The sequence below is a fragment of the Rosistilla carotiformis genome (assembly GCF_007753095.1).
Classification (GTDB): Bacteria; Planctomycetota; Planctomycetia; order Pirellulales; family Pirellulaceae; genus Rosistilla; species Rosistilla carotiformis.
This window is the reverse complement of sequence record NZ_CP036348.1, coordinates 3,690,977-3,748,647: the sequence shown is the minus strand read 5'-3', so window position 1 is coordinate 3,748,647 and position 57,671 is coordinate 3,690,977. Positions and strand designations below refer to the sequence as shown.

Annotated in this window: 39 protein-coding genes (2 of these 39 running past the window's edge); 18 read left to right on the top strand and 21 right to left on the bottom strand. The window is 56.1% G+C overall.

Features of this window, described 5'->3' with window-relative positions; translation table 11 throughout:
* The 5 genes from Poly24_RS13580 to Poly24_RS13560 all read right to left on the bottom strand — a co-directional run.
* Nucleotides 1-810, bottom strand: the 5' portion of a protein-coding gene (locus Poly24_RS13580) for a M15 family metallopeptidase (protein ID WP_197451884.1). The gene continues 45 nt to the left of window position 1, outside the view; 810 of the gene's 855 nt are visible here — the first part of the coding sequence; its start codon is at nt 808-810; its stop codon lies off the left edge, out of view.
* A gap of 73 nt (nt 811-883) precedes the next feature.
* Nucleotides 884-2,551, bottom strand: a complete 1,668-nt coding sequence (locus Poly24_RS13575) for a LamG domain-containing protein (RefSeq protein WP_145096057.1) — start codon at nt 2,549-2,551, stop codon at nt 884-886.
* Between the two features lie 331 nt (nt 2,552-2,882).
* Nucleotides 2,883-3,167, bottom strand: a complete 285-nt coding sequence (locus tag Poly24_RS13570) for a hypothetical protein (RefSeq protein WP_231753644.1) — start codon at nt 3,165-3,167, stop codon at nt 2,883-2,885.
* A 944-nt stretch (nt 3,168-4,111) separates the two neighbouring features.
* A complete protein-coding gene (locus tag Poly24_RS13565) occupies nt 4,112-6,355 on the bottom strand; it encodes a GH92 family glycosyl hydrolase (protein ID WP_145096051.1) in 2,244 nt (747 codons plus the stop codon).
* Nucleotides 6,356-6,412: 57 nt separating this feature from the next.
* On the bottom strand, nt 6,413-7,705 hold the full coding sequence (locus Poly24_RS13560; protein WP_145096048.1) for a glycosyltransferase family 4 protein: 1,293 nt from the start codon (nt 7,703-7,705) through the stop codon (nt 6,413-6,415).
* A 716-nt stretch (nt 7,706-8,421) separates the two neighbouring features.
* On the opposite strand from Poly24_RS13560, the gene pnuC reads away from it, so the two are divergent.
* The 6 genes from pnuC to Poly24_RS13525 all read left to right on the top strand — a co-directional run bounded on the left by pnuC (nt 8,422) and on the right by Poly24_RS13525 (nt 13,316).
* On the top strand, nt 8,422-9,003 hold the full coding sequence (gene pnuC, locus Poly24_RS13555; protein ID WP_145096045.1) for a nicotinamide riboside transporter PnuC: 582 nt from the start codon (nt 8,422-8,424) through the stop codon (nt 9,001-9,003).
* A complete protein-coding gene (locus Poly24_RS13550) occupies nt 9,000-9,980 on the top strand; it encodes an AAA family ATPase (protein ID WP_145096042.1) in 981 nt (326 codons plus the stop codon). Before pnuC ends, Poly24_RS13550 begins: the two co-directional genes overlap by 4 nt.
* An 8-nt stretch (nt 9,981-9,988) precedes the next feature.
* A complete protein-coding gene (locus Poly24_RS13545; protein WP_197452588.1) occupies nt 9,989-11,071 on the top strand; it encodes an ADP-ribosylglycohydrolase family protein in 1,083 nt (360 codons plus the stop codon).
* Between the two features lie 668 nt (nt 11,072-11,739).
* On the top strand, nt 11,740-12,612 hold the full coding sequence (locus Poly24_RS13530) for a TIGR02452 family protein (protein ID WP_145096036.1): 873 nt from the start codon (nt 11,740-11,742) through the stop codon (nt 12,610-12,612).
* 51 nt (nt 12,613-12,663) lie between these two features.
* Nucleotides 12,664-12,828, top strand: coding sequence for a hypothetical protein (locus Poly24_RS27065; RefSeq protein WP_197452621.1), 165 nt, complete (start codon nt 12,664-12,666; stop codon nt 12,826-12,828).
* 77 nt (nt 12,829-12,905) lie between these two features.
* Nucleotides 12,906-13,316, top strand: coding sequence for a rhodanese-like domain-containing protein (locus Poly24_RS13525; protein ID WP_197451882.1), 411 nt, complete (start codon nt 12,906-12,908; stop codon nt 13,314-13,316).
* 337 nt (nt 13,317-13,653) lie between these two features.
* Here Poly24_RS13525 and Poly24_RS13520 read toward each other — a convergent pair whose 3' ends face one another.
* The 3 genes from Poly24_RS13520 to Poly24_RS13510 form a co-directional block, all read right to left on the bottom strand.
* A complete protein-coding gene (locus Poly24_RS13520) occupies nt 13,654-14,115 on the bottom strand; it encodes an Ig-like domain-containing protein (protein ID WP_145096030.1) in 462 nt (153 codons plus the stop codon).
* Between the two features lie 57 nt (nt 14,116-14,172).
* A complete protein-coding gene (locus Poly24_RS13515) occupies nt 14,173-15,186 on the bottom strand; it encodes a DUF1559 domain-containing protein (RefSeq protein WP_145096027.1) in 1,014 nt (337 codons plus the stop codon).
* A gap of 701 nt (nt 15,187-15,887) precedes the next feature.
* The gene (locus Poly24_RS13510; RefSeq protein ID WP_145096024.1) at nt 15,888-17,684 is read right to left on the bottom strand and encodes an exo-alpha-sialidase; all 1,797 of its coding nucleotides are present in this window, start codon (nt 17,682-17,684) and stop codon (nt 15,888-15,890) included.
* Nucleotides 17,685-18,232: 548 nt separating this feature from the next.
* On the opposite strand from Poly24_RS13510, the gene thiD reads away from it, so the two are divergent.
* Nucleotides 18,233-18,997, top strand: coding sequence for a bifunctional hydroxymethylpyrimidine kinase/phosphomethylpyrimidine kinase (gene thiD / locus Poly24_RS13505; RefSeq protein ID WP_145096021.1), 765 nt, complete (start codon nt 18,233-18,235; stop codon nt 18,995-18,997).
* A gap of 359 nt (nt 18,998-19,356) precedes the next feature.
* Nucleotides 19,357-20,820, top strand: a complete 1,464-nt coding sequence (locus Poly24_RS13500) for a sulfatase family protein (RefSeq protein WP_145096018.1) — start codon at nt 19,357-19,359, stop codon at nt 20,818-20,820.
* Nucleotides 20,821-20,852: 32 nt separating this feature from the next.
* Here Poly24_RS13500 and Poly24_RS13495 read toward each other — a convergent pair whose 3' ends face one another.
* Entirely contained in the window at nt 20,853-21,728 is an 876-nt protein-coding gene (locus Poly24_RS13495; protein ID WP_261343119.1) for a fructosamine kinase family protein, read from the bottom strand.
* Between the two features lie 703 nt (nt 21,729-22,431).
* On the opposite strand from Poly24_RS13495, the gene Poly24_RS13490 reads away from it, so the two are divergent.
* Nucleotides 22,432-23,232: an endonuclease/exonuclease/phosphatase family protein gene (locus Poly24_RS13490; RefSeq protein ID WP_145096012.1), complete on the top strand. Its 801-nt coding sequence runs from the start codon at nt 22,432-22,434 to the stop codon at nt 23,230-23,232.
* 10 nt (nt 23,233-23,242) lie between these two features.
* Nucleotides 23,243-23,452, top strand: coding sequence for a hypothetical protein (locus Poly24_RS13485; protein WP_145096009.1), 210 nt, complete (start codon nt 23,243-23,245; stop codon nt 23,450-23,452).
* Nucleotides 23,453-23,561: 109 nt separating this feature from the next.
* Here the strand turns inward: Poly24_RS13485 and Poly24_RS27425 are convergent, their stop codons facing one another.
* Nucleotides 23,562-23,873, bottom strand: a complete 312-nt coding sequence (locus Poly24_RS27425) for a hypothetical protein (RefSeq protein ID WP_231753124.1) — start codon at nt 23,871-23,873, stop codon at nt 23,562-23,564.
* 467 nt (nt 23,874-24,340) lie between these two features.
* A complete protein-coding gene (locus tag Poly24_RS13475) occupies nt 24,341-25,441 on the bottom strand; it encodes a DUF1559 domain-containing protein (protein ID WP_145096003.1) in 1,101 nt (366 codons plus the stop codon).
* Between the two features lie 465 nt (nt 25,442-25,906).
* Between Poly24_RS13475 and Poly24_RS13470 the strand changes: the two genes are divergently transcribed.
* From Poly24_RS13470 to Poly24_RS13460, 3 genes are all read left to right on the top strand, one after another.
* Complete coding sequence (locus Poly24_RS13470; RefSeq protein WP_145096000.1) at nt 25,907-26,707, top strand: 3-keto-disaccharide hydrolase; 801 nt, start codon at nt 25,907-25,909, stop codon at nt 26,705-26,707.
* 284 nt (nt 26,708-26,991) lie between these two features.
* Nucleotides 26,992-27,471, top strand: coding sequence for a MauE/DoxX family redox-associated membrane protein (locus Poly24_RS13465; protein WP_197451881.1), 480 nt, complete (start codon nt 26,992-26,994; stop codon nt 27,469-27,471).
* Nucleotides 27,461-28,198 (top strand): SDR family oxidoreductase, encoded by a 738-nt coding sequence (locus Poly24_RS13460; RefSeq protein WP_145095997.1) that lies wholly within the window; start codon nt 27,461-27,463, stop codon nt 28,196-28,198. Before Poly24_RS13465 ends, Poly24_RS13460 begins: the two co-directional genes overlap by 11 nt.
* 1,109 nt (nt 28,199-29,307) lie before the next feature.
* Here the strand turns inward: Poly24_RS13460 and Poly24_RS13455 are convergent.
* Together Poly24_RS13455 and Poly24_RS13450 are read right to left on the bottom strand one after the other, a co-directional pair.
* Entirely contained in the window at nt 29,308-30,519 is a 1,212-nt protein-coding gene (locus Poly24_RS13455; RefSeq protein WP_391556918.1) for a hypothetical protein, read from the bottom strand.
* A gap of 268 nt (nt 30,520-30,787) precedes the next feature.
* Nucleotides 30,788-34,132 carry a PVC-type heme-binding CxxCH protein gene (locus tag Poly24_RS13450; protein WP_197452552.1) on the bottom strand — a complete coding sequence of 1,115 codons (3,345 nt, stop codon included), beginning with the start codon at nt 34,130-34,132 and terminating at the stop codon, nt 30,788-30,790.
* Between the two features lie 364 nt (nt 34,133-34,496).
* Here Poly24_RS13450 and Poly24_RS13445 point away from each other — a divergent pair, with 364 nt between their 5' ends.
* Entirely contained in the window at nt 34,497-34,955 is a 459-nt protein-coding gene (locus Poly24_RS13445) for a hypothetical protein (RefSeq protein WP_145095989.1), read from the top strand.
* Between the two features lie 99 nt (nt 34,956-35,054).
* Here Poly24_RS13445 and Poly24_RS13440 read toward each other — a convergent pair whose 3' ends face one another.
* Nucleotides 35,055-35,360 (bottom strand): VF530 family protein, encoded by a 306-nt coding sequence (locus Poly24_RS13440; RefSeq protein WP_145095986.1) that lies wholly within the window; start codon nt 35,358-35,360, stop codon nt 35,055-35,057.
* A 525-nt stretch (nt 35,361-35,885) separates the two neighbouring features.
* Between Poly24_RS13440 and Poly24_RS13435 the strand changes: the two genes are divergently transcribed.
* The gene (locus Poly24_RS13435) at nt 35,886-36,713 is read left to right on the top strand and encodes a CvfB family protein (protein ID WP_145095984.1); all 828 of its coding nucleotides are present in this window, start codon (nt 35,886-35,888) and stop codon (nt 36,711-36,713) included.
* Nucleotides 36,714-37,785: 1,072 nt separating this feature from the next.
* Here the strand turns inward: Poly24_RS13435 and Poly24_RS13430 are convergent.
* The 3 genes from Poly24_RS13430 to Poly24_RS13420 form a co-directional block, all read right to left on the bottom strand.
* A complete protein-coding gene (locus tag Poly24_RS13430; RefSeq protein ID WP_197452551.1) occupies nt 37,786-38,895 on the bottom strand; it encodes a sialidase family protein in 1,110 nt (369 codons plus the stop codon).
* A 103-nt stretch (nt 38,896-38,998) separates the two neighbouring features.
* On the bottom strand, nt 38,999-39,811 hold the full coding sequence (locus Poly24_RS13425; RefSeq protein WP_145095978.1) for a hypothetical protein: 813 nt from the start codon (nt 39,809-39,811) through the stop codon (nt 38,999-39,001).
* Between the two features lie 111 nt (nt 39,812-39,922).
* Complete coding sequence (locus Poly24_RS13420) at nt 39,923-40,585, bottom strand: hypothetical protein (RefSeq protein WP_197452550.1); 663 nt, start codon at nt 40,583-40,585, stop codon at nt 39,923-39,925.
* Nucleotides 40,586-41,303: 718 nt separating this feature from the next.
* On the opposite strand from Poly24_RS13420, the gene Poly24_RS13415 reads away from it, so the two are divergent.
* Entirely contained in the window at nt 41,304-42,596 is a 1,293-nt protein-coding gene (locus tag Poly24_RS13415) for an IS4 family transposase (protein ID WP_145095975.1), read from the top strand.
* 382 nt (nt 42,597-42,978) lie between these two features.
* Here Poly24_RS13415 and Poly24_RS13410 read toward each other — a convergent pair whose 3' ends face one another.
* The 3 genes from Poly24_RS13410 to Poly24_RS13400 all read right to left on the bottom strand — a co-directional run bounded on the left by Poly24_RS13410 (nt 42,979) and on the right by Poly24_RS13400 (nt 55,025).
* A complete protein-coding gene (locus Poly24_RS13410; protein WP_145095972.1) occupies nt 42,979-43,905 on the bottom strand; it encodes a DUF1559 domain-containing protein in 927 nt (308 codons plus the stop codon).
* Nucleotides 43,906-44,048: 143 nt separating this feature from the next.
* Entirely contained in the window at nt 44,049-44,471 is a 423-nt protein-coding gene (locus tag Poly24_RS13405) for a carboxypeptidase-like regulatory domain-containing protein (protein ID WP_197452549.1), read from the bottom strand.
* 777 nt (nt 44,472-45,248) lie between these two features.
* On the bottom strand, nt 45,249-55,025 hold the full coding sequence (locus Poly24_RS13400; RefSeq protein ID WP_145095966.1) for a dockerin type I domain-containing protein: 9,777 nt from the start codon (nt 55,023-55,025) through the stop codon (nt 45,249-45,251).
* Here Poly24_RS13400 and Poly24_RS27415 point away from each other — a divergent pair.
* Complete coding sequence (locus tag Poly24_RS27415; RefSeq protein WP_231753174.1) at nt 55,024-55,305, top strand: transposase; 282 nt, start codon at nt 55,024-55,026, stop codon at nt 55,303-55,305. The genes Poly24_RS13400 and Poly24_RS27415 overlap by 2 nt on opposite strands.
* Nucleotides 55,306-55,358: 53 nt before the next feature.
* A complete protein-coding gene (locus tag Poly24_RS13395) occupies nt 55,359-56,195 on the top strand; it encodes an IS3 family transposase (protein ID WP_231753175.1) in 837 nt (278 codons plus the stop codon).
* On the opposite strand, the gene Poly24_RS13390 is transcribed toward Poly24_RS13395, so the two are convergent.
* Nucleotides 56,192-57,671 carry the 3' portion of a calcium-binding protein gene (locus Poly24_RS13390; RefSeq protein WP_231753610.1) on the bottom strand. The gene runs 3,116 nt beyond the window's last position, so 1,480 of the gene's 4,596 nt are visible here — the last part of the coding sequence; its start codon lies beyond the right edge, outside the window — the gene reads right to left on this strand; the stop codon is at nt 56,192-56,194. The genes Poly24_RS13395 and Poly24_RS13390 overlap by 4 nt on opposite strands.

Here is a 57,671-nt window from a genome sequence, read left to right as displayed (position 1 = left end):
CTCGATCGCGTCGAGAGGATTCAGGGGACGGAGTGGTTCGTCGTACGGAGTGACTCGATTGGTTTGCGGATCCCAGTGAACTGGTCCGTAGCGGGCGGGAGCGGGGTGACCGCTGAGAATGTTTCCCATCGCATCGCCTTGGTTGTAATGCCAGAACTCGAACGGGAAGTGCATGAAGCCATGAGCTTCCATGATTGCGGTGATCTCCAATCGGTTCTGCAGATCATCGGCCTCGATAAACGGCGACCGCATCGGCGTTCGCTCGCTCATCTCCAGGTAAGGATTGCCACGCCAGACCTCGCTGCCGTCGTCGCGGCGGAAGACTGAGATATCGACAGCCGATCCCGACATGTGCGTCCCGATTTTCGGAATGTTGGCGATCAATACCGTCGCCCGACGAAAGACAAGTTCCGTCGGGGGAAGCTGGCCGCCGTTTTCCCAGATGCACTTCTTCAGGATCGCATCAAACAACTCCGGCTTGCGGACCAACTGACTCTGCATGTCCTGGGATCGATAGCCGTCTTCGATCTTCAAAATCCAGCCGCGATCGTTCATCGCACGACCGATGTCCATCAGTTTGTTGACCAAGCCTTCGCGGATGAAAAAGACTCGCTCGAGTTCGCCAGCGATCTTCGATTCAGAGAACTGCATCTCGATACCAGCTCGTTCTGCCGCATCGGGCAGCGACGCGAAGCCCTCGCCACATTCGTGAACCTCGAAGGGGATGACCTGTTGGATCAGGTCGTAGCCCAGCTGCATTTGCTGAGCCCAATAGTCACGTCGCGAAGGGACGGCCGAAGTTGTCTTCAATGGATCCATCCGTGATGTCGATTGGAGTTGTGGTGTCGTCGAATGTTGATTGTTGAACGGCCAAACGATGGTGCTATGGCGATTCAGTGTTAGCAAGCTGCTCGATTTCATCATTTGTCAACGCACGATTGTAGACTCGTAGATCGCTCATCTTGCCGTTGAAGTAATCGTGCGCACCGAAGCCGATCTGAAGCGGGCGGTCGTTGGAAATGTTGAAGTCGTCCTCATTATAGACAGCCGACGTTGCAACTTGCTTGCCGTTGACATGCAGCCGTAATTGCTTCCCGTCGCGTACCGCGGTCAAATGCACCCAACCGCTTGGCAAGGCATGATCGCAGCTGACGTTGCGGCCGATCTCGATCGAATGGACACGCCCCGAAGGCAACGTCCCGGCGAACAACCGCCCCTGGAATACGGCCATCGTCCACGTGCGGCGGTAGCGGACATCCGGTGTGTGATCCAGGCGTCCGACTTGCGTCCAATTTGGATCGTCGAAGCGATAGACTTCGGCAAGCGGCAAGGTGCCGCCATACATCTTGCCGTTGTAGACCATCAACGGCATCGTCTCCAACTCTTCGCCCAACTGCCCCGCGGCAAACCAGTTCTTGCCGCCGCCCCAACGGAACACTTTCGCGTTGGGCCACTCGCTGACATACAAATCGCCACGGTGCGTTGCGAAGCCATACGTTTGATTGGCACCTTCTAAGATGCCCAGGTGTTCCCACCGCTCGCCATCGTAACGATAGACGGCTCCTTCGTCGTATCCGCTGGCGAAGATCGCACCGTTGTAGACCTTCAGCGATTCGACCCGCTTACCGTCGGGCGTGCCGCACGACGTCCACTCGGTTCCACCTTCGTAGCGAAAGAAGCCAGCGGGAGCGTACAGCGAACCGGCGTACAGCTGTCCGCGATAGACCACCAAGCCGTTGATCGCTTCGGTCTCCGGCAACGTGCCGCAATAGGTCCAACGGTCATCGCCATCGTAGCGATAAACTTTACCGCCGAGATTGGGGTTCTCCGATTCTTCCAACGACGATCCGCCCAAGCGATACTTGCTGACACCGGCGTACAGCTTGCCGTCATAGACAGCGAACGCCGAGACCGCGTTGCATTTGTCGGGACTTCCGCAATCGGTCCACGTTTTCCCGTCGTAGCGAAAGACGCGTCCCGATTGCGCCGGGCCAGCTTCGCATGTTCCCGCAAACAACTGTCCCTGGTAGACCGCCATTCCAAAGATCATCACCGCGTTGCCGAGCTGCCCATGATCGGTCCACTGGCCAACTGGTGATCCGTTGTCGATGCCGAAGTGCAGATGGCGATCGTTTGCTTGCGATGAAGTGACGCCCGAGTAGTTCTGGATGCTGAAGTTGAACCCACGTCGGCTGACCGGATCATATTTACTGACAAGATCGCCCAGCACGTCATCCAATTCCGCGGCGGTATTCACCCACATGCCGATCGAAAAGTCGTTCCCTGCGAAATCGAGCGACGGGCTGTCAGCGACTTCGACAAAACTCTTGCGGCCATCAAAACCGCCCGCCGTCTCCGCTTTGCCATCGCGTCCGGAGGCCTTGAGATCGACGCCACGATTTGTTCCGTGGTTCTCATGCTCGGAGTGGTCAGCAACATCGCCCGACAGTTTCCAGTGTCCGACAGGTCCCGGCGGATCAGCCAACGCAGAGGCTGTACAAAAGCTGCTCACGCAGAGGATCGCCGGAAACAGTTTCTGTCGCACAGTCATCGCAAGATGCTCCTTCAAGGGTAAGTCTCGTTGTCGTCTGGGCACCGACTATAACCGCTTCGCAAGACCGATGCGATCAACATGCGTTGTGCGCTCTGGACAAATTCGCGTTTCGATTTGCCGTATCCACAGGCACGCACAAACCGTTCGAAGCAGCGCGGATATCACCGCATAACGACAATGCCGCGTTGCTCCCCCGTGACACCCGCGCAAGGATGCACCGCGCGCAGCTCACCGTCTCCTGAGTTCGAATTGGCGTTTCGGAAGCGTTGACCAGCACAGACGGTGCGAGGGGCAATTCGAGAGCCGCAGCAACGGCAGGTGCGGAAACTCACGTCGGTTCGGCGAGCACCTTTCCGGTTCGGGCGTCCACGCGGTGCAGTCGACTCACATCTCCCAATGCCCCATCGACGTATTTTAAAGAGACCAACCAATACGGATTGTCGGGCACATTCGTCGCCACCATCTCGCGAAGGATTTCAGGATCATGGACACCGTTTTCGCTGTACAGTTTCGCGTAGAACTCCTGCTCACGACGAAGCTTCGGCGTATCGATGAAGACAGCCGAGCACTTGGTGCCCGGCGGAACGTTGCCGAAGTGATCGATCACAATCATGATCGCGGCTTTTTGATCGATTTCTCTGCTCGTCAACTCTTGCTCCTGACGCTCGACAACTGCGCAACTGAAAACCACAGCCCGCTCCGCAAGCCGTGCTGGTTTTACAGCAGTCTACCACAAACCGTATGCAAGCCAGAGTGAGGCTTCGCGGCCTTGGGCAAGCCGCCTTCGGAAGAGACCTCTCGTGCTGGGGAAAAGACGGCTCTCACGGAGGCACTAAGGCACGGAGTTTTGGCGAACTGCAGACAGACAAATTCGCTTGCCTCTGAGCCTTCGTGCCTTTGTGCCTTTGTGAGAGACATCTCCATGCTGGCGAACAGACGTTTCTCACTGAGGCACTGAGGCACGGAGTTTTAGCAAGTTCATTTAGACAAACTCCCTTTCCTCTGTGCCTTCGTGCCTTTGTGAGAGAAATCATCATGCTGGGGACAAAACGTTTCTCACGGAGGCACCAAGGCACGGAGTTTTGGCGAGTTGCAGACAGATAAATTCGCTTTCCTCTGTGCCTTCGTGCCCTTTGTGAGAGAAATCATCATGCCGGGGAACAAACGTTTCTCACGGAGGCACCAAGGCACGGAGTTTTGGCGAGTTGCAGACAGATAAATTCGCTTTCCTCTGTGCCTTCGTGCCCTTTGTGAGAGAAATCATCATACAGGGAAAAGACGTATCTCACGGAGACACTGAGGCACGAAGTTTTGGCAAGTTCATTTAGACAAACTCCCTTTCCTCTGTGCCTTCGTGCCTTTGTGAGAGTCATCTCCATGCTGGCGAACAAACGTTTCTCACGGAGGCGCTAAGGCACGGAGTTTTGGCCGAGTTACAGAATGATAAATTCGCATCCCTCTGTGACTTCGTGCCTTTGTGAGAGACATCATCATGCAGACGTACAGACTGCTATTACGGAGGCACTGAGTTTTCGTGACGTGGTATTGAGCTATGGATCAACATTCGCTGACGCTTACCGACGGCGGGCGTTTGGTGGTCCAGGCGGTCCGTTTGGCGGTCATTTCCAGGTGCAGGGTCGCGCCGGCGGCGATGTCCTGCCAGCGAAGGTAGGGACGCTGTAGCGGTTTGCCGTTGAGTGTGGCGGAGGCGACGTATTTACGCTCCGCCGACGTTTCAGATGCTTCGATCGTGAAGATGCTGCCGTTCCCTAACCGCAATTGGCTGCGTCGGAAGATTGGCGACCCGATCAGGTAGACGTTCTGGCCGGCGACGGGAAACAGGCCAATCGCGTTCCAGACATACCAAGAACTCATCGCTCCCGAATCGTCATTCCCGACCATCCCACCGGGACTGTCACCGTACATTTGAGCCATCCCCGCACGAACGATCTCGCAGGTCCGATCGTGCCGACCGGCATAGACGTAGGCGTACGGAACTTCCATATCCGGTTCGTTATTCAAACCTTCAAATCGCCCCAACGCGTAACCTTCGGCCATCTCTTCGGCCGACGGTTGGCGACCGGGGATCGAAACGTCGGGAGCCCCGAATCCGAAGAACCGATCGAGATCGGCGACGAATTTTTCGTCCCCACCATGCAACGCGATCCGCCCCGCCATGTCGTGCAACAAACGGAAACTGTAGTTCCAGAGCGTCCCCTCGTAATAGGTCGATTCACGCAGCAGCCCATTGTCGTCATAAGCGTTGGACCATCGGCCCGCCAGCCGCATCATCTTCGTCGCTGTCGCGTCGTCGCCAATGCTTTGAGCAACTTGCGCGGTGCAGTAACAACCGTAAGCCAGGTCGAGCGTATGCGTGATCGGATGGACGACGCCGTCTTGCAAAAAGGCTTCGCCATACGCGCGGCCAGCATCTTTCCACATCATCGTCACGGCACGGTCCCAGTCGATTCCCTCCAAGCCGCGGTTGAAGGCATCGGCGATCACGACGTGCGCCAGCGCACTGGCCTGATGCGCGAATCGGTCGTACCCGCGTGCTAGCCGATAACCGATTGGAAAATTGCCTTCCATTTCGACGACAGTCAGCATTGAGTTAATCAAGTCGGCGCCGTGCTGCGGGAAGAGCGACAGGACCAGCGGCAGCTGTGTCTTGTACATGTCCCACATCGTGCTGAAGTCGAAATAGAAGGGACCGTCCCAGGGCCAAAACGGCGATTCGTCGTTCGCTTCGCACGGCTTGATCAAGCTGTGATAAAGAGCCGAATAGAAGACGCGGCGTTCGGTTTCCGTGCCGCCGCTGACGTCGATTCGCCCGAGCTTTTCGTCCCAACACGACTCCGTCACGGTCCGAGCGGAGTCGAAATCGCGTGCTCCACCGGACAGACTTCGCCACGCTTGTTGTCGACTGCGGAAGGAGAAGGCGACGTGAACTTCGACAACTTGTCCTTCTTCGGTTGGGCCGCTGAAAACGACTCCAAAGGGTTGATAGTTCGATTCGCGGATGTAGTCGTACGACTTTTCACGCTCGCCGGTCAACGGTTCTCCCGCCACCCAAAGGCTCGACTCAAAATCGGCGGGACCAAAGCCATGCACCTCCACAGCGGCCCGAATCGGCAGCCCTTCCATCGTCACGCAAGCTTCAGCGGTCCGCGTGCCGAGTAAACGAAATTCGGCGCGCAGAGGAATCGTCCGGCCATCTTCGATATGAATGCCGCCGTGCGAAAAATCGACCGCCAAAGACGCACGTTCCGACTTGGGAAAGGTATAGCGATGCACGGCGCCACGCGGCGTTACAGTGATCTCAGCCCGGATCCCTGACTTGTCCAAGCGGCATGCGTAGTAACCGGGCGATGCCTGTTCATCCAACACCTCCCATGCCGTTCCCAACGCACCCAGACCACCGATTTCCGCCGTCAGCGGCGTGACGCGACAGTAGTTGTAGTACTTGCGAATCGCGCCGACACCGGAGGGCTGGAAATGGGTGAAGCCGGAGACCAGCATCCGATCGATAAACGGCACCGGCTTGCCTTCGAGCGATTTCCCATAGCGGCCATACCCGGTCGGATAACCGCCGGTGTAGGCCGTCGCACTGACGGTCCCCATTGGCCGACAAGCCCCCGGATGCGTATTGCCAACTTGTGGTTTGGGCCACCACCATTTCGCCGCCAAACCTGTCGGCGGCGGAAGATCCACCGGCTCGGTACCGATGAAGGGATTCACGCAATCGCGTGGCCGCGCGGGCTCATACGTCGATCGCTCCGCCTCGCGATTCTCTTCAAGCATCAGTCTTCGTCGTTCTCAAAAAAGGGGGGCCGGTAGGGAAACATCGGGCGGGGCGGATTACGCAACCGCGCGAATCGCCGGTGCGGAAAGCAAGCGATCGAGGATCACGGCGCGGTCGAAACGCCGAGCGTATTGCTGCGCCGCTCGCGACAAACCGCCTCGATCCCAGTCGGACATCGACGCCACCAAGTTCAACTTGGACGTCAGATCGGCAACGTCGCCGGCAGCATGATACAGGCAATGGTCCCCGGTCGCTTCGGGAATCCCGCCGGTTCGCGTTGTAATCACCGGTCCCAGTCCTCCCGAGAGCATCGCTTCGGCAATTGCGATCCCAAACGTTTCGGTGAATTCGGGACGTGGTTTACTCGGCAGACAATAAGCATAACAGCTGTGCATCAGCGCCAACTTTTCTTCGTCTCCAACGTCATCGAAGAAACGAATGTTGGGATCGCCAGCGGCGAGTTCAATCAAACGGTCGGCATCGGGCCCGGTGCCACAGATCGCTAACACCTTCTTGCCATAAAGTTGACTGGCCCGGTAGGCGCGAATCAGATCGTCCACCCCCTTTGCTTTGCTCAGGCGACTGAGGAACAGTAGGAATCCATCGGGCGAGAGCCCGCGACCTGCGAGCACGCTGGCGTTTTGTTCCGCTTGCTCAGCGACATTCAAGTAGACGCTGGTATCGATCGCGGGATAGCTGATCCGGACCCGCGATTCCAGTTGGTAGGCGAACGTTGTCTTCAGTCGCTCGTCGACCTGTTGGCCCGCTTCGATGATCAACTTCCGCGTGTATTCGCTGACGGCAACCGGCAGATCGTGGGCGAGGTAGTTTTGTAGGACGATCGCGGCGGCTCCAAGCTGTCCAGTGGAGAGAGCGTTTGCGACAACGTTTGTTACATCCGAACCGACAGCTTCGGCGATCGTCGCGGGAGCTTCTCGCGTTCCCATGCCGCGAAGCGTTTCCACACTTTGCATCACCATCTGGCCATGCGGCACGAGGTACAAATTCATGATCGCGGTGCGTCCAGGCAATCGATTCACAAGATCGATCAAGTGACCTGCGATCGCATAGCCGAGTCGACCGTCGAGAACTTTGTAGTCTCCCACCGGTTCGGGACGATCGACGAAGATCCCCGGCGAATAGGGAGCGACTGAATCCAGGGGCTTCAGCGGCAGTCCCGATTCGGCCAAGACATCCAACGGGTAGCTGACGATATGGACGTTTTCGATCCCCGCCGCGCGAGCGGCTTCGGCAAGATTGCGAGCTTCGGTTGAGTGTCCGCAGATAATCGGATCGGCGCGAACAACGAGGATCAGATTCCGATATGGAATACCGCTAGTTTTCGACATCGTATTCCAGTTTGCGTAAGGCATGCGTACAACTCCCGTTAGCAAAGACAGGAACGAATCGAATGAGCACCCCGTGCACCCATTGGCCAGCAAATCCGCCCGTGGTCGATATCAGGCAAAAGGCAACTTCCGCGCCAGTCGTCATTGAATCGCCGTCATTGCGTCGGCAAGATTCGTTCCAAACCCATGTGTGAACGCCACTTACAGCCGCAGATCAAAATGCAGCCGACCTAACGCAGTTCGTCAAATTCACGGCTCGTGCCTAACAAGTAGGCACCCGCTGCGTTATCCGAGTTCCATTAACGACCTGCGATGCCCCGTAGTGGACGAGGTAACGAGTCCCAACTCAACCGGCGTTGCCGTCGCGTTTACAAGGGGACTCGTGACCTCGTCCACTACGGCCGCCTTCGTTCCAATGGCGATACTTTCGTACTGTGCGCTGCAGCGTTCCTAGAAAACGACGCAGCCCGCTTCGTCTGAGAAGTCGAATCCGTCGAACTGCGGCGTTGGGGAAGGGAGCGTAGCTGCGATCCGTAGCGAGGTGGTTCGCATAAGCCACGATCAAACGCCTGCGAAGACGCAATCCCCGCAGGCGTCATTTTCGTTTAGAATTTTCGACGGCGTCCAAATGAAGCGATCGCAATCGAGGGCCAACTGTCGCTACCCTTTGCTTGAGACGCTTTTCCAGAAGTCTGAGGACGGCAAAAACAGCTGTGATGAACTTGATCGAACTTACCGCGACCGGATTCGGTTTCCTGTGCGTCCTGCTAACGATTCGTCGCAGCGTTTGGTGTTGGCCGACCGGCTTGATTCAGGTCCTGCTGTTCATCATCATTTTTTACGATGCGAAACTCTATTCGGATTTGGTGCTGCATGTGATTTACGTCGGACTGCAGTTTTATGGTTGGTACTGCTGGACTCGTGATGATGCGGGGGATGAGAACCTGATCGTAAAGTCGCTTCCGATGTCGTGGCTTGTGGGTTGGATCGCCGTCACGGTTATTGGAACCGTTTCCCTTGGCTGGGCAATGGCGCGATGGACAGATGCCTCGCTCCCCTATCCCGACGCATTTACAACGGTGGCCAGTCTTGTCGCTCAGCTATTGCTGGCTCGACGGTATTTTCAAAATTGGGGATTCTGGATCTGCGTCGACTGCGTTGCTATCTGGGTCTACTATACGAAAGACCTCCACGCGACCGCAGTGCTCTACACTGCGTTTCTGATTCTCGCCACCATCGGCTTCCTGGCTTGGAACAAGCAGCGACGGAAACAGGAAATCGAGGCGATCGCAGCATGACATTGGGCTTAACGTTAGGTAAATATGCACCGTTGCATCGGGGGCACCAAATGGTCATCGAGCGAGCGATTGCCGAGAACGATCACGTGATCGTGGTGATCTACGACGCTCCGGAAGTCACGTCGGTCCCCTTAAGAACGCGAGCCGCTTGGATTAAGACGTTGTACCCGAGCGTCGAGGTCGTGCTGGCCACCGATGGCCCGACCATTGTTGGGGCTGCTCCCGAAATCACCGCCCTTCACGACGCCTACTTGTGCCGGTTGCTCACCGGACGGGACGTTACGCGTTTCTACAGTAGCGAATTTTATGGCAGGCATGTGAGTCAGGCGTTGGGAGCGATCGACTGTCGCGTGGATGAAGCTCGAACACGGATCCCGATTTCGGGGACCGCGATTCGCGAAGCCCCCTATCGGTACCGCAGTTTCCTGGCTCCGATCGTTTATCGCGACCTGATTAAGAAGGTTGTCTTTCTCGGTGCCCCTTCGACGGGCAAGACAACAATCGCTCGCGAACTGGCCGAGCGTTTGAAAACGAAGTGGGTGCCGGAATTTGGTCGCGAGTACTGGGAAACACATCAAATCGACCGGTGCTTAACACTAGGGCAATTGGCTGAAATCGCAGTCGGGCATCGTCAACGCGAAGACGATGTGATCTTGGATGCCGACCGCTATCTGTTTGTCGATACCGACGCAACGACCACGTATCAATTCTCTCTTGATTACCACGGCACAGCAGATCCGACGGTTGAACAGTTGGCTGACGAATGTTCCCGTCGATACCAACTCTGCTTTCTTTGCGACACCGACATCCCCTACGATGACACTTGGGATCGAAGCGGTGAGATGCACCGCAACGATTTTCAAGCGAAGATGGAAGCGGATCTGATTCGCCGCAACATCCGTTTCGTTAAACTTTCGGGTTCGCTACCGCGGCGTGTCAGCCAAGTCATTGAGCATCTACGGGCATTGGATTCATGAGCGTAGTTTTGCAACGCGAAGCCATCGTCGGGTGCATCTTGGGAACCGCCGTCGGCGATGCGATGGGCTTACCCTACGAAGGCATCGCTCCCGATAGAGCTTCCCGCTTACTCGGTCCGCCAGACCGATATCGGTTCTTTTTTGGACGCGGGATGGTTTCCGACGATACCGAACACACCTGCATGGTCGCCCAATCATTGATTGAAGCGGGTGGCGATGTTGATCTCTTCGTCGAGCGATTCGCAACGCGGTTGAAGTGGTGGATCTTGGCGTTGCCCGCGGGAGTCGGAATGGCGACCGCACGTTCGGCGATCAAGTTATGGTTGGGGATGAAGCCAACTTCCGCCGGTGTCTTTTCCGCCGGGAACGGTCCGGCGATGCGGGCAGCGATCTTTGGCGTGGCGATCCCAGACGTTTCCCAAATGCTCGAGATGATCCGAGCCTCGACTCGAATGACGCACACCGATCCCAAAGCAGAATTTGGTGCAATCGCGGTGGCGCTCGCTGCCCGACACTCAGGAGCACATGTCGCCATCGATTCCAACCGTTGGTTCGAACAAGTTCGCGATACACTTGGTAACGAGGCAACGGAGTTGATCGCTCTACTTCGCCGAGCCATCGAAAGCGTGAAGGCTGGTGAGTCGACGCGGCGTTTTGCAGACTCTCTCGGACTCACTCGCGGCGTCACCGGCTACATCGACCACACGGTTCCGGTGGCGATTCATGCCTGGTTGTCGCATCCGAATGACTTTCGCGGCGCAGTTACGAGCATCATCGGTTGTGGGGGAGAAGCAGACACGACAGCCGCGATCGTCGGTGGAATTGTAGGTTCGGGAGTCCGTCGCGACGGCATTCCGAATGCGTGGATCGAGGGAATTGCAGAGTATCCGCGGAGTATCGCATGGATGCAGAAGGTGGCCGAGACGCTCGCCACTGTCGATTTTGCTAAAGCCCCTCAGCAGTGCGGAGCGGTGTCACGCTTCACGACCAAGGCTCCGACAGTTAACCCTATCGCGGTTCTGCTCCGTAATCTGCTGTTCCTGCAAATCGTTCTCTACCACGGCTTCCGCCGCCTCGCCCCGCCCTATTAAACAGTGCTGGGAATCCCGAAGCTCGCCTGCGTGGCTCCCGCTTGCCGAGCACGAGCGATTCGGAACGGGCATGTTTTTGGGGGAGCCAAGAGCAACTGCGAAAGAGATCGACGGCGATTCGTGGTGCTCAAAGGATCGACAGCAACGCTGGGCCCCGCGACAGTTGGACGAGCTACCGAGCACTGCGACAGCACCCCGTCGACGAAAAGAAGCTGGTCGGGCTGTCGGATCAAGTTCTAATCCAGTTCGCCGAAGACGTGTACTTCAATAGTCCCAGTGCCGGTGCGGCGATCGTTGCCGAAGGGAACACCAACGGACGTGTCGCTTGGAAAATTGTCGGCACCAGGTACAACTCCCAAGTGTTGATGACGAATGAAGGGCTGTCTCGACGACGAACGTGCCACTCACGAGGACGGCGACGAGTTCAATGGCCAATTAAGGCGATCGATCTCTCGAAAGCTGGGAGAGTCGAGGAGAGCAGCTTGGATCACGACCAAGCTGATGCTGAACGGGGAACAGGCTGCGATGAGGTACTCGCGAGCGATTCAGGCCGCGCAGGCACCAAAAGCGTGGGGCGTTGCCCACGCGGTTAAACTAAAAGACTCCTTGTTGGCTGCGTAGGATGGTAAACGGTATCCGAGCGATTGATACGATGGTGAGATAACGCGATGAGTAAGCTGCATTTCCTGCCGGTTGTCGATTCCGACGAACTGGCTCGCATGAACCAGAGTGTTCTGGAGATTCGTCAGGAAATTGCGGAGTCGCTCGGGCGGTCGGCTCTGGACGCAATCGACCGTGGTGAATACCTCACCGACACGGGGACCGTTGATTGGGCTGCGTCGATCCAAAAGGCAAAAGCGTCGAAGGTTTCCATTTCGCCATACGCTTTGCTGCCTCCGGTTGAGAGCAACAGGTATTCGGAGACGCATGTCACCGTTGCCAATCAAACGACGTTCGCTGCCGCTCGCGATCTGTTGGAACAAGGGTATCGGCCGTTGGCGTTGAACTTTGCAAACGGGGTCGAGACAGGAGGCGGATTCTTGCGTGGCGCGACGGCTCAGGAGGAAGCGCTCTGCCGCTGCAGTGCGTTGTACGCGACTCTAATCGGCGATCCGATGTATGATTTTCACCGCGAGACCGATCCGGCGGCATCGAGTGCGTGGGCGATCCTGTCGCCCGACGTGCCTGTCTTTCGCGACGACGCGGGGATGGAGTACGATCAACCTTGGTTGCTCAGCTTCCTCACGTGCGCGGCACCGTACGCTCCTGCGATTGGGCGAACGCGGTCGGCAAAAATGCTTCGGCAACGAATCGACCGCGTTCTTGCGATTGCTCATGCCTATCGATACAACTCACTTGTCTTGGGAGCATGGGGATGTGGTGCGTTTGGCAACAATCCGCTGCAAACGGCGAAGGATTTCCGAGACGCGTTAGAAGGTGACTTTGCAGGCGTCTTTTCAAGCGTGATCTTTGCCATCGCCGATTGGTCGCAGCAGCGACGGTACTTGCGTCCCTTTAGCGACATCTTTTCGGAAGCGTGACGCTGTGAGACGATACGATCGACTACTGAACCGCAAGGAGAAGACAAAACGATGCAGAACGATTCCGACGAACGGCCGCAAAAGCAAGATCCAGTAAAAGCTTCGGTTCCCGCATGTCCGGTCTGTGGTGGTCGATTGATCGACATCCGAGGCAAGTTGCAATGCACGGTGTGCCATCGAATCTGCGAGACCTGTTGCGAAGGTGGTCGCTGTTAGCGACGCGGTGAATTTTCATGGCAGCTGGCGATATCGTCCTTCGACTCTGTAACGCTTCATTCGGGGCGATCGAGGCGGTGCGTCGATCGCTTGGTCGGCCGGCGGTTGAGACAATCTCGACAGCAGCGCTCCGCGACGCACTCAATTCAAGCCAAACACCGCCGGTGTTGATCGATGTCCGAAGCGATGCGGAACGAGCCGTCTCTCGGATTCCCGGTGCGATCACACAACAGGAATTTGAAGCCAGCTCGGATGAAAAATTCGCCGGCCGACGCGTGGTGACCTACTGCACCGTGGGCGGACGCAGCTATTTATACGCATGCAAACTGGCTGCCCGCGGCATCGAAGCGACGAACTATCGCGACAGCATCCTCGGATGGTGCCGCGCAGGCCTTCCGCTCGAATCGCCAGACGGCGAAGCTACCGACGCCGTGCATCCGTATTGGCGGATCTTTCACGTGCCGGATCGATACAACGTGAAGACGTGACGATCGTGGGAAAAGTACACTGCGTCGACGGCTGGATCTGAACTCGATCGAAACAGTGGAGTCACAAACGCCCGCCCCATATCGATGAACGATAAAAGTTTTGATTCAGGTCCCGCGTTCGCCGTCAAACAAAAGACAACCAACCTAGGACGGGTTTCGCCACTCAATCCGACCGCGACGAATTCGTCACGGTAAAAAAGCTGGTGTCGGGAGACACGTTCTAAACAAAAAAAGCCGCGCGGTACGAATACCGGCGGCTTGTTCTTCCAGCGAAGTTGTGAGCATGGTGTCAGTTGCGAGTGTTGGTGGACACCGTGCGGCAATGCCCACCACTTCGCTACTTACTCTCTAAGTTGAAGTCGAGCGAGTTACTTCCCGATTCCACCTGAGCAACCAGTTCCGACTTGGCGTGACATGTATCAGGCAAAAGTTCCTTGCGTGCCTCCACCAAAGCCTCCGCACCTTCACCGCCACTGCCAGCTCGAACGGTTGTAATCCGGACAACGTGTTCGCCCAGAAGCGCTCCCTCTCGGGTCGCGGTAAACTCCAGAACATAGTGACCGTTGGCATCGGTGATTCCGAACGAAGGCCTACCACCGGCAGGTTCAAACGTTACCGACGCTCCGTCGATCGGTTTGCCATCGACGGTTACGGTGCCTTCGACATGTGCAAGCTCAGGCCCACCAGGCCCACCACACCCTACAGCCAAACAACAAATCAAACTGACGGCCAATGTGAGGCCGCTGAGATTGCGAAAGGGAGCGACGATGTGGCGCAAAGAAAACAGACGAGTATCCAAACTTAAAACTCCAAATTAGTAAAATTCATGCATTCCAGATTGCTTCGATCAAATTGATTAGTACTCGCCAATCACTTCACCATCGCCCATATTCCCCAAGTACTCCATGATCGTGTCGGTCGCTCCACTGGTGTTGCTATGGATCGTCTCGGCAAGAAAACGCACCGAACCATCCGCGAAGCAGACCTGGGCGCCGCCCGGATGCAAGCTGCTCATTCCCATCGCATTGTGGTTAATTGTGGCCGCCGATCCCGTTGGATTATTGGGCGAAAAAATCGTCGTCAACAAGATGCGGGGGACCCCCTGAGCAGCATCGCTACCGTGTTGCCAATTCGACGGCCCACCGCCGTTGTAATCTCGCGCCGCAAATAACTCACCCGCAAGATAGGCACTCTTTCCGACGCGATATGCACGTTCGGCAACCATAAGCGTATTCGAGGTCCCATCGACAATGTCTCGAAATCGCGTGTCGCTATCTCGGAAGAAAATCCCAGTTGCACCGGAGGTGCCATCACCGAAATTTGTCGCCTTAAGTGCACGGGGATAGGCAGAGTTGTTGACTCCCAAGTAGTTCGTTAACGACAAACCGAGGTTGTCACCCGTCGAGTTCTCAATGCAGCATCCAGCGCATTGGGAGGTGCTGCTGTGGTCCGGACCGGTATCCGATGGGCAGCGAAACGCTGGGTACAACGACTGCATCACGTCCTGATGAACGGACAGCGCTTCGGATGGCGTCGTTCGCCCGACATCCAAAATGTCTTGGACATTACCTAACTCGACAAACGGAAGGATAAAAGCGGACCAAGACCAGTGCCCCTTGTTGTCCACCACGGAGTTGAGGTTACGAATATCGATGTAACCCGATGGCATGGCTTGAAACGTGTCATGATAATTGTGCAACGCAATGCCCAACTGCTTTAGGTTGTTTGAACACTGCATGCGACGCGCTGCTTCCCGCGCTTGTTGCACGGCAGGTAACAGCAATCCAACTAGAATGCCAATAATGGCGATCACTACCAGCAGTTCCACCAACGTGAAGCCTGCATTTTGTCTGTTCTTTCGATAGTACATACTTCAACCGAGCCCAAAAAATCAGGGATAAAATTGCCATTCCGCGCTGATTGCGCGAGAAGGCCGGAATCGTCAAAGGAGTCGATCGGTACACCATGTCCCCATAGCGACGCGAGCCGATCCCTAAGGGAATCTTAGTCGCCACCCCAAACGGAACTCAATGCCTTCCCACTGGGACAGTACAAAAAAGGCTCTAAATTTCTATACATACACGTTCTCTGCAGCCTCGCCGTGGCGAATTTAAGTGGTATGACTGTGGTAGAACCGTGCGGTGGTCGCTGGCCAGCGGACTAAGAGCCACTTGGTCGCGGACTCCTGTACTCCATGACGAGATTACATTTGCCGAGCCCGTCGAGGTAAGCATTCCACACGACCATCGTCTGTTGGATTCGCTTTCAATCCCTACTGGGCAAATGTTCAGAAATTGCACCCTGGGAAGTGAAAACGCGGGAGCAGATTTGCAAGGTGTTGGCACACCGGCAAATCGCATCGACAACTGAGGCAATCGATGCAGGCTAGATGTTTTGTCGTCCCGATATCCGCAAGCTGTGCCATCCATCAAATCGTTGTCTTCGTCGATGGAACCGCACGATGCGGGGAAACGCATCTGCGGAGGTGCCTGCACTCACCAGGCGAACGCCAGGATAAGATGGGATAGGAAAGCCCGTGCTCTCGTTGGCCTGGAAACCATCACATCCGTTTTATTGAAGGGATGCGATTGGGATGATCGCCAGTTCGGCGCTGTTGAGGTTGCCGCGTCGGCCGCCGTTGTTGGAGTAGCCGACGTAGAGCTGTCCGTCGTGTTCGATCGCGCATGGATAGGAAAGACTCAGGCTGTCCGCTGATTCGCCCGGTTCAACAGGGTGCTGGGAACGACGAATCACAAGCACCTTTTGAAAGACGTTTTCGCCGGGAGCGGTCACGGCGATCGTAAGTGGAGTGCGCTTGCCGCCATTGTTTCGGGCGGTGGTGCAGATCAGGTATCGCTGCCCCGTACTGAGTGTTCCCGCGACGGGATTGGATGTGGCCATTGGCAAGTTGCTGATTCGCGACGGTGTCCAGGTGCGTCCATAGTCCTCACTGACAGCGACCAGAGCCGAAGCTCCGCCGCCGTAGCGGGCGATGTTGAATACTCGCTTTCCATCGACAAAATTCGCGGATTCACCCCACATCCGATCGATCCCTTCGCCGGTTGGGATCTCCACATAGTCCCACTTGGTGAAATCATCGCCGCGACTGATCGCAACCGCCGCCGGAAATATCTTGTTGTTGGAATAAGGGCCTGCGGAGATTCCTGGCATGATCCAGTTGCCATCGTCCATCTTCTCAGGCTGGTTCATCGGCCAGAAGCCGTCTCGGATCACGATGCCATGCGGATCCCATTTCCCCGTGGCTTCGTCGAGCGAATAAGCACGCGTGTGGATCTTCTGCATCTTGCCGTAATAGGCTCCGTGGAAGGCCCACAGTTTGCCAGCGTGCGAGAGAAAGACGCCATGGCTGACCGCCAGATCGGGTTCTTCCCCCGCATCGATCACTCGCAGTTCGCTCCAGGTTTGCCCCTGGTCCTCGCTGACGCGGTATTGAGCTTCCTCGCTGACGGTATTCTCCGCTCCCTTGTTGTGCCCGATCGAGGCGTAGAGTTTGTTCTTGTGCCAGCCGAGTCCCACGCCGTGTAGGAAGGTGTACCCGTCCGCTTCCCGATCCCACTTCTTGATCACATGAAACTTGACGCCTTTGAGTGTGGGGATTTCGGCAGCAACGGGCAGAGGCGAAGCCGCGTTCCAGATTGGAAACGGTTCGGCAAAGTCGGGGATCGGGTGAGTCGCCGTGACCGGTTTGTAGAGCGATTCCATTTCGCTTGGCTTGAGCGAGCGATTGAAGAGCATCGCTTCGTCCAACGCTCCCATCATGGTTTGCCTGATTCGGCCGTCATCATCGACGCCGCCGAAGGTTAGCGGAGCGTTTGTCTGCGGGATCGGTTGCGTCAGTTCGACAGCGCCGGCCAGTTCGCCATCCAACCACAATTCCGATTTGTCATCCGTAAAGACCAGCCCTACCTGATGCCATGTCCCAGGCTTGAATGTCGCGTCGGAGTGGGCCGTCTTCCAACCACCTTGTTGAACGTACAGTCGCAGCTTCTGGTCGCTGTCGATCATGATCCCCCACTCGCGTTGGTTCAAAGCGTAGCGATTCTTCGCCACGATCATCTGTTGGCCGCGATCGAGATTGTAGGGATTGAACCAGACGACCAAGCTGAACGGCTTCCGGCTGTTGGGGACCGTGGCAGAGTCGTTGACTTCAAGCAGCGACTTGCCTTTCAGAACAAGCGATTGGTCGTCAACTCCAGCCACATCCGCGGGGGAACTCCCTTTGTACCGAATTTGCTTGGAGGAGACGGAGTCCAATGGCCAGACCCGATCGGGCTTCGGTTCGGACGCCACCGCTACGGCCGCTGTGAACAAGGCCAACCCCAGTAGGTACACAATACGATCGCTCATCCAATTCCTCTCTATCCTGTCTGTTCAACTACCAAGATCGCCAACATTGGGTTGACGACTTTGGGAAGCGACAGCCACCCTGAATCGTCGCGGCAACGACGTCATACTCGCCACGATCGTGGCGTATAGCGTAATCGAAAATCACGTTCCGGAGGTGCAACGCTGCGCGGCACCCTCCGGCTTTTCGTCTTGGATCCATTCGGGATGTCGCCCGCAGGAAAAGCTCGCCGTTGAATGCGACGCAAAGGGGACATGCAGCAACGCAAAATGAGTCCGTCTCGAAACATTGCTGCTGACTGGGGTTCTCGGTCATTCGTTCTCTCCTGGAAGGATTCTGAATAATCCCCGGCTTGTCCCCGCCAGTCGTGGTCTATCCCAGTCTTCAAGGAATCGAACAGAGGTGATCATCACGCCCTCCTGTTCTCGACTCTTCCAGCGCTGCATCACGTCGCTTCAGAAAACAGAACGCGATAAACTAATCGCGATCGGGGCATGTTCGCATTGCTCCCCAACGCGATTCATCCTCTGTTGCTCTTGGAACCCTTACATTGCATGTTGCTTTAACTATCGCTGGCTCGGACCCCTCCGGTGGTGCGGGGTTGCAAGCGGATCTGAAGACATTTCACGCCCATCGGGTCTACGGCACCAGTGTCGTTACCTTGTTGACGGTGCAAAACACACAAACCGTCGACGCCATCGAACAAATGAATCCCGAGTTTGTTCTGGCACAATTGGATGCTGTACTCGACGATATTCCGCCGACGGCAGCCAAGACGGGGGCACTCGGTAGCGCCGCGATGATCCATGCGGTCGCCGAGCGTGCTTCCTCATTCCACTTTCCCTTGGTGGTCGATCCGGTCATGATCAGCAAGCATCGCGTGCCGCTACTGGACGATGCTTCGATCGATGTGCTCCGTCGCGAATTGCTGCCGCATGCGTTCTTGGTCACCCCCAATCGGATGGAAGCCGCCCGTTTAGCAAACATCGAGGTGGATGATTTGGAGTCGATGCAAATGGCTGCACAGATGATTCATCAATTGGGAGCGAAAAATGTGCTCGTCAAAGGAGGTCAAGTCGGTTCGGAGTCGGTCGATTGGTTGTTCACCGAAAATGAGTTTCATCGCATCGGCGGAGAGCGAATCGATACACGTAGTACTCACGGCACCGGATGCGTTCTTTCCGCAGCGATCACCGCAAGCCTTTCACAGAATATGCCGCTGGTTGAAGCTGTTGAGCAAGCGAAGCTGTATGTTGTCAATGCGATTCGCACGGCCCCCAATCTAGGCAAAGGCTATGGTCCGGTGAATCTATGAAATCGAATCGCCTTCGACCGACGCCTTGCTTGCGATTCCATGGCCGCCGCTCATGAATCGACCGACGTTCTACAGTAACCTGTCCCTCACGGTCCATGCGGCGGTTACGATATCTGTGCCGATCTCCTCGCTGAAATGGACAGCGAATGGATTGTCAAACTTTGACTTCAGGACTGATGGTAGTGGACGAGGTCACGAGTCCCCATAATCTCTATCGCGAAAGGACTCGTGACCTCCTCCACTACCCCCCAAATTTTAGTTTTGACGCTGCACTAGCCATCAACCGCTTCAGCGCCGCGTTGCGTCGCTGGAGCCTTCACCTTCTATTTCAAAATGTTTTGTTCGAAGTGAAACCAGCCATGATCTTTCCAAAGCACCGCCTGCTTGTCTTGCCGTTTCTGTTGTTCCCGATTCCAGAGCTGCGGGCCAATGAAACCAGGGCTGACAGCACCAGCGAATCGCAGCCGAACATCATTCTTGTCATGGCCGATGACCAGGGATGGGGAGACGTCGGCTACAACGGACATCCGTTTGTGCAGACCCCGGAACTGGACGCGATGGCGGCGGCGGGGTTCGTGTTCGATCGCTTCTACTCCGCTGCACCTGTCTGTTCGCCGACGCGTGCCAGCGTGATGACCGGACGTTCGCCGATTCGCACCAAGGTCACCAACCACGGCCGCTACATGCGTCCTCACGAACAAACGATCGCCGAATCACTGAAGGATGCAGGCTACGTCACGGGAATTTTTGGCAAAGTTCATCTGGGCTCCGGGCAACCCGATTCGCCGTGCAACCCCAGCGGGATGGGATTCGATGAATGGGTCATCGGGCTCAACTACTTCGACAACGATCCGTATCTAAGTCGCAATGGCAAGATCGAACATCGGCAGGGGAAGGGATCGGTACTCGCGATGGACGATGCCCTCGAATTCCTGCAGCAACATCAACAGGGCGAGCAGCCGATGTTTGCCGTCGTTTGGTTCCCCTCACCCCACGATCCGCATCAGGAAGTCCCCGAAGGTCCTTCGCTTTATGACGGCGAAAAACAGGCCGGCTATTATCGCGAAATCACCCTGCTGGATCAGCAGCTGGGAAGATTGCGTCGGGAGCTGAAACGCATGGAGATCGCCGACGACACCATCCTCTGGTATTGCAGTGACAACGGCGGCCTCAACGCAGCGACGTCGGGTGGTCGTCAGCGAAAGGGGAGCATCTACGAAGGGGGCCTACGAATTCCGTCGATCATCGAATGGCCCGCTCGCAAAATCAGCGGACGAACCGCGGTGCCAGCCTGGACCTGCGACATCTATCCAACCCTGCTAGCGATGGCTGGGATTCAGTCGACGCCTCCACAACCACTCGATGGCATCGACATCCGCGACATTATCGCGGGGCAGACGGCCAAACGGAGCAAGCCGCTGGGGTTCTGGCACAAGTTCCAGCAAGGGCAGTCCACCTATAGCGACCGGATCCAGAAAGCGATCATGGAAAAGCAGCAAGCCGGAGCTCCCCTGCCGCACGACGAACCGCGGATCCGAAAAGACGTCGACGAATTTCCGCAGTTCTCCGAAGACGTCGCCACGGGACATGCGGCCTGGACCAACTGGCAATGGAAACTCCATCGCATCAACGGCAAAACCTACGAGCTCTACAATTTGGCGGATGATCCGATGGAAGCAACCGATCTTTCCGGTGCACCCGAGCAACAAGCTCGATTGAAGCGGATGCAGAAGGAACTGAACTCCTGGATGCGTTCGGTGGTCCGAAGTCTCAATGGAGACGATTACACCGGCTTGCACGCAACGGAGAAGACCAAGCGGTGAACCCCATCGGGTGATGGTCGATCCCAAGCTTTCTAGCGAAGCAATCGACGAGCCGTTGCCACACAACAGGACAAATAGCCGGCACCAAACAGATTCAGGTGGTTCAGTTGATGATACAGCGTGTAGACTTCGGCCCGCTCGCGCCAGCCTGATCGAAGCGGCCAGCATTTGTTGTACGCTTCATAGAATTCGTTGGGACAATTGCCCATCCATAACAGCATGCCCAACTCCGCTTCGCGATGTCCGTAGTAGACCGCTGGATCCAAGATCACCGGCTGGCCGTCGGAATCGCAAAGATAATTGCCGCTCCAAAGGTCACCATGTAGGAGCACGGGCGGCTCGCTCGCCTCCGCCAGCATCGCTGGCAAACGTTTGATGACACTCTGGACCAATGGAAACAAATCGCGGCTTCCGATCGATTGCTGCCGAGCCCAATCGATTTGGAACCCCAACCGATGTTTGGCGACGAAGGTCGGCCAGTCGTCGCACCAACCGTTGGGCTGCGGTGCGGAGCCCAAATAATTATCGGCGCGGTAGCCGAACCGCGACGTCGGGTCGCGTTGGGATCGGCGGTGCAGAGAGGCGAGTTGCTGTCCAAAACGTCGAAAAAAATCAGGCGGGTGATCGCCGCGGCCGATTGCCTCGGAAATGAAGAGCACCCGATTGTTAACCCTTTCGACCGCCAGCGGTTCTGGGACACGGATCGCGCCGATCGCGCGGAGTTCAGCGAGCCCTTGGGATTCGAGCTCGAACGCAGGCTGAAAATCGTCCGCATTGATCTTGGCGACGACTTGGCCATCGGGCAACAGATCGACAAGCCAGACTTCGCTGATGCTTCCCCCTGATAACGCCCGAAAGCCGTCGATCGCAACCGATTCCCCGCGACGTTGTGACATCCGCCGACAGATCGCTTCTTGAATTGATGGGTCCAGCTTTCAATTCCTTTGTTGGGACCGATGGAAAGGGAAGTGCACTTCCATTGTACCCAAACCGCGATCGCACTGGAGAATGCCGTCAACTTGCCAGCAGGGCTAATCAGAGTTTGTGCTTAGGCAAATTAGCCGCCACGCGCTGCTCACGATCCATTGCCACATCTACAACAAGGCCGAAACTGCAGTCAGCTATCCCCATGCGTCCGCAATCGGCAACCAGCCAATAGCGGAATCGATTTCCTGAAGCCTTTCCAGGATTTATCCACCGCCGGTATCGCGTCCCGAAACAGCACGTTGGATCGCAGCGACCTTCTACGCCGACGACAAGCCACCGCAAATGCGACCCCTGTGCCTGTACGTTTGAGGAGACAAAAAGTCTGGACGCAGGGTGCGTTCACCAGCGTATGCATTTGGGCCGGAGGCCGTGGGGCCAGTATCGACCACCTTCCCCCATGATTTAGTCGAAATGTTGAGGGTTGTCATGCAATGCGTGACTGAACAGAATCGACGCTCACTGGCTAGCTCAGCCAAACGAATCAGCGCTTCCTTATTGGTGCAGGCGGATTTGGGCACGAAGCATTTTCGTATCAACAAACACACAATCGCCGCTCAACAGCCAAGCGGCGATTATTCGAATCCCTCGATCAAGCGATCGGTGGAACAAGGAGTCTCTTAATCGATGAAACATATACTCAAGTTGATGGTGTTGGCAGTGATGTTGCTGACGTTTCGGGCCGAAGGCTATTCGGCAGAGCCCATCCGATTGCGAGTGCTCAGTTACAACATCCATCATGGTGCAGGAGTCGACAGCAAGCTCGACCTGCAGCGGATCGCCGACGTGATCCTGTCGGTCAAGCCGGATGTGGTAGCGCTACAAGAAGTCGATAAGAACGTGAAACGATCGGGCGACGTGGATCAGCCTGCGGAACTGGCACGGCTGACTAAAATGAATGTAGTTTTCGGTGCCAACATCGACCTACAAGGAGGCCACTACGGCAACGCGATCCTCTCGCGATTCCCGATCATCCGACACGAAAATCATCGGTTACCAAACATCGACGACGGCGAGCAGCGTGGAATGATCGAGGCGGAGATCGCGCTGCCGAAATCGAATCAGCCGCTGCGGCTGCTGGCCACTCACTTGGATCATCGCCCAGACCAACGCGAACGCCTCGCTTCGGCGACATTCATCAATGAACGGCTCGACGGCCACCCCCAACTTCCTGCGTTGTTAGCGGGTGATATGAATGCCCGTCCCGACAGCGAAACCCTGCGTCGGTTGCAGGCGAAGTGGACGTCCGCCAATCAAACACCGATGGCAACTTACCCGGTGACGCAGCCGACGATTCAGATCGACTATATCTTGCACAGCCCCGCCATACGCTGGAAGATCATCGAGTTCAAAGTGCTCGACGAGGCGGTCGCATCGGACCACCGAGCCATCTTTGCCGTATTGGAACTTCAGACGGGCGATGAATAGGTATTAGAACATGAAGTACAGCTTTCCTCTGATCCTTGCGATTCTATTTCTCGGCGTCAAGCTTCGCGATGTGGAGGCCGATCTGCAAGTCATTCTGCTCACATCATCCTGCCATAATTCGCCTGATCTATACGATTGGCAGAATGATAAATGGCAGAATGTTGCAAGATATGGCGCGGGCCTGAGCCAGCTAAATTGTCCGTCCTTCGGGCGGCGCTGACTACGTAGTGGACGAGGTTACGAGTCCCCCTTACAGCTTTCGATGCCGACGAAAATGGACTCGTAGCCTCGTCCACTACGTCTCTGCAAAGGACTCGTAGCCTCGTCCACTACGGCGTTCTCATCAGACCGTTTATCCGCAGGAAGGCGATGATCTTATCGAACTGATCCCAGTAGTCGGGATCGAAAGGTCGCAGGCTGGGATAGCCGGGCACAAGGCAGCCAGTGAATCCGTAGGATGCGAATCGGTCACGTTCAACAAGCCCGGCTCGCTCCGGGTTTCGTGCAACATATTCGCAAACGTTTAGAAATTCGGCCTCACGACGTTCGTCCTCAGTCAACACATGGTCGTGAGCTTGATCCTGCAGTTCATAACCAATCCGTTGCAACGAATGATTGCAGTGTGTTCGGAAGTGTTTCATCGCGTTCAGCTGATCGCTTCCGTTGCAAAACCCCATCCAGATCATGTGCAAGTGATCCGGCATGAGGCAAAAAATGGGACACGCCAAACCAAACCGAAACATCGAATGGGTTAGCAGTTCACGAAAGCGAAAAAGAAACACACTAGACAGCCATCCCTGCCTTCGCTCCAGCACCGTAAGCGTCCAGTGCACCATCGCGTCGGCTTGATAGTGTCCGCGTGGAAGTCGCCGAAGGTGATCTCGCTTGCTCATGAAAGCCCCCCCGCGAAAGATCAGAACAAAAACGTAGTGGACGAGGTTACGAGTCCTCTGCCAGATCTCTACGCGAAAACAGGGGCTCGTAACCGTCAGATGTTTTGGCGGGAAACGGACTCGTGACCTCGTCCACTACGGTTCAGAAAGGGGACTCGTGACCTCGTCCACTACGGGGTTATCGTCGGCTGGTACCGACGGTAGGCGGTCGACGCTTAGTATTCGCCCAAGACCTGGCCGTCGTTGCGGAGCATCAGGTTCAGGAAAACGCCGATGTCGACCGTTTCGCTGAGCGATCGCGCGGAACCGTCGCACAAGCCGACGTTCACGATCCCGGGATGAAAGCTGTACGGCTGGCTCTTGTTGGTGTGATTCATGACGCGAAAGCTGCCACAGGTATCGATGGCCGCTTCCCAAGCGGCGCCAGCGGTGCAGTCGGTGGCGTTGTCGGGAACGGTGGGGTCGCCCGATGACGAAATCCCTCGAGCGGTATCCGACGTGTCGGCCGTCAAGTTGTCCGAAGCGTAAGCACGCATCTTCACGCCGTCTCCACTGCCTGCCCAAGCGAGACTGGCACCGCCAGTCGCTGCGGCGACCGTCCCGCGAACAAACAACTCCGGCGAACCGACACATTCGTAGTACATCATCGTGTTGCTCAACCCGTCGGTGATGTCGCGAGCCTTGCCACCTTTGTTCAGCGGATTGCGATTTCGCGATCCCGAGGCGGGAGTCATCGCGGTGCTGAACTGCATCTGAGGCTCACCGCTCTGGTAATACAGCGGATGGCCGACGGGACGCAACGCAGGGACGCGCGGAGTGGTGTAATCGGATACGCCCAGTGCGACGCCGCTGTCTTCAACAGCTCGCGTTCCAGTGGCACTTGGGCACTGAAAGACTGACAAACTGGTTCCCGCCGCGATATCCAAATCCGCTTTGTTGCTCCAAGCGGTCCCGATCTGGGCGTTGTAACCCCAGCGGTATTCGGAGGAGGCCGGATCGTCGTAGTTGGGGTGCTTGGCGTCGTTGAAGACGTTTGCCAACGCTTCTTGTTCGACGAAGCTGAGGATACGCCACAGCGATCCAGTCCGCGAATAAGGGTAGTGCCCAAAGGTATGTTCGTGCATCGACATCCCCAAGGCGATCTGCTTGACGTTGTTTTTGCACTGCATGCGGCGAGCCGCTTCGCGGGCGGATTGGACGGCGGGAAGCAACAGTCCCACCAATACGCCGATGATGGCGATGACCACCAACAGTTCGACGAGCGTGAAACCGAGGGTTTTGGAGGGACTACTTTGGCGAGGGGTCGGGGTAGGCATGGCCAGTCAAATTCAAATTTGGGTAGGGAACGGTTCATGCGCGCAATCGGCGCAACGACAGGTATCCCACGTATCTGGCTGGCTAATGCAATTGGCTGGCTGACATGAGCGGTGACATTGAGACGCAATATCAACAGCAGATGATAGGCAGCAATTTTGGGGGTGTCAAGCAGGTGTTTTGCAGCATCGAGCATGGAAACGGGGCCGAGTCAACTTTTCAGCGGCACTGTCCGTTGCTGGTTTGCAGCCGATTCGATTTCCGCGACTTCAATGTAGACCGATCCCCGGCAGCCTGAACCCTATTTTGAAGGCGCAAGACGAGATGAAGTCCCTGGACGGGTTCTTGATCTCGAGATTCAGATCGATGCAGGAAGCCATCGCGCAGCGCAAATCATCGTTTGCGTCGATAGATTACAATGGCTGCTCGGCAATCTCCTTCGCTCCTGCACTCCACGATAGCTACCCATGAACGACTTGCATCCGCTGCGATTGATTCCATTGGCATTAACCGTCTTCCTTGCCGTCGAATCGGCGACCGCGAAGGAACCGGGGGAAACGCTCGAGTTCCAACCCGACCAGACTCACTTGCCAGTCGAACCTCCCGCCGACGCGATCGTGTTGTTTGATGGTGGGGCCGATGTCGGCTTCCTCAATAAACATGGTGAACCGATCGATTGGCCCGTGGTGGATGGAACCCTCGAAAGTTCGGGTGGCCAGAAAGCAAACCATATCGTTTTGAAGTGGCATTTTCGCGACGCGGATATCCACGCCGAGTTCATGCTTCCGGAAGATGGGCCTGGAAACAGTGGGTTGTATATCCACGGGAACTACGAAATGCAGATCATCCACTCGGCAGATAAGAAGCGACTGGGTGATTCGGACATGGGAGCGATCTATGGGTTTAGCAAACCGTTGGTCCCCGCCGAGCGAGTCCGTGGTGTATGGCTGGTCTACGATATCCGTTACCGTGCTCCGCGCCGCGATTCCGATGGCAAAGTTACAGCCAACGGAACCATCACCGCTTGGTTGAACGGACAATTGGTTCAAGACGCTGCCGAATTCGGTGAACCGCGCAGCGTTTATCATCCCTACCGTTCGGGCACGACCGACTACTTGAAGGCGATTTGGAAGAAGCAAATTGCAACGACCACCGGACCGCTGTTCCTTCAAGACCACGGCGACGCGGTTCGCTTCCGCAACGTTTGGATTCGACCGTTGGATCAACACGCCTACCGATACGACTTGGTGCCAACGGATTCCAACTGAGGTCGCAAGAGTCCAATCGTGCCGCACTCGAGTTTTGAAGCGTTGACGTCGAACCTTTCGGCGAATTCATTTGCCTTATCCGCAGCACCGATCGCCTGAAGGCTTCACTCCAACGACGACGCTCAATGGAACCTAGTGCGCGGCGATTCGTTTTGCTCGACGGTTGTCAACGAGAGGTATATCCGACGCCATTGACGTCGGCCTACCATGAACCATAGCGGAATCGAACGCCCGCATCGTTCCATTCACGCTAGCCTCTCATCCATCTCATCGAGGAGAATCGCGTGTCTACCTCCGACCCCAAACTGCGACCACAACTCGCGCTCTGCCTGCTGCTCATGCGTCTTGGCATCACCAGCGTCTTCCTGATGTGGACGATCGACAAGTTCGTCAACCCGGAACATGCAGCCGCGGTATTCAAGAAGTTCTACATGGTCCCTTCGCTCAGCAGTTCGCTGGCGTACGGCATCGGAGCAATCCAGCTGGCGGTTGTGATCGCGTTCGCTCTCGGCGCGTTTCGAAGCATCAGCTATCCGATCATCCTGATCCTGTACAGCATTTCAACGTTCAGCTCGTTCAAGCAATACGCCGACCCTTGGACCTACCCGCACCTGCTCTTCTTTGCCGCGATCCCGATGTTGGCAGCATGCTTTACTCTGTGGCTGCTCCGTCGCTACGATGACTACTCGATCGACGCGATGCGATCGCGTGGCTCAGCCCCCGAATCTTCAACGACACCGAGCATGGAATCGCATGACAAATAAGCAATCGAAGACCGCCATCGTCACCGGTGGTTCCGGAGCGATCGGCGGGGCGATCTGCCAAAAATTGGCGGATGACGGTTTCCAGGTCGTGGTGCATTACGGATCCAACGAAGAGGGCGCATCTGCGGTTGTCGAGCAGATTGTCTCGCGCGGCGGCGCCGCGATCAAAGCGGCCGCGGATGTTGCCGATCCGCAGCAGGTTTGTAAGCTGTTCGAGACGGCCGAAGAAACATTTGGTGGCATCGACGCGGTGGTCGTGAATGCAGGGACGATCACTAAATGCCCCATCGTCGACATGACGATCGAGCAATTCGACGCGATGGTTTCAGTCAACTTGCGTGGCTCGTTTCTAACGGCTCACGAAGCTGCGAAGCGACTCCGTCGCAACGGACGTCTGATCTTCATCTCGTCCGGACTCGCCGCCCGGCCGATGGCCGGCACGGCCGTCTATTCCGCGACGAAGGCGGCATTGGACGCGATGACGGTTTCGTTATCGAAAGAGCTCGGTGAGCGCGACATCACTGTCAACTCCGTCCAGCCCGGCGCGACGGTCCCGGGAATGTTTGAACAGAGCGACGAAGCGGCGAAAATATACGCTGCCATGTCTCCCTTGGGACGGCTTGGACATCCCGATGACATTGCGGAAGTGGTCGCATTTGTCGCGAGCGAGTCGGGGCGATGGCTGACCGGGCAAACAGTCCGCGCCGATGGCGGATCGATGAACTAGACGGCTACCCCATCAAAATCAACAACGCATTGCCCGGACAATCCATCGCCGACAACTCAGTACAACAATGGTCCAATCAAGACGCTTGGCGACTCTCGTTGCTCTGGCAACCAAAACAATGGATGGTAACGGGTGCCACTGGCTATGCCAGTGCTCCCTCACCGAAGTCCCCAGGCGTGAATCGCCGAACGGGTAGCCACTGTAAATCGACCGGTTGCTTCGGCATGGAGGCACTGGCATAGCCAGTGGCACACTGGAGTGTGGCGACTCTCGTAAAACAATGGGTTGGTATCGGGTGCCACTGGCTCAGCCAGTGCTCCCCCAACGAAGTCCCCGAGCATGAATCCCCGATCCGGCAATCAATGACAATCGTTGTGGGCAACACACTCAATCCGTTCCCAGCATCGTCAGAAGTTCATGAGGCGGAGCCGTTACACGGTATCGATCAGCAAACGGTTGGAACATCTGTTGATGCAAGTGGTAACGTTTGTCAACTAACACCCTGCGAACGTTATCCCACGAAGCATTCAGTCTCATGAGCATTGGAAACTTGGGCAATCAATTTCACCGTATTGCTTCGGCAAAGAGGCACTGATGTTCGGCGACTCTCGTGAAACAACGGGTTGGTATCGGGTGCCACTGGCTCGGCCAGTGTTCCCTCACAGAAGTCCCAAAGCGTGAATCGCCGATCGGACAACCAATGTAAATCGACGGGTTGTTTCGGCATGGAGGCACTGGCACAGCCTGTGGCACACTCGAGTTTGGCGACTCTCGCAAATCTGGCACCTGAAGCAACGGGTTGGTATCGGGTGCCACTGGCTCGGCCAGTGCTCTTCCACCGAAGTCCCCAAGCTTGAATTGCCGACCGGGCGACCAATGTAAATCGAAGGGTTGTTTCGGCATGGAGGCACTGGCATAGCCACTGGCACACTGCAACCACATGCAATAGTCGTTGACTGTCCGTATCGTTTAACTCGACCAACTTGCTCTTGTAGACAGTCCACCTGAGTCAGCAATTCCTCCCGCCATTCAAGACGGGAGATAAGCCAACAAAAGTTTCGATCGGATAAAGGTGGCAGCGAAATCGGCTTACGTTTCAACACCTTCTCCTATCGAGCACCACTCAGTGCAGCCAGGGTTTGCAATTCATTTCCGGAGAGTGCTCGGTCAAAGACGGCAACGCCTCCGATCCAACCGGTGAATCCGACGCTGCGGGAACTGTGGATGACGCGGCCGATGGTGAAGGGGCCGCCGCTTTGGTCGTCCTTGGGCGTATAGATCCCGTGCGGATACCACCATGGATTTAGACGCAGTGCAACGAGGTCGCGGGCGACTTCTTTGCCGTCTTGTAGAGTGACTTCGATTTTTGTGAAATGGTGCTCGCGAAGCTCCACCCGTTGGCCATCGGACTCGCGAACAACCTTCACACTCAACGGCTCCCCTTCGGGCGGATTGTAGTATTGATCTTTGGGAAAGGTTGGATCTTCGCCTGCTTGTTTGCCCGGCAGCTTGGCAAAGTGACCCTGCATGTAGGCGTTGTAGGCATAAGAGATCAGCCCGTCCTTTTTCGGATTCTCCAGCCAGCGATCCCCCGAGACGCCGTTGAGCCAGCCGGTCAGCTCGTCTTTGTCGTCGTCAAACGTCATCGCAAAACACTGCCACGATGCGTCGAGCTTCTCGGCCGGTGAGTCCGCGGGGACGGCGGGGGATTGGCCGGCGGAGTTGCATTTGTGTAGGGCGTATTTGTTTTGGAACGAGCTCGCGCCATTCTCGGAGACGTGGCCGCAAGCGCTCCCCTGTTTGTTCAGTCCCGCAAACAAAGCGTATTGCCGCTGCCCACGTTCCACTTTGGCGATACTGGCGGTCGATTTCTGTTTCAGATCGGTCCCTTCATGCCAGATGCCTGCCAACGCGTGATTGCCACTTTCGCGAATCGCCCACACGACGACCGTGACCGACTTGCCAGCCCCTTTGATATCCAACGGCGTGTCGTGCAATCGCGTTCGCGGGATGTAGAGGAAGGGGCGAAAGTTGGGATCCGATTCTTTGACGATTCGAATCGCGTTGCCGAAAGGCCCACGTCCCAATTGCGGGAAATCGGCATACGTCGCCTCGCGCCCGGTTCCCCAGTAGTCTTTGGCGTAGTTCGCAGCGTCGAGTGGATAATCGGTTGGTGAACCTGCTGGGACATGCGCGGTGAACCGTCCCCCGCCGTCGGGTTCACGCTGAACAAAATCCCAAAATGCGACCAGACCTGGCGTTTCGGTAACGACGGATCGACTCGCGCTCGCTTCCTCCGCGACACTGAGTTGAGGAACCATCCATGCCGCAAGTAACGCAACCAAAACCGTTTCGTGGATCTGTTTCATCGGAGTGATAGCCAAAACTGGAGAGCCCTTTATGTTAGATGATCTGAAAGGTGATGAGCCCGACGCACTAGGCGTGGTTGATTTGATTCTTGTTAGATACCGCCCCGATGGATGGTCCTCAAATCGTCTGGGCAATGCGCTGAGTCGCCTTGCCCATATTCATCGCGTCGACAGGACCGACGAGTAACGATGTTTGCCGTTCGCGAAATTCGCAGGCACGTTATTTGAGTGACTTGAGAAACGCGACGAGATCGCGGACTTCCAGTGGCGATAGCGCTTCAGTCATGTCGGGCATCAGCGAGACCTTTTGGTCGATGATCTCTTCGATCTCATCCGATGCGATCTTGATCTCTTTGCCGCTACTATCGATGACGATCGTCTCGTCGTCGTTTTCGCTCTTGATGCTACCTTTCACTGCCTGCCCAGAAAGAAGCAGAACGACCTGAGTGAAATACTTCGGTTCGATATCCGCACTCGGCGCGACGACAGCTCGCAGCAGATGGTTCACATCGCGTTGCTTTCCGATCTTCGTCAGCTCCGGACCAATGTCGCTACCCCGTTTACCAATTCGATGACAGCGACTGCATTGAGCTCGCAAGTTCGTCTGGAAAATCTGCTTCCCTCGCTCTGCGTCGCCCCCCAGTCCCGAGAACGCAAACCTAATCTGATCTGCCGTGTCTCCCAGTTTCAGTTCGGCCGCGATTTCGCTTTGGCGTCGAGCAAGGTTGGGGAGAACCGAACGCAACGACGCCCCATCCTCGGCACGCGATTGGACCGACTGGTAGACGTCCAACGACAATTCGTTGGGCAACGAGTTGTCCACCAGTTGCGAGGCAAGCCGCTGCAGGATCGCATCGGCGTCGCGGGTGGCAACTTTCCCGAGCCCCGCAATGCACGCTTGCTTCACGGCGATGATGTCCGTTTGCTGCAACCTGTGTTCTAACACCGCCAAGGCTTCATGGGGATAACTGTCGACCAATGTCTCGATCGCAAAGATACTGAGCGCGGCGTCGGTAGAATCTGCGTTCTTGATCAACAGCTCTTCTGCCGATTCATGCTCCATCTGCACGATCGAATCGAGAGCCTGGATCCTCAGCTCCGTCAGCGCACGCTGGTTTTCAAGCAAGCCGATCAGAGCGGAAGGAGCGATCACCACTTTCATCATTCTCGCTGCACGTACCGCGGCCACCACAACATTTGGTTCCCCGGTCGCTGCCAGTTCCCCCAGCACCATGGCCGCTTGATCCCGATCGAATGTGCGGGAATCGACGGGCAGGTCACGGCGAATTCCTTCGACGCGATCGAGAACCGGCGGCGCCAACCACTGACTGAGTGCATTGCACGCGTCGACTCGCAACTCAACCGGGTGCTCTTTGTTCGACGCATAGTCGAGCAAACGGCTCGCGGCGGCAGCGGTGCCCAAGCGAAAGTTTGCATTGATCGCTCGGCGGACAAAGGGTTCGCCACGTTTCGCAGAGCCATCAAGAGCAGCGGCTAAGTCGGACATAGCGTTTTCGATCGACAAGTCATCGTGGATCGCACGGGCGGCTGCTGCCGAAACCCACGCCGATGGATCGGCTAAGAATTTGGAGACCAATGGGCTGCCTTGGCGACGTAAAGCGAGTACGCAGACAAGCCGGGCGAATTCGGATTGGTTGTCAGCCTGTGCAGCCAATTGAGAATCACTCGCCGAAGCAGCTAACGCTGACACAAGCGAATGTCGCAGGTAATGCTGGTCGGCATTCAGCAGGGCGCTTTGCTTCAACAACGAATCGACCGCGGCTGGACTCGGCTGGCGTGCGATCGCAAGGCCCGCGTTGACGCGGACGTGCAAATTCGAATCGTCCAACAGATCGATGAGTCCCGGAATGGTCCCATCGGTATCGCCTGAGTCGCGAATCTCTCCGATCGTTTTTGCAGCTTGAGCGCGAACCGCAGCATCGGGATCGCTGAACGCATCGACCAGCGCCGGGATGACGGTCTTGTCGCCGGAGCGTCCCAGTTGTCCCAAGCCCCAGACACAATGGAGTTTTGCCAGTTGATCGACCGATGGCGAGCTCAAGTGACTTTGAAGTCGCTCGGCTTGTTGTTTTCCGACCAGCGCAAACTGTGCCCCCATCCGAACACGCATGTCCGCATGACTCATCAATTTCACTAGCTCATTTACTTCCCGCCCATCGAAACCCGTGGCAAGCAACTTCTGCACTTTGGAACGCACCGCGAGGTCCGCGTCCGGCACGTCGATGCGAATCACCGACCCTTTCTCATCTAACGGGTAACCGCCGTCCCAGTCGGCGCCATACAACGCTCCGTCGGGACCAAACGCCAGCCCAACGATCGCGTCGCCCGAGCCGATTTCGTGATCATCGATCATTCGAAAGCTGTCCCCAACGGATTCAACACGAAAGGCGTACTGATGCCCGCGCGGCGCGTTGGTCGCGAAAAAGTGGTTGTAATAGGCGGGACTGAGTGCAGTGCCGGGATTAAATTTGAAGCCCGCCGGACCGTCGATGTAGTGACTGATCGGCGGAATGATGTAGGCCGGATGTTGATCTCCAGCGATCTGCCAAAGCTGCTCATCGGTCCAAGGGTTGTAATCGCTGCCGCGATACTGATAGTGGCAACGCCAGCCCGCATCCATCCCATCGACGATCGCGACGAACCGTTCGCGTTCGCCCGGTTGATCCGCATCGTTGTCGATCCCAAAGATGTTGCCATATTGATCGAAGGCAAACTCCTGCACGTTTCGCAGGCCATGGGCAAAAACTTCAAAATCGCTGCCATCGGGATTGCATCGCATCACGCCACCTTCGTTGGGATACGCGATGTTCGTTCCTTCTTTTGTCGTGACGTTGATCCCTTTATCACCGATCGACCAATAGACTTTGCCGTCGGGGCCAAGGGTCAGCCCATGCATGTCGTGACCGGCGTAAGCGATGTGCAGCCCAAAGCCCGTCGCCATGATTTCTCGCGAATCGGCAACGCCGTCGCCATCCGCGTCTTTCAACTTCCAAACATCCGGCGCGATCGTCGCCCAGACGTCGCCATCGAGTGCCATCACTCCCGCGGCGATCCCCGTGACTTCGGTGTTGAACCCTTCGGCGAACGTCGTGATCTCATCAGCGGTACCGTCGCGATCGGAATCGACGAGGCGGAAGATCCGTTCGCTGATCACCGTCAAGTCGCGCCAATCGTGATGGCCATCTCGGTTCACATCACCAACATGCTTGCGTTGCTGCTGGTCGTCGCCACCGATGGCTAGCCGGGAATGGTAGAATTGCCGCTTGTCCTCCACACTTTTGAAGCCCACGTCGTTGGGGATCCAATCTCGATTGGCGCGGATGTCCAAATCCTGTGACTTTCGACGTCGGGTTTGCGTGACGAAAACCCGCCCCTGATCGTCGACACTGATCGCGACTGGATCGGGAACGTTGATTCCCCCGCTCCATTTCTGATACTCCAAAGCTGGACGTTTCTGCTTGTCATCAGCGTCTTGGGCGAGCAGCGACGATGCCAACAACAGCAGGGCGCAGGTGACGATCCAGGCGGGCAATCGTTGATTCATGACGTTCATTCAGCTTGTTGAGACCACTTCGGCGGTCGGCCGAGGAGTGCGTGTTTTAGGCCGGGTGAGCGGAAAAAAAGGATGGCTAGTCTAACTACCCACTTCGTCGTCTGCAAGGAAAACGACGCCTAGTCCGGCGCCTCCGTTCACAGGATCATTTTACCACGGCGGGCTGCGACGAGAGCTATTTGAACTGAGGTTCGAGTGGCTCCCGCCAACGGAGTCGCGGGGCCACTTCAAGTGACCGTTTGGCGTGCAGTTGTTTCCCGCCGGCCTGCGGTTCCTCGATCAGCGGTTGCCGGTTAGGCTGGCATCTCTCGTTCATTTTTAGTCCGAAGCCGTTTGCTTTCCCAATCGAGACGTTATGAAAGCTGCCACGATCAGCCAGTTGAAGAAGGAGCTCGTCAAGCTAGAACAGGACGAATTGCTGGAAGTCTGTCTTCGCTTGGCCAAGTTCAAAGTCGAGAGCAAAGAATTGCTGACGTATCTATTGATGAAGGCAGATGACGAGATCGGGTATGCGAACGAGCTGTGCAGCGAGATCGACCTGCAACTCAACACCCCAGGTCGCATCCACAAGAAGACGCTTCGCAAGGTGGTGCGGTGGATGGACAAATCGCTACGGTTCTCGGGGAACAAGGAGACGGAGTTGCATGTGCGGATTCACTTCTGCCGCCGGATTCAAGACAAGCAGATCAGCTTTGGAGACTGCCGCGTCAGTGCGAACCTCTACGCAACGCAACTGAAGAAGATCGACAAGGCGATCGACAAAGTCCATCCGGACCTTCGCTTCGACTACCGTCTGCAAATCTCGGGGCTTTAAAATCGCTGGCAACGTTCCGACGCTTTCGCTTACGGGGCGGTGGACCACGGCCTTAGATCATTCGCCGAGTTTGCGCGACGTATCGGCGGGCAAGTTTCGTTAACCTCGGCGGGCCCGATCCCAAACACTTTCGGTCGGTTTGGGGGCACTCGGTGCTGCGACGCTCTTCTTGCCCTTCCGTTGGTCGTAGCTGATCGAATTCACATACAGCCGTTCGACTTTAGTTCGCGCCCAGTCGGTTTTACGCAAGAATTTCAAACTGCTGCTGATGCTCGGGTCATTCTGGAAACATCCGATTTGAATTCGGTCTCCCAACCGTTCCCAACCATATTCGGCAACCAAGTACTCCAGGATCGCTTTTAAGGTGATGCCGTGGAGCGGGTTATTCGGTTGAGATGAATCCATGATTTCCTTGAACAATGAGGTGAGTCTGACAGGTGAGGCGGCCCCCGACGTTTCGTTTCCATTCGCCGGCAACTCAAATGCGGTTGAGTGGATCTCGCCGCGATGCCGACCGAAGCTTTGCCTTGGAATCAATCAGCCCCAACCGACAAAACGATGTTAACTCCTCCCCCACAGATCCACAATGCTCGCCGCAGTGGCCAGCGGAAAGAGCGATCCGTGAGGCGACATGCAGGTCGATCCCGTTAGCGCGAATCAGCCACCACGCAACTAAGTATTCGCCCTGGTCTCCAACCGCAAGTCCTTCCTTTGCCGCAAGTTTGTCGACTATCATGAGTGCGGCAACCTCGATTCCAATCGTTCTATCGACCAGAGCGAACCGGGCGTTCCTACTGCGTCGGTACTGCGGATAGCGTTACATCGACGCTGCGGCGTGAGTTTTATCTCGCGACGGCATACGTTGACCGACCGCTTCGCACCCCCTATTTGCCCGACCCCATCCGCGAAAAGCACTGAAGGCTCCAGTTCATGATTGAAATCGGCAGCACGTACACCTTGGAGGTCATCAAAGAGACGGAATTCGGCGTCTATTTGGATGCTGAAAATCTTGGCGAGATCCTGCTCCCGAACAAACATACGCCCCCCGGTTTGGAGCCGGGCGATCCGATCGAAGTCTTCCTTTACCTGGACTCCGAGGAGCGGCCGATCGCGACAACGCAAACGCCCAAAGCGGAGGTGGGGGAATTTGCGTACCTGCAAGTCAAAGACTGCACGCCGATCGGGGCGTTCTTGGACTGGGGATTGGACAAAGATGTCTTGGTTCCGTTTGCGGAACAGCACCGCCCGATGGTCGTGGGGAAGTCGTACATCGTCTACCTCTATTTGGACAACCAAGATCGAATCACCGCAACGTCGAAGATCGATAAGGTCGTCGAGGAGGATGACGATCACGATTTCCGGCCTCAGCAGGCCGTCGATTTAATCATCGCCAACAGCACCGACCTGGGCTTCAAAGCGATCGTCGATCAGAGTCACTGGGGCCTGCTGTATAAAGACGAAGTCGATCAACGGCTCAGTTTTGGGCAGAGCATCCGCGGCTACATCAAACAGATTCGCGAAGATGGCAAGATCGACCTGAGTCTAAAAAGTGGCCAACAGATTCGCGAAAGCTACAGCCAAGTGATTCAAGACTACTTGCGCGATCACGACGGGTTCGCACCGGTTCACGACAAGTCACCGCCAGAACAGATCGCCGAGCTTTTTGACATGAGCAAGGGACAATTCAAAAAGGCGATCGGTGGACTATTCAAGCAACGAGTGATCACCATCGAAAGCGATGGCATACGATTGGTTTGATCGAGCAGTTGCCCATCCGTGTCTAGTCGCCTACACGTTTTCATTGAATTGTCGATGAATCGTCGAAGCGAACAATTGGTCCTTTAATTGGGATGCCAGCACAGCCCGTTTGACCATAATGATAGTTCTCGATCTATCCGGTCCCTAACGCCGTTATCCGCACGCTCACTCAGCCAACGCTCACTCAGCCAACCTCATCCTGCCAACCTCATCCTGCCAACCTCATCCTGCCAACCTCATCCTGCCAACCTCATCCTGCCAACCTCATCCTGCCAACCTCATCCTGCCAACCTCATCCTGCCAACCTCATTCTGCCAACCTCATTCTGCCAACCTCATTCTGCCAACCTCATTCTGCCAACCTCATTCTGCCAACCTCATTCTGCCAACCTCATTCTGCCAACCTCATTCTGCCAACAAACACACGACCGGACGCCGCGTTCCGACGAAGTGCCGGGTGCCGAACGGCGGTGCTACGCATTCCCGAACCGTGAAGCACTGGCAGGATCAGCAGTAAGGGACAGTGCATGGGCCAGGTCCAAGGTGTCTGCTCATCGACGTCCGCCATGGGGCTTAGTGGGCAGATTTGAACGGGAAACAATACAGGCCAGGCGACGAAGGCAAGCAACGAACAACCGAAGACGCGGCAGCCGCGCGGATCACTTTGCAGCGGAGTAGCGCATGTCGAGTCCACTGCATGCCCCCCCAAACCGTGACAGCGTGGACATACGGCGGCCACGGGAATGCCGCTCGCGATGCATACACCCAATATTGGCAGCAACTATGGCGGCGATGCCAAACAACCCCAGGGAGAGGGAACACGACAGCCAGAACATAACGGCTTGCGTTCGTCGTCGACGAACGTAACGTTAGGCGATGCGTAAGGATTGTGACTAATGTCTCCTCAGAGGTTCAATCCGGCAACGAACCGACCCACCGGGCGGCAGGATCTGAGGTGCCATTTGTAAATGGCTCCCAAGAATCGAATCAAAGGTCTCTCAGGAATCTCTGATCAACAGGGCAGCTAAAAGAGTCTTGGCACCTTTTGATTGGCCTAGGATTGTTGAATGACGTCAATCCCGCGTCGCCGGGTTTGGCGTGTTGAGATCACTTCCCTTATCCCGTGGCGCAATCGTGATGACACCCCCGTAGATCGAGTTGGGGCCATCTTTTTCACCTGCGTAGTGAACCATAAACCAATCGTTGCCAGCGAGGTGCGTCATCCAGGGATAGCCGAAATCTTCAACATCGGGAGAAGAAGTCAGGACACGGTTCTCCTGCCATTGCAGCGTATCTCGCTCGGCTTGCCACAGGTTGATCCAATTATCGCCAATTCTTTCTGTCTGCAGCGCGTAGAGCCGATCAGGTTGCGTCGGATCGGCAACGAGGAAAGGGCTCGGATGAACCGCATTTTCGTTCCCTTGGATGACACTCGGTCGAAATTGCCAACTCGCGCCTCGGTCATCACTGACGAATTGATGGTAGGCGTGGGCAGAGTTTTCGCGAACTAACCCAACCAGACGCCCACCCGAGAAGATGAAAGTTGGTTCAAAGTATTTCCTTGTCGTGATCGTCTTCGTCGGCCCCCAACTCTTGCCATTGTCTTTGGAATACGCGATCCACAGACCCTCTCCGCGTGGCTTTCGGTAGTGGCCGCACACGGCCAATCCTTCTGCCGGAACCTGAAATAGATGACCGAAGACCGATCCCGTTTTGCTGTCTCCAATCTCGGAAGTGTCGGTACTTTTCCAGGTTTTGCCATGATCCTCGGATCGCCAACCGTAGATATGGTTGCGAAGGTCATCCGTAAAAGCCATCGCCATCAGAACGATGGCACCGTCGTCAGCTTTTCCAATAGCCAGGTTAGCAGCATGCTGATACCGCATCGTGCTGTCGAAAGTCTTCAGCACATGAGGCGATGTGAAACTGTTGCCGCCATCGTTGGACACCGACACAGCGGGGCAACCGTCACCATTGACGTGTTTCCTCCCCGCGATGTAGGCGACGACAATACTGCCATCATCCGCTTTGATGACTTTGGGCCACGACAAGTGACAAAACCGTGCGTCCTTGGGTGCCGGCACGATGATCCGCGTGGGACTTCCCTCACCTGAGACCGCCGACTGGCCGCCCATCAATATCACGGCGGCGACTATCAATCGGGTGAGAATATCAAGCTTCATGGCACAGTCTCTTTGCGAGCACAACAGATACCAATCACCCGGCGGCGACGAGAGATCGTCCATTTGAAAACACCCGACTTCGCCGCTCGGGTTCATTGGATTGTTACCCAATCATTTCCGGTGCTTTAAGAGGGATTGAACCAAGTCCAATGCAAATGTCCGATTGCGATGTGAACACAGTGTCTGATCGAAAGACAAACAGTGGGTGAAGACGACCGTGCCCTCCAACCCAGAGAAACAGTTCGGCCCCGAACGCGGACGGTGTTACAAGGACACCGCCTTCGGTTGCAGTAGGGATACGTTTCGTGATGTCTTCGTGACTGCCGATTTGGAAATCGTTCTGTATAAGCCATTCACGTTCCAACCCGAAGAAGCAATGCTCGTCGATAACGGGCGCAATTTCCTTTTTCGAGTAATCCATGGCAACGTGAAACACGGAGTTTGGGATGTAAATTCGCATCTGTTTGCGCTGCACCTTCGATGTTGGAGACAACCCGCTGTCCAAAAAGGTCTGGCGCATGATTGAATAGATGATGTAGTGGGCGCGAATCTGATACGCGGTCAAACGCCCCACGAGTGCAGTGAAAGTCGCGCCTCGATCATCGCGTGATTCTGTTGTGCGTGAAGAAGCGAGCACGCCCCCGAAGTACTCGGACGACAGTCGATCTGTGCAGTACGACCCATCATCGAGAACATCACGTAAAACTTTGGGTGGAACCTGAGCGTCCTCGTCAATCCTTTCGCCCAATTTAGACGCTGCACTTCTGAAGATTTCAGCGACGTTTTCGACGCGTTTCTCAGTGAACGTTTTTAAGCCTATGCCCATGTAGTCGGCCGTGGGGCCAAGAAGTTTTTCGACGACCTTGGCCGAACCTAGCGCAGTGCCAAGTATTGCAAGTCCGGATCCGGGGTCCATCAATCACTCCTGTTGGATAACGATCAAAATCACCGGGTTGCCGCCAGCGACGTTGATTTGGAATGCGACCCGGACGGCAACTCCGGTGCATTTTTTTGTTATCTGGCCCTGTCAGATGTAGTCGGCGATCAACCGAATGACGCCGTTGATCATATCGTCAACATCATGATCATTGTAGGCGTTCCAATCGCCGTGCGCCGCGCTGTTCCGGCGGTCGGCCCACGCTGTGATCTGCTTTTGCATCCCCTTATTGTAGGTCCCCACCTTTGCCAAGTTGGCATTCATCTTGTCGAGTTTCGAATGCGCAATACCATTGCGGGAGCAGAGGTCCTTGAGGGTAGTTTCAAGTGCGACGCCTGCCACGACACACGCTGGATCTTTGTAACCAGCCTTCAACAGTGCGCGCGATTGTTCAAGCATGTCGTCAAAGACTTCCGCCTTCACGAGAGACTGTAGATTGAATAAATAACCGCCTTCGTAATCTTCACGAGCGGCATCAAAGATTGACAGAGTGCGTTTGAACCCATTGTATGACTCACTGACACCAGCCGAGTTACGCGAGAAGTGTTGGAAGTGGATACTGTCTTCACCAAACAAGCGTTGTAACAGATTTAGCACGCTGGTAGCCCAGCCAGTGAAATTCGCGGTATCTATCTTGAAGAGTTGCTCACCCTCATTGCGATCGAAAAACCAAGGCGTCTTGGCCGCGGCAATCGCGGTCGCCTTGTCGTGCAGCTCTTGGAACCGCTGCGAAACGAGTGGGTTGGTCTTCATCAGGCTCGCTCTTGCCAGCTAACTATGTTGTTCACCTGCACGTCCGGGTGGGAATCTAGGATTCTCACCTGCTATTACCGGTCGTGGTTGAGAATTAGTGCGACGTTTGCAACGTACTCACAACCCGTTGCTGCGTGTTAGGAAGCTGTTTGTTCTCACCAGGCGCTTGACTGGCGACGACTTGCCGCTCGCTGCTTCTCTGGCGGCCAATCTTACCCGTTGTGGGGGCGGTGTCAACGTTTGGCGTTGGACGTCCAGGGCAAATCAGTGATTCAAACTGGAACGGCAGAGGCAAAAGTAACCCGACGCGTGGGCGAAGAATTCACGTGGTGCCTCGCTTACGCGTCGGGTTACCAATCAATGCCCAAAGTAGACCAGTGTTTTGCCTTGGCCCTAGGACTTCGCGACCGAAGGGCGACAACCGATTTGAAACGCAGAGGCGCAGAGAACGCAGAGTTGGTACGCGACAGGGCTCCGCGTCTCGTAAGACCTCGCAACAATTGGCGAACCTTGGCCGTAAACGAAGCGATTGATGAAGGGCGAATAAGCTCAAAGCTGCCAGGCCTCTTTGATAAACTAAGGCGTTAAAAGAGTCCTGACACAATACTGTTCGGCACGAAAGTTGCGCATTGAATTTTGCGTGTTTCTGGCACGGCTTTTGCGCACCGGGGAACCAATTGCGGATGGTCCGCCAGTTTGACACACAGCGGATGAGCCAGTGCCAAAGCGACTCCCCAAACGACGAAAGCCAACGCCAGAAAAACGCCCCAGCGATCAGTGCACGGCCGACGAAGCTCAGCTCGATTTCAGGGCCCGGGATCTGCAGGGCCTGAAGTTTTTTAAAAAGATCCGACCGCTGTTAGATTCGCTGCACGAAATCGGCACACAGCGTGACAAGTCCCACAACCGCGACCTGCACATGGACCAGTACGGCGTACTTGTTCTCATGTGGATGTTCAACCCTATCCTGACGTCGCTCAGGGGGCTCCAGCAAGCCAGCACACTCAAGGATGTCCAAAAGAAGTTCGGCGTCGGGCGAGCTTCGCTCGGATCACTCTCGGAGTCGGTGAGCATCTTTGACCCCGAACCGCTGAAGCAAATTGCGGCGCAACTCGCGCACGACGTCCCATCAGCCGATCCTTCAAAGTTTGACGCGATCGAACACCAACTAACCGCCGTCGACGGAAGCGTGTTCAAGACTGCCGTGCGTGTGGCTTCGCTGGGCTGGTTGCCTAACAAAGCAGGAGGAACCACGAAGGGAAAGTCCGTTGATGGATACCGAATGCACACGCATTTCGAGATACTTCGCGGAGTCCCCGAACGCATGGATGCGACACCGGCCAAACCGAAAGGAAAGGATGACGAGAAGTCGGTCTTGGCATCGGTGCTGCAACCCGACCGCTGCTACGTGACCGATCGTGGTTACGCGAAGTTTGAGTTGTTCAATCAAATCAACGCTATTGGCAGCAGTTACATTTGCCGGGCCCGAGATAATAGTACACCGCAAATCCTAAGTGACCGAGAGCTCACGCAAGCTGACCGCGATGCCGGCGTTCGCGTCGACCGAGAAGTCATCTTAGGCGCGTGTACGAGCAACCGCAAAACGGTTCCAAGTGATCATCCAGTTCGCTTCATCGAGGTCGAAGTCCAACCTCATGTGCGCACCGGAAGCAAAGGCACCAACTGCGACGGTCGTCTGCGTTTGGTCACAAACCTGATGGACGTTCCCGCCGAACTGATTGCCGAAGCGTATCGGCTTCGCTGGCTGATCGAGTTGTTTTTTCGAATGATCAAGCAGCTTTTGGGCTGTCGACATCTGCTGAGCACCAAGCCGGAAGGCGTGGAGATCCAGATGTACCTAGCGATCATCGCGTGTCTGTTGATTTTGATCTACACCGGCGGCCAACCGAACAAACGCACCTACGAGATGATCTGCTTCTACTTGCTCGGCTGGGCCAACCTGGAGGAACTGGAAGCACATATAGAAAAACTGAAACCCAAAGCTCTATAGAAGCACTGCGCGCCGACCGAAGTCCTGTGACTTCGGCGTTCGCTGCTGCGCGGTCAGTGGTTGACGCCCATCCTTCACCGGGCAATTCGCATCCGGAATCATCATCGCCAACTGCAGTCCTGATCATCTCTGGACGCAGCAGCAACCGGGCCGAACAGTATTGGTCCTGACACCTTTGATTCGTCCAACGCATCGATGAACCGACTGAGATGACGAAGGTGACGTCAATCCTGTCACCTCAATCGACAGCAAAGCCGATGAGTTTGGCGATCGTACATACCACAAAGGAAGGCTATGGGCTGTGTGGCGAGCGCATTCAAGGCTGCCGAACACCCTGAATGCGATTGTCTGAAGACCGCAGCCCTTCCTTCGGCGTGACTCACTATTCAGTGATCACTTCGCCACCTTGAGTCGTGCTCATGGCTCGGTACGTATTGAGGTCGATCGTTTCGCTGATAAACCGAACCGATGCGTCACAATGGGAAACCTGCACTCCGCCCGGATGACGACTTCGCGCGGCAAACATGATTGGATTGGCGGTCGTTGCAAGAGCGCAAGGAAGCTTCAAGACGGGATTGTTTTGGAAGTAGGCTGCGTTATGCAGCCGGTCAGGCAAGCTCGTGTTGGGCGGCAAATAGGTGGTGAAGTTGTTGTTCAACCCCCACCATGTCATGCCACGGAGATCCGTGCCTTGCCCTTGAAGGATTTCGCCAAACATGAAGGTGTTGCTAGTTCCGTCGATGATATCACGAAACTTCTTCATCTTGCTCGCCTCACCCTGCAAGATAATCTCGAACGGTGCGCCGTTGTACTGAACTCCATTTAGCGACGCTAACTGCTTATAGCCATTGGCTGAGTCGAGCCCCGTGTTTCCAAAGTTCGCACCATAGTTATGCAACGGCATGTTGCTGTACATGTTGGGGAGGTCGCTGGGGCAAGTGTGCGCCGACAGCCGCTGTTCGGTCACCTGACGGTTAACCGTGGAACTGTAACGTCCCGAAGTATTAGGAATGTCAAACTTGTTACCCTGGTTGTACAGTTGATACAAATTGTCTTGTTCAATGTAGGGCAGCGTCGCAATGACCCAAGAGCCCCACCCCCAGCCCCAGTTGCCAGCCGGGAAGCTTTGATAGGTGTCGTGATAATTATGCATCGACAAGCCAATCTGCTTCAAGTTATTACTGCACTGCATTCGCCTGGCCGCCTCCCGCGCCGCTTGAACCGCAGGCAATAGCAAACCAACCAAGATTCCAATGATCGCGATTACGACCAACAATTCAACGAGTGTAAAACCACTTTGACGTTTCATTTTTCCATACACCTGTGAATGCGTCCAAAACAAAAAACAAAAAACTAGATTTGCAAAACCATCTCACATATCAAATCAACGTTCGGCTCATCACGATACAACCAAACAACGTATTAAGAGACCTGTTAACACTTGGCAACCTGTTACGGAATATCTACGTCGAAGACATTTGCCTTTTCCCCGGTAAGCTGCGTGGTCAGTTTGCTTTGCAAGTTATACTCCTCGGGGATAACTTCCTCACGTGGCGAAAACGCGCCCGGATCACCGGGAGCCTCTCCTTCGACAGGCTTTGGCGCGGCAGCATCCTCCCCCGCCTTGGAGACACGAACTGTGTAGTCCCCCGGAAGAACGCCGGTCTCGGCAGGTACTGAATATTCGCCATTGGTGATCGGCGCACCGGTCATCCCGGAACCATCGACAGCGTCAAATTGAATGTTGCCGTTATCGAGCGGCTTGCCTTGAAAGGTGACTGTTCCCGTCACTCCAACTCGTCCTCCAGTGTCGGGACCGCAACCGGAGATGATCGACGTGAGTACAACGGTGACAAATAGACTACGTGACAACATAACAACCTCTGACTAAGAACCGAAAAGAACACCACTAAAACGACTGGCATGATATTTCCGACATATTGAACCCTTTTCACGGCAAAGTGAAATTAGGTAACCCAAGCAAAGATGCCGGATGAGTTTTATGAGATTGCGATTCGTTATCGTTCCGTGAAAGCAGCGGGTGGTCCCAATCGTTGCCGATGTGTTGTTGACCATTACAGGGTCCGGCTTGTGATCTGGTGGGTGTTGTTTACCGGAGTTCGTTGGTGAAACGTGCCGGAAAAATGGGGTGCAGCGGCGAGACCGATTGCTGCCGATTGCTGCCGATTATGTGACGTACAAGGGGCGGGGGAGTGTGTCCTGCATTTGTTCTTCCAAACAACGACTTGTTTCAGCTCGACGACCGGGTGGGAACAAACGAGTTTGAGCCGTTGTATTGGTCGTCACTGAGAATTGATATCGCGCTGGCGCGAACTGCTCACAGTTTCTGGCGATGCATGTGCCGATAGCAGACCTATGGGCCTCACGAATTGAGTCGACTGGCAGCACCTTGGCGTGTTGTCATGTTTTTTGGCGGGCGCCCGATTCTACCAGTTCAGGGGACGCGGTGTCAACTTTTTGCGTTCGGATCCTTCCACGAGCACCGGAGGAAGGGATGGAAATGATGCAGGGACAAACAGGTCGACACAAAACCATCACCGCTCCGGCATGTCACGTTGTTATAGCTCAACGCTGCGTTTTAGACCACGCGGCCACAGGTTTCCTGTACCGCTAGTTGTAGCGTTCAACGGACTAAATGCTGAACTCCCACAGAGCCGTGTCGATCAACTCATGCCACTCTTCCTGCGATGTCGGCTCATCGTCGGTCAATGCAGCGTCCACCGCATCGACTGGGATCGCATCCGAATATCGGGTTGCTGTGGGGACGGGGTACTGCGTTGCTTTGTCGACTCGCAAGAAACTGGCCGACGATTCTTGATCGATCAAATCACGATCTTCGATCGCCTCACCCTCGCTGCTCTCAGAAACAGGTGCCGTGATGGACTCGCCAGTGCTGCTGTGCAGTTGTTTCGCGTTCAGGATGTTCAGGACTCGCAGGGCATCGATTGGCGTTAAGCGTTGGTCGCCGTTGACGTCGAGGAGCCCTTCGGATTCGGTGCGTTGCGCTGGCAGCGACTGGAATGTGCGAGCGCGTAGGCCGTCGAGTATCAAGTCGGCATCGACGGCGGTCACCACTCCGTCTTGATTGACGTCGGTTTGATTGATGGCGTTTTGCCAGATGCTTCTGTCGGAATGGGCTCGCAGGGCAAACGTTGTACTCGAATATTTGACGGGCGTTCCTCGATCGATCGCCGTGACGATAATCGACCACGAGCCGTCGTTGGGGATGTGAGCCGCATCAAATGAAAGGTCGTCTGGATTAAACGATAGCCAGCTTGGCAGTGGCGATCCATCGGTCAAACGTGCGGCGTAGATCAACGAATGGTCCGAATCGCTATCGACAAATGGGTCGTCGGCAATATCGAAAGTGAACGGCTGGCCCACGGTGGCAACAAAGCTTGGCAGTTCGTCGACCAACTCAGGGGCTGCGTTGTTGTCGGAGACGACAAGCGGTGCGCCCGCGAGATTCAGGCGGGCAAGATTCGATGCCGTTGGCGTTGCCGCCACCTCGAAGGCTTGGAACAGGTACTCCCGTCCAATCGCCGACAATGGGATCGGTACGGTCCCCGTTGCGTTGCCGTTTGCATCGGTCGTTGCGATGATCGTCACCGAAGGATCGGCAATGCTCAGAATGACTCCGAATTCCGACAGCAGGCTGAGCCCCGGTTCAAATCCCCAAGCGAACATGATCGAGCTGTTCGGGGTGAGTCCGGATGCTTCAAACCAAGCCCCTTCGGCAAGGATTGCGCCAAAGACAATGTCGGGATCGTTGTCGATCGCAAGCGGGTTGCCTTGACGCGCGGCGTCTTCGGCCACGTTCTTCAACAGCGGACTGAAAACTTTGGCCACCGTTCCAAAGACCAATTGTTTCAGCCGTTGCAGCGGAGCCTGTTTGGGCAGATCGTCGCCGCGCGATCGAGCGTCGTTGACGCCGGGGCCACCGTCGATCGTGTCGACGCCGCCATCGCCACCGTAGACCAGATCGTCCCCCTCTTCGCCATATAGATCGTCGTCGCGGTGTTGTCCATACAGCAGGTCATCTCCCACCCCACCGTAAATCACATCGTTGCTGATTTCCGACGTCTCGCCATTGCGGCTGTATTGCGTCGCGAGTTCAAAGTTTTCGCGCCACAGATAATCGAGTTCTACCGCTCCAGGATCGGGGTAATCATAAAGCAAGTCGGGCGTCTCGGATAAATGGACGGTGAGGATCGCAAGGCTATCGCCCAAGATCACGTCGTCGCCCGCGTCGCCATGCATGACGTCGTTGCCCGCCAGTATCTTCACGTCCTGCGAAGTGCCACCGCGGTGGGCAAATTCTGGATGCGAATAGCGTGCGTGCAGGTCGTCGAACTCGAATTCGTGGTGCCGTTCGACCAGGAAGTCGTGCACGTCATTGAGAAGATCGGACAGGTTATTGTCCAGTTCACTCGATTCGGCCGGAGTCGAAGGGTTCTGCAAAACAATGGGATTGATCAAGATGCCGAAGTCGCCGATCAAGGTGTCGTCGCCCAGATCGCCGGCAATCGAATCGTCGCCGATCTGCAATTCGTAGCGATAATCCGCGATGATGTTGGCCAGTGCCGATTCCGCAATCGTCCGTGAATCACGATTGTGATCCGTCTCGATATGCGTTGTCAGCTCGCTGTGCACTAACGTCTGTTGCGCGGTCAGAGCATCGCGAGCCGCTTGCCACACCGAGGCATCTATCGGGGAATCGAGTTGCACTTGATCGAGCCGCATCCCATCGACCGCCGGCGTCAGGATCGTCCCTCGATCGCCGATCACCAGGTCATCGCCTTGCTGACCGTCAATCGTATCGTTTCCGATCCGCAAATCGTGATGGTCAGGATCGGGGCTGCTGCCAATGTTCGCTGCGATCAGTTCATTGAGGACTTGGTAATGCGCTTCGAACAGCACATGCTCCAGGTCGATTGCCGCATGCTGCAGATCGCGTAGAGATTGATGCTTGGCCAGAGCGGCGTCGACGAAGTCCGACTCTGCAACGGGCAAGCCCGTGACAAACGAAGCGATGATCTGGCCATCGTCACCAATGATTTGGTCCGCTCCATCGCCGCCAACGATATCGTCTCTGCCGACTTCGATTGTTTTTGTGTCGGCGATTAGATTGATATCGTGTTGAACGTGGTCGAAGTCGATCGCCAGCGTGCTGAGTGTGTGCTTGACCGCGGCCAAAGCGTCTTGCGCGTCGCTGGCTGCGGCATCGACTTCCGATAGCCCCGTCTTCATTGGCGAGAAAACGCTACCGTTGTCGCCAACCAACAGATCATCGCCATCGCCACCATCGATCGTGTCGTTCCCCGGAAGCACCGACTCGTGCCCCACCACATCGGGAACGATTGCCAACATGGGGCTGATCGAGGTGCCGTCGGCCAAGGTTAATGCGCCAGCACCGACTTGATTCAGCACGTCGCTCGTGACATCGGGCAGAGTATTGGCCGAGCTGAAATCGATATCGAAGGCCGAATTCATATCCATGACTTCGGGATACAAAGTCGCTGGAGTCATGAAGGCCCAGCCGCACGAATCGGCTGTCGTCAGCGTATGCTGCGGAGCCGTTAGCCCCGACAAACGGATGCCATTAAAGACATGTGGCAGGTCGGTTTGCATCGGCGACAGGTTCGATAGGCCGTCACCAAAGACCGAATCATTGCCCGCGTTGCCGCTGAGGTTGTCGTTGCCTCGTTGGCCGATCAAGACATCATCGCCGTCGTCGCCCAAAATCGTGTCGTGGCCGGCTGGTTCGAACTCCAACAGCAGCAGCGAGGTGTGCCAAGCGTCGTTGTCTGGCTGCAACGCTCGCGATCCGTCGGCATTGTAATTCCCGGCCAGCACAACCATGTCCGCCTGCAAAATCTTCGCCGCCAAGTCGGGATCGAGAGACCGCAGCGGTGTCGTGTCGAGATCGATCGTTCCGACCAACGTCGCGGTCTCTTCCAGATAGACTTCGCGATGCGGCGTGCCATCAAGGTTCAGCCGTGCGGTGCCATCGCCGTTGAGGGTGCGATGGATGTATCCAACATCTCCCAACACAATGTCGGGACCCGCTCCGCCACGCAACGTGTCATCTCCCAGACCGCCGATGATTTCATCGTCGTCCGCTCCGCCATCGATCTGATCGTTGCCACGCTGGCCGTGAAGGATATCTCGTCCGGCGTCCCCGAAGATCATGTCGTTGCCAGAAATTAGATCGATATCGTCGAAGCGTTGCACTTGGCGAATCGCGTCGGCGTGCAGCGCGGGGTATCGCTCCCAAGTCGTTGGCGAATCGGTGATTTCGGTTCGCAGAATCAATCCGTTGTCGCCAAGCACCACGTCAGAATCGTTGCCGCCATGGATCGTGTCATTGCCATCCTTGCCGCCAAGGACATTGTGACCGCCGGTGATGTCGTCGTCACCATCATCACCAAACAGGATGTCGTCGCCTTGCTGCCCCAGGATAAAGTCATCGCCGGCGTCGCCATGAATGGTGTCGTTGCCACCGCCATCCGAATCGCCAGTGAAGATCGACAGCACCGGTTGGTTAGCCGCCTGCGGAACGATGTCGATCGCTGTGCAATACGATGCTGGATCGTGATTGATGACAAGCGTGTTGTCCAAGCGGCCGTGATCCCCGAGCAAGATGTCGTGATCGTCGCCACCAAAAATCGTGTCTCCACCGGTGCCGCCCAGCACGATGTCTTCCCCGCCGCCGCTGAAGATATGGTCGTCGCCCCCAATCGTCGGGTCGATCGATTCCAACAGCGTCAGCGAACTGGTAACTCCAGCGACAACGAAGGTCGCCCGGCCGTGATCGCCCAAAATCAGGTCGTTACCGGTGTCAGGGCCCAGAAGCGCGAACGTCGTTCGATCGATGTTGATGAAATCGGTGCCAGCACCACCGAAGACGATGTCCTCGCCATCGCCCGAGTCGATGTTATCGCCGGCCCCTTCGGATGAATCGCTGGTCGTGATGTCGACAAGGACGCCCGCCGCATCAAAATTGGCGACACCGTTGTCGCCGATGATGATGTCTCGCAAGCTGCCGCCACGAATGTCGTCCGCTCCATTGCCGCCAATCAGAATGTTCGACGCGTTGCCAGCCGTGATCGTGTCTTCGCCGCCGATCGTTGGCGTCGCGGTGGAAACGCGCGAAACGATGCCGGTGACCGTGTCGAAGATCGCTACCCCTTCGTCGCCGACGACAATGTCGGGTTCGTTGTCGCTGCCGGCCAACAAGTCGTCGCCCCCTGCGCCGCCGAAGATGATCTTCTCCCCAGCGCCGGCGGTGATGAAGTCTTGGTCACCGTGGTTGGGAGCATTGGTTTCGATCCGCACCAGGATCGATTCTCCGCTGGCGATATCGAAATCGGCCACGCCGTTATCGCCGACGATCAAATCGTCGCCCGATTCGGGTGTGAGCGGATTGGCATCGCGGCTGAAGTTGACGTAGTCGGTCCCCGTTCCGGCAAGAATGATGTCGTTGTCGTTGCCGCCGGAAATTCGATCGCTGCCGCCGATGGCTGGCGATTTCGTGCGGACCTGATCGATCAGGCTCTGGAAGCCCGATCCGGTACCGGCGGGGACCGAAGTGCGGTCGATCGAACCGTTATCCCCCAAGATCACGTCGTCGCTGGATTGGCCGTCGATATCGTCGTCGCCGGCACCGCCCAAGATCTGATCGCTGCCAAGGCCTCCGTCGATCGTATCGTTGCCCCCTTCGCCGTCGTTAACCGTCAGAATCAAGTTCGCTTCGCGACGAACGCCATCGGTTTGATCCTCGGGATAGGTCGAGATCCGGTAAGCGCTGGTTCCGTCGAGCGTCTCGGTGAAGTTCGGCGAAATCGTTAGCGTCGTGTCCGAGTTGGCAGTGATCAACCGTGGCTCTTGCAGGAAGCCGATGCCGTTGTTGATGTCGACAAACAGACCGACCAGTCCCATGTCGAAGCCGTTGGCCTCGGTGAAGTCGGCTCGCGAATCGCGCAGGTTTTGCGAGATATTAAAGTCACCGTCGACCGTGCCCGTGATCGGTGCCGGCGCGGTCCCCAGACGCGTGACGATGGAATAATTCCCGTTGACATCCTCTTCGCTGAAGAAGTCGACGCGGCCTTGATCGCCAAACAGAATGTCGTCGCCGCTGCCTCCGGTGATGGTGTCGTTGCCGAGACCACCGAAGACGACAACGCCTAACGTGGAACCGCTGGCGTCTGCGATATCGTTTCCATTTTCGGCGTTGACCGCCAACGCTCCATCAGCGAGTTTCTTGATCGTGTAGGTGTCCGAGGAATCGGGCAACGTGTCCCAAACGCCGTCGATCGTCAACGTGTCGCCGTTGTTGCCGAGAATCGTCCGAACTTGCTCGGTGCCGGTTCCCGGATTGATCAGCAACTTGTAGCCCACCAAGCTGCCCATCGCACCAAACGAACCGCTGGTGTCTCGCAGCGTGGCGAAGGAGGACTGCGTTGGGTTGGTGGACGATGTAACGGTTCCCGAGGTGACTGTTTGGTCGTCGGCGTCGACATCGACCGTGATCGTATCCCCCTGAACACCGTTCCAAAGGATGTCGTTTCCGGTGTTCAGAAAAGTCCAGGTTTGGAAAGACCCGACTTCGGCGATCGACACATTCTCGCGGCGGGTATGGGTCCCCAGGATTTGGAAATTGTTGTTGCCGCTGCCGAGATCGATCTGCAGAACTTCAAGTTTTCCATAGGTGATACCACCGGCTCGCAGACGGTTTCCGATGGTGACATCCGGCCCCATGTTCAGGCCCCACAACCGATTGGCGGTCAGGAAACCGTCGCTGTCTGCAGGGCTGTCCTCGTCGTGAATGAACATGACGTCGACGAGTTCGGGTTCGTTGACGAAGAAGTTGAGACTCTCGGACGTGATCGCGTAACTGCGGATCAGATCGTCGTCGCTGGCAACAAATGCTTCGTCGATTGTCAGAGTCACCACGTTGTTCAAACTGGTGGCAGCCGTGATCAAGCGGAACTGTCCAACGACCGGATCATTAGGATCACCCGTTGTGACGCCGGTGATCTCGATCGTTTTGCCGACCAATTCGCCGATGTCGCTGAGATCGGACTCTAGGCCTAGCTCGATTTTTTGAGCCGCGTCTAGCGTGAACTGAACGCTGGTTCCCGCGACGGAATCGACATTGCCCGTGCTCTCTTTAACGTTCGTCTCGTTGGGCAAAGTCACCGGTGGACTAATACCGACAAGCGAGCCCTCGCCGCCGGCCCCATCGACAACGACAGGCCCAAGGATTTGGCTGAGCGTATTGGGGCCGTCCGCAAAGACCTTCGTATCACCGCCATCGACGACCGCATCGTCCTTGGCACGGACGCCGATTCGTACCGGAACATCCCAATTGGATTGAGTAAACGTAACGTAGAAGTTGCCGTTGCCATCGCTGACCATCCGTGGGCCGAGGATTAAATCATAATCGAACAGTTCGACTTGAATATCATCGGTGCGAATGCCGCCGGTTCGGGTTGTCTTGGTGATCTCTGGCGTTACAAGAATCTGCACGCTGCCGCCGCCAACACCATTGTCTGGCATCGCGGTTAAGACCACTTCGAAAAGGTCTTCAAAAGGAGAATCGCCGGTATGAAAGGAGCTAGGGATTTCGTTTGGCTTGGTGGGGCCGTCGACTTTCGTAACTTCGATCACGTCGGTGGAACCACCCGTTTCGCGCACCAAGACCGTCGGTGCGTCGACATCATTGATCTTCGCAACAATTGGACGCGTGAACGCACCGGCAAAGCCAGGATCAGTGTAGGTGTATGAGACCGACAATCCGTTGCCCACGACCGTCGAATATTCGCCGTTGGCGCGGAAGACGATCTTGTTGCTGACGATTTCGTAAACAGGAGCTCCCGACGAGCCAGCCTTGGGAGCATTGATCGGGTCGTAAACCGATAGGGTTTGGCTGTTGTACGTTACATTCGAAATGGCAATCGGATGTTGGCTGAGCCCAACAAATTCGACCGGCGCGTCGCTGGAAATGATGAACTCATCGGTCGTTGCCAGCGTTCTGTCGGCGTCACTGGCGGTGCTGATCCCGCCGCCGGCAAGATCGCTGATCACGAATTCGATATGGCTGGTGTGGAATCCTTCGCGCAGGCCATCCGCCTTGGCGACGACCCGCACATCTTGGAATTCGCTCCAGTCGGCCCCGAAAGTAAGCTCGTTGTTCGCGATCGGTATTCCGTCGAGGTTTTGCAGTTCCAGCTGCGTCCCTTCATAGACAAGCTTGACAGTCACCGCGCCAACCGGAGCTCGCGTCAGTCGCACTCGCACGACATCTTGTTCACCCCAGTAGTCGCCGTCGCCACCTTCGATCAAGGCTGTAATGGTGTCGAAATCGGCGACATCTCCGTTCTGATAGCCACGCGTTTCGTCGACAATCAAACCGGCTTTGTCGTTGTCTTTGATCTCGACCGAAACACTGGCAGTGGGAAGCCCATCGTAGCGCGTAATTCGATAAAGGGTTTCGCCCGCAACGGGATTCGTCCGCCAAGAGCCGTTCAAAATCAACGTGTTGCCGTCAACGGTGCCAAGGATTAACCGTTCCTGCCCCGCCCCCGGTCCGCCGATGATTTGCAACACGGCCCCACGCAGACCTTCCGCTCCGTTGCTGGTCAGTCGGAAGTTCGTGTCGATGTCACTAAACGTCGTTCGATTATCGAGCGTGGGCGGGAAGTTCTTGTCGGCGGGCAATGCTGTCGGAGATTCATCGATCGCTGTGACACGGCCGACGATCGCATCGTCGATGCGGATTTGGTAGCTGCTGTCCGTATCGGGCATATCGCTCAGCAACCACCCGCGATCGAGTGTCAGCGTCAGATCGGCATCGACGACGTCTCCCGTCACCCCCGTGATAAACCGACTTTGCCCGATCCCCAGTCCATCGATGATCGTGACCTGGCGTCCAAGCAAATCGTCGGGGCTGCTGAGTGCAGCATTTCCGGCGATCGGATTCGTAATGGTGAGGGTTGGATTTGTGGCGTCGATCGCTGGATTCCCGCTCAGCAGCGTGCCATCCAAATCGATCGAGAAGTTGCTTGTGGTGTTTGGCACGCCGGTGCCGGAGAGCCAAGCGCGGTCGACTGTCAGCTTCATTTGGCCGTCGACAAGCGTGGCGTCGATGATTCGGCGCGTCTGAATCCGACCGTCGTCGAGGGGCACCGTAACGACTTCGCCCAGGAATTCGAAGAACCGACGGTCGGTATCGATCGTGAGCGTCGGGCTTCCCACCAGACTGACTGGCTTGCCCTCGAGGGTGGCGACAGCGGAGGTCACCAAGTGATTGATGACTGCCGAACGAACACCTTCGAATGCAGAATCGTCGTAGGTAAAGCTGCCGTCGTACGGGACCGCCTGCTTAATCTCGGGCCGCGTGAACAATTGCCCTGTATCGGTTTGCGTTACGGAATCCGCGAGTATCTCAACACGCTGTGGGATGTACCAATTGTCGGCTGTAAATCGTAACGTGATTGCCGATCCGTCCGCCTTTTCGTCGGCCCCAGCGGGACCGCGCAATCGGAACGCCAAAGCGCCCATTTCGCGTTGATCGGGCGTTAACAATGGTGCCAACGCTTTTACAAAGACATCAAAGCCAGGCATCGGGGCTCGAGACAGAACGACATCATAGAAGTCCAGGAAGTTGGATGTTGAATCTTCGGTAACGATCGTCGATCCGTTGCTCTCGCGAATCACCACAAACGGTTCGTCATTATCCGCTACGTTAGCCGAGACGCCATAAATTGTCAGATCTTCATAACGCACGTCGTCCGAGTAGGTGACGTCGTTGGCGATGATACCGCTGTGTCCCTTCAAGTCGTTGCCGACGACCGGTGGCGTATCGCCGGACATGTTAAAGGTGTCTTCACCGAGACCGCCAAACAGTTCGGTCAGGAACGTTTCACCGGTGCTTTCGACGTAGAAGCGATCATTCCCTTCGGCGCCGTCGACACGCAGCGATTCGATATTCGTAAAGTTGATCGTCACCCCGCCACCGTAGACACCGTCATCGGTCACGACAAAATCGTCTCCGAATTCCGTGCCGATTACGATCAACGTATCGAAGCCATCGCCGCCGTTGATGTTTACCGGCGCGTTCACGGCATACTGAACCAAGTCGGCTCCTGCGCCGCCGCTGATGTCGGTCCGTTCACGCTGCGGTTCTTGTGATCCAGCCAAAGCGAACGCGCGGACTTCAAAGTTGTCGTCCCCTTCATCACCGTTCAGCGATAAGACCGCACGGTTGTGGAAGACGATAAACCGGTCGCTTCCCAAACCGCCGTTGACCGTCAGCGGTTTGCTGATCCCGTTGTGGAATGCTCCCCAAAACCTGATCCAGGTGTTATGAAAGTCTAGAGCCAATTCCGGCAAAGGATTTTCCATGAGCAAGAAACGACGACGACATTCACCCGAACAGATCATCAAGAAGCTGCGTGACGCGGATGCCATGCTTGCCGCCGACAAGAGCGTGGGTGAGGTTCTCCAAGCACTGGAAGTTAGCGAGGCCACGCTGAGCCGCTGGCGGAGCCAGTATGGCGGCATGAAGAGCGAAGAGGCCAAGCGTCTTAGGGCACTTGAGGAGGAGAACAACCGACTCAAGAAGATTGTGGCCGACCAAGCTTTGGATATTTCGATGCTGAAGGAAATCACCAAGGGAAACTGACGACCCCTCGATCGCGACGCGCGGCAGTAGCAGAGCTTCAACAGAAGTTCGCTGTGTCGCAACGACGTGCCTGCCGCGTGCTCGACCAACCGCGATCGAGCCAGCGATTTGAGGGGAAACCCAAAGACGAAGACGAGCGACTGACGAAGCGAATTCTTCACTTTGTTCGCGAGCGTCCTCGCTGGGGGTATCGACGTATCTGCCAACTTCTTCGCCGCGACGGTGAGACTATTAACAGGAAAAAAATGTATCGGCTTTGGAGAGCATCGGGGCTGAAGGTGCCACAAAAGCGTCGCAAAAAGCGTGCTACTGGCGTCCGAGGCAATGCATGCGACGTTCAAGCGGCAGGTTTTGTTCACGATGTTTGGAGCTGGGATTTCGTGCAATCGTCGACACTTGATGGACGAACGATTCGCTTCTTGAACATCGTCGATGAGTACACGCGGCAATGCCTGACGATCAAGGTCGGCCGCAGTATCACGAGCGAAGATGCGATCGACACGCTGGCTGAGCTGTTTGCAATGCACGGCGTTCCGAAACGACTTCGTTGCGATAACGGCCCCGAGTTCATCTCGACAGCGATCAAGCAATGGCTGGCAAAGATTGGCGTTGAGATCCTTTACATCGAACCTGGCTCGCCATGGCAGAACGGTGTCTGCGAGAGTTTCAACAGCCGGCTTCGTGACGAGTATCTGCATCAAACGGATTTGATCAATGAAGACGACACACGGATGAAAGCACGAGCTTGGCGGGAGGACTTCAACACCCAGCGCCCGCACAGTTCGCTTGGCTATCTAACCCCATCAGAGTTCGCGCATCGCAGTGCTGCTTCCGTTCGGCCTACGGCCTCACTCCAGCAGCACTGCGAATCACCCACCCCTGTTTCCTAACCCAATCTTTCATAACGCCTGGTGCAGAAAACTGGGGCATCCCAGTTGGACAGGAATCCACGGGTGGTTTCGATAGTGGCAAAGACGTCGCCGACCGATACGTTTGCATCTTGTTCGTTCCGTTCCGATCGGAACAACTGACCGATTTGGAAAGTGTCATCTCCCGCTTCGCCGTTGATCGTGATTTCCGCCGCCGTATCGTCGACAGCAAAATGGTCATCGCCTAGGCTGCCGTTGATCAATATTCTTTCAACGCCCAAGTAGTTGATCCGCTCAACGGCGGGGTCGTAATCCAGATCGGTGATGTCGTGATCGGGATCGTTCAACATCGCAACAAAGGCGTTCGATCCATCGGCACTCGCACGCAGCAGGAAGTGGTCGTCATAAAGCGTACCAAACGCGACGAACACATCGGTATCGGACGCCGGGCCACTTTCAAGGACTTGGATCAGCGAATTCGCTTTGCCCCCTTGGAAGTTGACATGGAAGGTATCGTCGCCAGCTTCCCCGTTGAGGACATCATTCCCTTCACGCGAACGAAGCAGGTCGTCACCGTCGCCTCCAAACATCCGATCGCTGGCACCGCCACCGTCCAACAGGTCGTTGCCAACTCCACCAACCAGTCGATCATTATGCTGTTGGCCGAAAATCCGATCGGGGCCCGAACCGCCGTCGATCGTGTCATTGCCAAGGCCGCCGTAGATCACATCGCCATGCATCTCCACGTCGATTGCCGTCGTGGAACCGTCACCATAAATGATGTCGGCGTCGCGACCGCCTTCGATGGTGTCGCTGCCGTCGCCACCGTAAATAGTGTCTCGGCCAAGACCGCCCAGGATAATGTCATCTCCCCAACCGCCCTTGATCGTGTCATTTCCTGTGCCGCCGTCGATCGCGTCGTTGTCATCTCCGCCATCGATGTCGTCGTCGTCCCGCCAGCCACGGATAATGTCGTGGCCGTTTCCGCCAGAGATCGTGTCGTTGCCATCGCCGCCGAAGATGGTGTCATCGCCATCGCCGCCGCGAATGATATCGTTGACGGGGCCTCCCTTCAGATAGTCGTCCCCCTCGTTGCCATACAGGATCGTTCTGCCACCACCGGCGATCAGGATGTCATTCCCCAAACCACCGCTAAGCGACGTCGGCAGCAAGACTTCCTGGCTGACAATCACGATGTCATCACCAGCCCCCGCGACGCCCGAGATCGATGCAACGTTGCGGAAGATTTTGTGATAGTTCTGCCCGGAGACGACAATATCTTGACGATCCGTGTCGTGGTTGTATTCGCCATACGCACCGACATACAGCACGTTGTCTGTGGGCAAGAAGCCGAGCGTTAACAGGGAAGCACCATCGAGGCTGCCAAGATTCGGCTCGATGAACGTTGGAATGTCGACAGGGAGCGTACGTCCTACGGTAATGATGTTGATTCGAAGATCGACGATCGTCACAAACACTTTCAGTTTCGTGAAGAGA

Coding starts and splice junctions, on each gene's coding strand:
- Poly24_RS13450 (WP_197452552.1), bottom strand. CDS start 34,132: ATGAATCAACGATTGCCCGCCTGGATCGTCACCTGCGCCCTGCTGTTG.
- Poly24_RS13455 (WP_391556918.1), bottom strand. CDS start 30,519: ATGGTTCCTCAACTCAGTGTCGCGGAGGAAGCGAGCGCGAGTCGATCC.
- Poly24_RS13565 (WP_145096051.1), bottom strand. CDS start 6,355: ATGCTTGAAGAGAATCGCGAGGCGGAGCGATCGACGTATGAGCCCGCG.
- Poly24_RS13515 (WP_145096027.1), bottom strand. CDS start 15,186: ATGTACTATCGAAAGAACAGACAAAATGCAGGCTTCACGTTGGTGGAA.
- Poly24_RS13435 (WP_145095984.1), top strand. CDS start 35,886: ATGATTGAAATCGGCAGCACGTACACCTTGGAGGTCATCAAAGAGACG.
- Poly24_RS13420 (WP_197452550.1), bottom strand. CDS start 40,585: ATGAAGACCAACCCACTCGTTTCGCAGCGGTTCCAAGAGCTGCACGAC.
- Poly24_RS27065 (WP_197452621.1), top strand. CDS start 12,664: ATGCAGAACGATTCCGACGAACGGCCGCAAAAGCAAGATCCAGTAAAA.
- pnuC (WP_145096045.1), top strand. CDS start 8,422: ATGAACTTGATCGAACTTACCGCGACCGGATTCGGTTTCCTGTGCGTC.
- Poly24_RS13475 (WP_145096003.1), bottom strand. CDS start 25,441: ATGCCTACCCCGACCCCTCGCCAAAGTAGTCCCTCCAAAACCCTCGGT.
- Poly24_RS13460 (WP_145095997.1), top strand. CDS start 27,461: ATGACAAATAAGCAATCGAAGACCGCCATCGTCACCGGTGGTTCCGGA.
- Poly24_RS27415 (WP_231753174.1), top strand. CDS start 55,024: ATGAGCAAGAAACGACGACGACATTCACCCGAACAGATCATCAAGAAG.
- Poly24_RS13500 (WP_145096018.1), top strand. CDS start 19,357: ATGATCTTTCCAAAGCACCGCCTGCTTGTCTTGCCGTTTCTGTTGTTC.
- Poly24_RS13490 (WP_145096012.1), top strand. CDS start 22,432: ATGAAACATATACTCAAGTTGATGGTGTTGGCAGTGATGTTGCTGACG.
- Poly24_RS13430 (WP_197452551.1), bottom strand. CDS start 38,895: ATGAAGCTTGATATTCTCACCCGATTGATAGTCGCCGCCGTGATATTG.
- Poly24_RS13530 (WP_145096036.1), top strand. CDS start 11,740: ATGAGTAAGCTGCATTTCCTGCCGGTTGTCGATTCCGACGAACTGGCT.
- Poly24_RS13570 (WP_231753644.1), bottom strand. CDS start 3,167: ATGATTGTGATCGATCACTTCGGCAACGTTCCGCCGGGCACCAAGTGC.
- Poly24_RS13400 (WP_145095966.1), bottom strand. CDS start 55,025: ATGGAAAATCCTTTGCCGGAATTGGCTCTAGACTTTCATAACACCTGG.
- Poly24_RS27425 (WP_231753124.1), bottom strand. CDS start 23,873: ATGAAACACTTCCGAACACACTGCAATCATTCGTTGCAACGGATTGGT.
- Poly24_RS13485 (WP_145096009.1), top strand. CDS start 23,243: ATGAAGTACAGCTTTCCTCTGATCCTTGCGATTCTATTTCTCGGCGTC.
- Poly24_RS13410 (WP_145095972.1), bottom strand. CDS start 43,905: ATGAAACGTCAAAGTGGTTTTACACTCGTTGAATTGTTGGTCGTAATC.
- Poly24_RS13575 (WP_145096057.1), bottom strand. CDS start 2,551: ATGACTGTGCGACAGAAACTGTTTCCGGCGATCCTCTGCGTGAGCAGC.
- Poly24_RS13550 (WP_145096042.1), top strand. CDS start 9,000: ATGACATTGGGCTTAACGTTAGGTAAATATGCACCGTTGCATCGGGGG.
- Poly24_RS13440 (WP_145095986.1), bottom strand. CDS start 35,360: ATGGATTCATCTCAACCGAATAACCCGCTCCACGGCATCACCTTAAAA.
- Poly24_RS13425 (WP_145095978.1), bottom strand. CDS start 39,811: ATGGACCCCGGATCCGGACTTGCAATACTTGGCACTGCGCTAGGTTCG.
- Poly24_RS13510 (WP_145096024.1), bottom strand. CDS start 17,684: ATGAGCGATCGTATTGTGTACCTACTGGGGTTGGCCTTGTTCACAGCG.
- Poly24_RS13560 (WP_145096048.1), bottom strand. CDS start 7,705: ATGTCGAAAACTAGCGGTATTCCATATCGGAATCTGATCCTCGTTGTT.
- Poly24_RS13405 (WP_197452549.1), bottom strand. CDS start 44,471: ATGTTGTCACGTAGTCTATTTGTCACCGTTGTACTCACGTCGATCATC.
- Poly24_RS13470 (WP_145096000.1), top strand. CDS start 25,907: ATGAACGACTTGCATCCGCTGCGATTGATTCCATTGGCATTAACCGTC.
- Poly24_RS13445 (WP_145095989.1), top strand. CDS start 34,497: ATGAAAGCTGCCACGATCAGCCAGTTGAAGAAGGAGCTCGTCAAGCTA.